Origin of the sequence: Streptomyces sp. NPDC086549, from assembly GCF_044746205.1 — a bacterium.
Lineage (GTDB): Bacteria > Actinomycetota > Actinomycetes > Streptomycetales > Streptomycetaceae > Streptomyces.
Map to the genome: position 1 here is coordinate 172,621 of NZ_JBIVBS010000015.1, position 56,717 is coordinate 229,337.

Genomic DNA, 56,717 nt, shown 5'->3' on the forward strand with positions numbered 1-56,717 from the left:
CGACGGGATCCGGGAACCGTGGGGGCTGTGGGCAATGACCGATAAAGCGAAATGGGGAACAATGCAGAAGCGAACTGTCGGTGCCGTCATCGGTGCCGCTGTCGCGGGTACGTGCCTTGCACTGACCATGCAGGGCTCGGCCCAGGCCACGCCTGTGGCGCCGGTGGCCGAGAAGGCGGCCGTCAGCAAGGGTGAGGCCGTTGCGCCCAAGGCTGCCGCAAGCGCGGTCGGCCGGGCGGCCGCCCGGGCAGCCGTGCACGCCAGGGCCGCCTGCCCTTCCGTGGCGCACGCCGTGGGAGCGCTGACGGACAACCTGAGCCTCGGCGGGGTGTTCCGCAAGCCGGCCAGGATCTCCAGCAGTGTCTCCAGCGCGACCGCGTTCGATAGGTGACGGCGACTCGTCGCGTCCAGAGGGCGGTACTGCTTGCAGGTGCCGCCCTCCTGGGTGCCCACTTCTCCATTGCGGCCTTCTCCCAGACGCCGCTGAGTCCTGCCAAGGTGCAATTGGCGCCACTCCTGAACGCCTATCTCCAGCCGTACTTCTCGCAGAACTGGATGCTCTTCGCCCCGGATCCGGTGATGGTCGACCAGGGGATCATCGCGCGGGGCCGCTGCAGCGACGGTGAGGTCACGAAGTACTACGACGTGACGGGCCCATCCATCCAGAGGGTCCAGAACGACAGGTTCTTTCCCTCGCGAATGTCCCGGGTGGTCAGCAACGGAATCCAACAGTACAACTCGACCGACGACCTCCTGAGGCGCCTCCGCGACCAGAAAGAAAAGGGGAAGGCGAAGAAGTCGGGAAAGAATCCCATTCCGCTGCTGCCGTACGAGAAGCGCACACGCAATCAAGCGGTGGACTACCTCTCAAGGTATGCGCTGACTCAGATGGCTCAGGCGTGCACGGACGGTCGTAGTCTCCAAGCAGTGCAGGTCCGGATGTACGTCCGGTCTCTCCCGCCTTGGTCACAGAGGGACAACCCTCACGCACGCGACAAGGTCGACGCCTACGACTTTCCATGGAAGAAAGCTGCTGATCTGCAGTGAAACTATTAGACAAGATCGACACCTGGGCCAGCCGTCCTGTCGCGGTCCTGGGTGTGTCGGGAACCCGTGCGCTACTGGGGTTCGTCGGCCTCATGTTCTATGTCAGCCAGTACGGGGACCGGCGCTACCTCTTCGGCCCCGGAAACGACACGCTGCTGCCCTACCACCTCTTCCTCGACGAGTTGAAGGACTCGGGAAGTTTTAGTGTCTACGCGTGGAGCAACTCGCCGGTCGCGTTCGAAGTGTTGTTTCACCTCGGACTGATCGCTGCTTTGGCTGTCACGCTGGGTATCGGGGGCCGTCCCGTCCTGGCGGTGCACGCCATACTTCTGTGGTCGCTCTACCAGCGGCAGTCGGCGCTGATGGACGGCGGCGACAACCTCATGCAGCTCGTTCTCCCGATGCTGCTTCTCACGCGCTGCTACGATCATTTCTCCTTGCGGTCCCCTCTGGGGCAACGGGTAACACAGCGCATACCCAGGGCCGTTCGAGCTGCCGGTGTCCCACTGCACAACCTGGGCGTCACCGCGATCGCGGTGCAGATGTGCCTGGTCTACATGGTCAGCGGGCTTTACAAGGTGCAGGGGCAGGCGTGGCAGGACGGAACCGCGCTCTTCTACATCATGCGGGTACCGGAATTCGAACTTCCCGGCATTTCGCAGTTCGTGTACAACAACGACCTGTTGGTGTACCTCGGCACCTATGCAACTGTCATCTTTCTCGTCTATTTCCCCATGGGAGTCCTGGTACGGCCCCTGCGCCCATGGGCGGCTGCCACATCCATCGGTTTCCACGTCTCCATCGGCTTGTTCATGGGGCTCACCGGATTCGCATTGACGATGATCGCGTGTGACCTCGTCTTCCTGTCGCCGGAACTGTCCCGCGCACTGCAGGCGGCGCGAAAGCTGAGCGCACGCCGCAAGGAGAAAGCAGCGGCGGACGGGACTGGAAGCAGTGCGGCACATGACCGTGAACCGGTAGCGGCCGCTTCCGCCGACTGAAAGGCTCTCCGTGCGACGCCCTCCCACCTGCGTCATCGGCAGTCACCTCGACGCTCCTCGTGTGACCGGCGGGCATGATCCCGACGCGTACGTGGAGCTGGGCTCGTTCACCAAGGTCCTGACCGGAACCGTCCTTGCTGTGCTTGCCGAGAAGCGCATTGTTTCCCTCGACGACCCGGTCGAACGGTGGCTGAGCGCGCCGGCAGGTACCGGTGTCACCCTTCGACACCTCGCCGACCACACCTCCGGCCTTCCGCGGCTGCCTCCTGACACGGGCCTGTTCAACCCGTACAGGGACTTCACGCAGACTCAGCTCGAACAGTTCGTGGGTCGTCTCGACAGTTTGGCCACCGCAAGCCCGGGCGAGCGCGAGGAATATTCCAACTTCGGGTACGCCGTGCTCGGCGCTGCACTCGTGTCGGCTGCCGGCCAGGACTACGAGGAACTGGTCGACGATCACGTGCTCGTGCCTCTCGGCTTGCCTACGGGGGCGGTGACCGCCAGACCGCCCGCGGACCAGCGTCTGCTGGCGTCGAGCTGGTTCGGCCGCCCCTCGAAGCCGTGGGACTTGACCGGAGCCATCCTGCCCGCCGGCGGTATGTGGGCCAGCACGCGTACCGCCGCCCGCCTGCTCACCGGACTCCTCGTCGACAAGACCCTCGGTGAGCCGGCGCTCACCTGGCGCCGGGTCGGAGAGCTGCCGCTGACCTGCCACAACGGTGCCACCCGAAAATCCAGGGTCTTCGCCGGAGCGTTGCCCGACGGCCGCTGGGTGGTCGTTCATCGCCTCTCCGGATCCATCAAGGACACGGATGCAGCGGGAATCGCCGAACTTCGCGCATCGGCCGAGGAAGGCGGATGAAGCAGCGGCTTCTGTCGTGCTGCAACCGAACGGCTGCGGTGCGCGGGTCGGTCTGCGTGAGCGATGCGTGAGCGGATGGCGCGGCACAAGCCATCCCGGACCGGACGCGGCAACGTGCCGCGCGGCGCTGATCTGCGAAAGCAGCACCGCGCGGCACGAGTCGGCACCACCCACCCCGATCCGGCAGTCCTCGCAGCGCGTAGGTCTCGGGTTCGAAACCCGAAGGCGGCTCCACCGAAGCCCAGCTCAGACTCAGTCTGAGCTGGGCTTTTTCGTTCAGCGGACGCGGCGGCCACGGCGGGCGACAACCTCGACCGTCTGAACCGTATGTGCCAGGAAGTGTGGACAGTACGCCCGGGATGCCTGACGATCCATCAGGAGCTTCCAGGATCAGGTCGGTAAATTTCAAACGGCGATCACGTTGCGTTGATATGCTGGCACGTGGAGTGATCGACGTCGTTGACGATTTTCAGTGCGGCTGATGCTGCGAGGATTCCGTGATCCGGCGCGAAGGGTGGGGGATGGACGGGTTCTCTGTCCAGGCCGACTGGGACCGGCTCGTGTCAGTGGCTGTGGTGACGCCTGAGCACTTCGCCATCACCAGCCCCGTCAACGCGACCCAACGACTCTTCTACTCCACCGCCCTTGCGCCCACCCGGGACCGGCTCCTGCGGCAGCACCGCCAGTTCTGTGACCTGGTCGCCGCAGAAGGGGTCGAGGTCGTCCAGGTGCCGTCGGCAGCCGACGCACCGCTGCAGTTCAACGTGCGGGACGCGGCGGCCGTGATCGGCAAACACCTCGTGCTGAGCCGTATGGTCCCGAGCCTGCGGTGGTCCGAGCCGGCCATGGTGAGGGACTTCCTGGACCCGCCGGAGGTGTTCACGCCGGCATCCGGACATCTGGAAGGCGGCGACATCATCGTCACGCCCGAAAACGTCTTCGTCGGGCGAGGCCAGCGCACTGACGACGAGGGGCTGGCCGGACTGCGTGAACTGCTCTCGGGGGTACGCGGCGTGATCCCCGTCCCGCTCAACCCGGACACGCTCCATCTGGATGTCGCCATGACCCTGCTCGGCCCCGGACTGGGAGTCATCCACCGGCCGTCGGTCGCGGGCCGGCTGCCGGCCGCCCTGCGTCATGTCCAGTGGCTGGAGATCGATGACGAGGAAGTCGGGCAGCAGGCGGCGAACGTGCTGATGCTCGACCGGTGGACGGCTCTCGTCGACTCCCGTCACGACCGCCTGCGCTCCGGGTTGGCCGGGCATGGGATCCGCTGCCTCCCCGTGGACATCGACGAGATCACGAAGGTGGGCGGGGGCGTGCGCTGCTTGACATTGCCCCTCGTACGGACAACCCCGGCCGGACCGTCCGTGGGTGGGACAGGAAAGTAGGGAGCGGGAAATGGGCAGTCGCAGAGTGGTTGTCACGGGGGCTACTTTCCCCAGGGAGGTCACTCGGGAGCTGGAGGCCGGTGGTTTCACCATCGAGTGCGTCCCCGGAGACCTGGACGAGGACGGCGTGATCCGGGCCCTGCGGGGCGCCTGGGGTTTTGTCCTCGGCGGTTCCGAGCACATGTCGAAGCGGGCCTGGCCGCGGCTGCCCGACCTGGCCGTGGCCTGTTTCCTGGGTACCGGATACAGCTCCTTCATGGAGCTGCCGGACGACGAGAGCAGCATCCAGTTCACGTACACCCCGCATGCCAACGCCGTCGCGGTCGCCGAGTTCGCCGTAGCGCAGATGCTCGACCTCGTGCGCGGCGTCTCCCGGCGCGTGGCGGGGGTCCAGGAGGGCCGGTGGAACGAGGACGCCACCCGTTCGCTGGTCGGCGCACGCCTCGGCGTGGCCGGGCTGGGACACATCGGCCGCGAGGTCGCGCGCATGGCGCACGCCGCCTTCGGGATGGAGGTCCTGTACTGGAACCGGACGCGCCGTCCGGAGTTCGAGGAGCTCCCTTACACGCGCGTGGGGTCGTTGACGCAGCTGTTCGAGGCCGCCGACGTGGTGTCGGTCCACTTCAACTACGAGCCCGGTGAGAACGAAGGCGTCATCGGCAACGAGCAACTGGCCGCCCTCGGTTCCGACGGCTACCTGGTCAACGCGGCGAGGGCGGCCCTTGTCGACCCCGCCGCCCTGCGCACCGCCCTCGCCGACGGATGGATCGCCGGCGCCGCCGTCGACGGCTACTACGTGGAGCCGACCCCGCCCGTGGAGGAGGACCCCCACGGCCTGCTCACCTTCGTGCCGGACAAGCTGCTCGTGACGCCGCACTGCGCCTATCTCAGTACCCAGGCGATCCGCAGGATGGCCGACATGGCCGCGGAGAACCTGCTGGCCGTGGCCCGTGGTGACGCACCGCCGTACCCGGCCGACGCCGTGTCCTGACAAGGCGGCGGTCCGGGGCAGAGGCGGGCGCGACCGTGAGACGGGGGTGAAGAGATGGCGGGACGGACCGCGGCTCGATGGCACGGACTCCTCCGCCGTTGTGGGCGGTCACTGGTCCGGCTGTGGAACTGGCCGGGACTGCGCCTGATCCTGCTGGCGCTGGTGGTCGGCCTGCTCGCCGCGCAGCTGTGGGGCGTCCAGTTGTTCAGGATCTGGCACTTGCGCGGTTCCCCGCAGTTCGGTGACCTCAGTGGATGGGCACAGAGCGTGGGTGCCTTCGGCGCCATCGTCGTGGCCCTGGCGCAGTCGCGCCGGGCACAGCTGGGCCGGCTCGAGGACATCCGCCGCCGGGAGGTCGACGAGCGCACCCAGGTCTACGGCTGGGTCTCCTTCCGGGAGGACGACCGGGGCCGGGGGCTGTGGGAGGCGTTTCTCAACAATCTGACCCGGGCGCCGATCGGCGTGTGGGTGCTCAACATCCTGGACGAGACGGGGAGACCGGTTGCCACGGTGGACGTGACCGACGCGCAGGCGCTTGCGCCGGGTCTGACCCGCTGTCCGACGGGGGTGCTTCCCGGAGCCATGGCGCGTCCGCTGTGCGAGCTCGAGTTCGCGGACTCGACCGGCGTCTGCTGGCGCCGCGACAGCACCGGCCGGCTGGCGGAGATAGCGGAGATCCGTCTCGGTGGTCAGCTCCTGGCGGTCAATCCGGGCATGCCGGCGGACGGGTGACGGCCGGGGAAAGGCGGAGGTCTGACGTGACGGGGGACAGCAGCGTCCTGGGGGCATCGAGGGAGGACTACTCCCTGCCGATGTCGCAGGAGATCCAGAGATACCTCGGTGAGGTCATGAACCAGACCGAGAACCTCATCTTCGGCAACCCTCTCGGCTTCGGCTTCGACCACCATCTGCAGCTGCGCGACATCTGGATGGAGCAGGACCTCACCGTGGTCGAGGAGGGCGACGCGCGGCGGGGCGCCTCACCGAGCGACCGGCGCCGGCTGGACGACCCGGAGAACCGCATGCCGGTGCGTGCCGCGCTGACCCGGAAGATGTTCGGCAAGTCCGTGGTGACCGCTCAGCCCGGCTACGGCAAGACGACCCTGTGCCGGTGTGTCGCCTATTTGCTGGCCTTGGAGGCCAGGGTCAACGCCCGTGGCTGGATCCCTGTGCTGCTGCCTGCCCACACCCTCAACCACAACGGCGTGTGGCGCCAGTCGGAGGAGCTCTTCCACCTGGCCGCCAACGTGCTGCCCGGCACCAAGCTCTGTGAGCAACTGCTGGAGGCGGAGGTCCGAGGAGACCTCTGGTTCTTCGTCGACGGCCTGGACGAGGTGGACGAGGGCCTGGTGCTCGACCTGCGGTCCCGGCTCACGTCGGGCATCCTGGCCTCGCCGAACCGCGTGACGCTCACCTGCCGTACCGCCGACTACGCCGCCGAACGCCCCCGGAGGAAGCTGGACCGGCTGCCCGTTCTGGAACTGGCCGGCTTCAACGAGGACAGTCTCGACGAGTACATCGAGAACTGGCACCTGCACGCCGGAAGCAGCCACCGAGGCTGGATCGACGACCGGCTCGCGGCCACGCGGGGCCTGCTGGACGCCCATGCGGAGCTGCGGGAACTCGCTGAGAGCCCGCTCCTGGCGGCTGTGCTCTGTGTGGTCGGGTCCCGCCCCGACCAGCAGACGCAGCCAGGCCGCGCCCGCCTGCTCAAGCAGGCCATCGACCACTTGCTGCTGCGCCCCGAGATGTGGCGGCACGCCAGCGAGCCCACGCGCCACAGCGAGCTGCTGGAACCCGAAGTCCTGTTGTCGATCGCGGGGCAGCTGGCGTACGTGATGTTCAGCGGCCAGGCTCCCGGGACCGGTCCCGGGAGCGGGAGCCGGACCATCTCCCGGTCGCAGCTGCGCGCATTCGTCACCGGGCAGATTCGCGAGCTCGGCCTGCTGGAGTCGACGGACCCCGAGGAGGAGGAGGCCGCGACGCTCGCCTACCTCGACCGGCTCGTCGGTCGCAGCGCTGCCGGTCTGCTCCGGGAGATCACGTCGGGACAGTACGACTTCCGGCACCGCAACTTCCAGGAGTACCTGGTGGCCAAGCACCTGACCGGTTACGTGAGCCATCGCGACCGGCTGGACCTGGCGCTGCAGCCCCGGTGGACCGAGGTGTTCCTGCTCACCGCCAGCATCGCCAAGATGGCGACCCGCGGGGGAGTGATCGACCAGCTGGCCCTCGTCCGTCGGCTCATCGAGGGCGCCAGCGTCACCGGACTCACGCCGGAGGAGGCCGAGCGCTACGCCGCCGGAGCCTGTCTCGGCGCGGAGATGCTGGCGGAACTGGGCAGGGACGTCGTGTCACGTTACGCCGCGCAGGCGTTCGTCGCCGCGCCGCCCGCGTCGGCAGACCCGGGCGATCTGGAGTTCACCGGCCTGTGGCCGTTCGCGGTGAGCACCCTCTTCGACGACATCGTCACAGACCCCAGGCTCGGCAGGGCCACCCGGCTGCGCGCCCTGTGCGTCGTCAGCAGGCTCGGTGATCCCCGCTTCCAGGACGCCCAGGGTGGCCGGCTGGGCGATCTCGGCAGCCTCGTGGCCGTTCCCGGCGGCACCGGATGGATGGGCACGCGTAGTCCGCTCGACATGGTCGCAGCCAAGCAGGTGCCGTCCAGCCCGCCGGCCCGGGTCCAGGTCCGGGCCTTCGAGATCGGCCGCCGACCGGTGACCAATCTGGAGTACGGCGACTTCATCGCGGACGGCGGATACGACGACCCGCGATGGTGGCGGGGGGACGAGGCGGCGCTCTGGCGGGCGGGCGACGAGGAGTTCATCCGCCAGCTCGTCGACCTGTGGGAGCAGCAGAAGACCCTCAACTTCAACAAGGAGTTCAGCGAGCCGGAGTTCGCCGTGTACGCACAGCGGTCCTCGCCGGTGGCACGCCGCACCATGGCCCGCAAGCTCCCGCTGTACTGGCGCGACTCCCGGTTCAACCTCCCCACCGCACCCGTCGTGGGTGTCAACCTCTGGGAGTGCCAGGCATATTGCGCCTGGCTGCAGCAACGCTGGCGTGACGAGGGGCGGCTGGGACCCGACGACGTGGTGACCCTTCCCACCGAGACCCAATGGGAGTGGGCGGCCGGCGGGTCCTGGAACGGGCGGCGCCGGGACTATCCGGCGGGGGACTGGCGGACCGGCGGGCGATGTCTCATCCGCGACTTCGGCGACCGGTCCGATCCCGTGATCGTGCACTTCGGCGCCATACCGGTCGGCTTCTTCGCCATGGGCAGCCATGACGATCTCCCGGAGGACATGATGGGCAACGTATGGGAGTGGGTCACGAGCCTCCCGCTGCCGTGGAACGACCCCCGTGACCGCGAGGAGCCCGGCGGCCTGCGGAAGCGCGGCGTCCGCGGCTCTTCCTGGTACAGCAGGGAGCCCGAGGCCACCCATGTGTCCTTCCGGCTCGACGATCCGCCCTGCAACGCGTACTGGGATCTCGGCTTCCGGGTCCTGGTCGGGCGCGGCACGGCAGGGGCCTGACGTGGCGCCCCGGCGAATACTGCGACGGGTGGCGACAGCGGCGGCCTGCTTCGCCCCGCTGACCGAGGTGGCCGGCTTCCTCCCGCGCAAGCTCGCCTACGGCCGACGTCTGCGCCGGCACGCCGTACAGTCGCCGCCGCACGAACTGCGGGACCACCTCGATGCCCTGCGCCGGGACGGCATCGTGATCATCCCTGACTTTCTGGGTGCCGACGTCCTGGAGCGGATGCGGGCGGCGTTGCCCGATCCGGCGGAGTTCCAGGAGTCGCCGGAGGGCGACAGGTCGTTGTTCTACCCCGACGCCCAGCTGGTGCCCGGCCTCGCCCCCTTCTTCGACAGCCCGACCGTGTCCATGGTCGCCAAGTCGTACATCTCCGCCCGCGCGATCCCGCTGCGCCGGACGGTCGGGCTGAAGGTCGTCCACGGCGACATCACCTGCTTCGAGGTGTTCCCCCACATCGACACCTGGAAGAAGCGCCTCAAGGCATTCCTCTACCTGGAGGACGTGACTGCGGACAACGGCCCGATGCGGTACCTGCGCGGCAGCCACCGAGGGGCGTGGCGGCTTCCCCTGGAGGCCCGTATCGCCGCCTGGTACCGCACCGACGACCGCGGCTTCGCCCTGCCCGAGTACTACTACCTCGGCTGCGTGTGGCCGCACGAAGCCGAGCGGTTGAGCGCGGCCTTCGGCTACGAGGACGTCGAATGCACCGGCACGGCGGGTACGTTGGTGATGTTCGACGGCCGGGGGCTGCACCGTGCCACGCCGCTCAGAAGCAGCCGCCGGGCCATCCTGACCAGTTACTGGGTGCATGACGGCGATCACACCTGATGCCGCGCCATGCGTCGCCCGGCGGCACGAGGGCGTCGACCACGCGTCCCGGCGTCAAGCCTCGGCCCGTTGGGTGATGGCTGCCTCGGTGCGGTCTCCCAGGAACTCGTACCACCGGCGTTCCAGGCAGACGTAGCGCACGTCCGCTTCGACGAGGCTGAGGAAACCCGACACGGTCTCGCTGAGACGCTGCTGCAGCCCCGGGTCGGCCAGCGTCCCGTCCTCGGCGAAGGACTGGTAGCTGTTGGCCAGGCTGAACATGTCCGGGTAGACGCGGGTGCCCAGGTGTTCCAGGGGAATCCTCAGGGCCCACAGCCCGCGGTTGCCGCCGACGAGGGACGGCGAGGCGGAGACGAGCATCGCGTGCTTGGTCTTGAACGGCTGCGGCCGGACACGGGAGACCCAGTCGATCGCGTTCTTCAGCACTCCCGGCACGGAGGCGTTGTACTCCGGCGAGGAGATGACGAAAGCGTCGCTCTGTTCGAGTCGGTCACGCAGGGCGAGGGCGCCGGGCGGCAGGCCTTCGGCGTCCTCCATGTCGCCGTCGTACAAGGGCATGTCGAAGTCGTGCATGCCGGCGAGGTCGACGGTGGCACCGGTGTCGGAGATGAGCCGGGCCACGAGGGTGGCGAGGCGGGCGTTGGCCGAATCGGTCCGCAGCGCCGCGCCGAAGACCAGGACCCGCAGCGGGCTCGGAGGCGTGTCCGTGGGCATGGATCCGTCCTTCCGTTTCGGGCGTGCGCCTCCAGCGGGCGCCCCACTGACCAGTGTGGTTCCGAGAGGGCCGCCGCGCGACCGACAGCTTGGGGCCCGCCGGGTGCCGGGGAGCATCGACCCGCTCCTCGCCCTCCCGCCCCTGCCGTACGTCGGCCTCCCCCGAGCAGCCTCCCCCGAGCACGGCCCTCGTCCTGTGTAGGCCTCGGTTCCGCCGAAGTTTGTGCGGCGCAGGGAAAACCGCCGTAAAAAGGGCGCAAACCAAACCGGCGCCAGGACAACTACCGCCCTTGAGGCAACATCTTGGTGAACGGCGAGCACCGCGCGGTCGGGACGCGGATGCCGCCGTACGCCGGATGGGGTGAGGGACGTGGTGGAGCCGAGAATCGCCGTCGCTGTGGTGACCATGGGGAACCGGCCCGCCGAAGTCGACGCCCTGCTGGAGTCCGTGGCCAAACAGGACGTGGCCCCGGCCCGGATCGTGATCGTCGGCAACGGGTGCCGGCTGCCCGAGTTCGCGCGGCGGCTGTCGCTTCCGGGTGAGGTGACGACCATCGACGTCGACGAGAACCTCGGCTGTCCGGGCGGGCGCAACGTCGGCCTCGCCCGGCTCCGGGAGTTCGGTGACGTCGACGTCGTCGTCGAGCTGGACGACGACGGGCTGCTGGTCGACCCTGATGTGCTGCGCCGTGTGCGGGATCTGTACGCCGCAGATCCGCGCCTGGGCATCGTCGGCTTCCGTATTGCCGACGAGAACGGAGAGACCCAGCAGCGGCACGTGCCCCGGGTCGGCTCCTCCGACCCGATGCGGGGCGGATATGTGACCGGGTTCCTCGGCGGCGGGCACGCACTGAGCATGGCCATGCTGGCGGAGACCGGGGACTGGCCCGCCGAGTTCTTCTTCGCGCACGAGGAGACGGACCTGGCCTGGCGGGCCGCCGACGCCGGATGGAAGATCCTCTACGCGCCCGAGCTGCTCCTCCAGCACCCCAGGACCTCGCCCGCCCGGCACGCCATCTACTACCGGGTGACCGCCCGCAACCGGGTCTGGCTGGTCCGGCGCCGGCTGCCCCTGCCGCTGATCCCGGTCCACCTCGGGGTCTGGACGCTGCTCACCCTCGTACGCACCCGCTCGGTGGGCGGACTGCGGGCCTGGTTCGGCGGGTTCGTGGAAGGGATGCGGGTGCCGGGCGGCGAGCGTCGGCCCATGCGCTGGCGGACGGTGTGGCGGCTGACCCGGCTGGGGCGCCCGCCGGTCATCTGACGCCGCTGACGGAAGGACGGGGCAAGGGCCCCGGTCGAAGAAGGAGGGGACGAGGGCCCCGGTCGTTCACCTCCGCCGACCGGGGCCCTCTTGCGTCCCCGGATCCAGCCTGCGGCGACACTCCCCCGAGTTACGCGTCACGCGCGCGCCGTCGGGCCAGATCCGATGAAGTGATCACATCAGGCTGCGCCAACGGATCGCTAACATGTGGCCAACGGTTCTTCCGCAGGTCGCGAACGGGTTGGCGTGAAGTCGACGCAGAGCGACGGGAGTAGCCGGAACCGTAGCGGATTCCGGCTCGGACCGGCAGTGAGAAGGTGGCGGGAAACCGTCGTGGACAGGGCGGAAATCCGCCACGGACGGCGGGCGTGCCCGTCGCGGAGCACGGTCGCGCGGGACCGCGCGGGAAGACAGTGGAGCGGCGTGATGCGGCGGTGCGAGCTGCGGTTCGGCCTGCTGGGACCACCCGTTCTGTATGACCGAGTGTCGTACGGTATTTCGTACGACGGTGGGTACGGCCCTGCTGAGGGCATTGATCGCGCGGTCCGGACGATCGGCAGTCCCAAGGCGCGTGCCCTGCTCGCCGCGCTGCTGCTGGAGGCCGGTCGTGTCGTCTCGGTCGAGTCGCTCAAGGACGCGCTGTGGGGCGGTGCGCCGCCGGCGTCCGCGCAGGCCTCGCTGCACAACCACGTCACCCGACTGCGCCGGCTCCTCGACGAACCGGAGCGGCTGCGGGCCGTACCGCCGGGGTACCTGCTGCGGGTCGACGAGGGCGAGTTGGACGTCCACGTCTTCGACGCCCGGGTCGCCGAGGCGCGGTCCGGGCACGTCCGCCGGGACTGGGAAGGGGTGCTGCGCGCCTGCGCGGCGGCGCTCACGCTGTGGCGCGGCACACCGCTGAGCGGGCTCTCCGCGGAACTCGGCGGATACGCCTTCGTGCAGCGCCTGGAGGAGGCGCGGCTGCTGCTCATCGAGTGGCGGTACGACGCCGAACTCGCCCTCGGCGGGACACGACTCGCCGGTCTGGTACCGGAATTGACGGCACTGGTCGCCGACCATCCGCTGCGCGAGGCGTACCACCGCCAGCTGATGCTCGCCCTGCACCGCACCGGCCGCCAGGCCGAGGCCCTCGCTGTCCACCGCGACCTGCGCACCCGTCTGGTCGAGGAACTCGGCATCGAGCCCGGCCCGGCCGTCCGGGAGGCCCATGTCGAGGTGCTCCGGGGGTTCTCGGGCCCGGCCGACAGGGGAGCGAGAACGGGAGAGCCGTCGCACGGCGGCCGTCCGGATGCCGCTCTCCGCCCGGATGTCGTAGCCGTCGAGGTCGATGCCACCCAGGTGTCACCCGCGGCCGCCGACGGTGAGGGCGCCCCGCAGGGAGCATCTCGGCCAGGCGTATCCGACGACGAGACCCGCGACCAGACCCGCGACCAGACTCGCGACGAGACCGACGACGAGAGCCGCACGGACGGCGTGGATGGGAGCCCGGCCCCGGCCGAAGGCCGGGCGGCGCCCGCCGACAGGCGACCCGCGCCCGCTCAACTGCCCCCGCCACCGGCGCATTTCACCGGTCGCGGTGCCGAACTGCACGAACTGCGCCACACCCTCGTCGATCCGCGCACCCCCGCTGTCGCCGTCATCACCGTCATCACCGGCATGGCCGGCGTGGGCAAGAGCGCCCTCGCGCTGCACGCGGCGCATGAGCTGAGGGAACGCTTCCCGGACGGCCAGCTGTACGTCAACCTGCACGGCGCGACCCCCGGTGTGTCCCCGCTCGCCCCCGCCCAGGCGCTCACCGCGCTGCTCCGTGACCTCGGCGCGGAGCCCCGCAGCATCCCCGAACACCCGGACGCGGCCGCCGCGTTGCTCCGTTCCATGCTCGCGCCGACCCGCACGCTGATGGTGCTGGACGACGCCGCGAACGCCGCACAGGTGCGGCCGCTGCTGCCGGCCGGCGCCGGATGCGCGGTGATCGTCACCAGCCGTTCGCCGCTGACCGCCCTCGACGGCGCCCGCCGCTTCCCGCTGGGGCCCCTGACCGGCGAGGACAGCGCGGCGCTGCTGCGCGCGGTGAGCGGGCGCGACGGGCTCGACGCCGGGCACCCCCTCGTCGACCTCACCGGCCGCCTGCCGCTCGCCCTGCGGGTGGTCGCCGCCCGGCTCGCCGCCCGCAGAGCCCTCACCCCGGACGTGCTGGCCGGGCAACTGGCTGCCACGGAAGGGCGGTTGCACCACCTGGAGTACGACGACCTGAGCGTCCGCAGATCCCTGGCCGTCGCCCACGACGCGCTCGCCGCCGCCGAGCGCGAGGCCGACCGGGACGCGGCCCTCGCCCTGCGCCGCATCGGGGCGCTCGACCTCCCGGCGTACGGCGCGCCGCTGCTCGCCCGCCTCACCGGCACGGACGAGCGCCGTGCCGAGGCCGCCCTGGACCGCCTGGTGGACGTGGCCCTCCTGGAGGAGACGGCGTACGGCCGCTACGCACCGCACGACCTGGTCCGCGACTTCGCCCGCGAACTGGCGAGGGCCGAAGCCACCGACGCCGCCGACGGCACCGGTGCGGCGGGCGGCACCGACCTGGCCCACGGCACCGACCCGGCCCACGGCACCGGAACGGCCCACGGCACCGGAGCGACGGGCGGCACCGGCGCTGCCGTCGCCGCCCTGCGCTGGTACGCCGCCGTCGCCGAGCACGTCCTGACCGTGGCCGTCGAACCCGGTCTCGACCAGGAGGACCGCCGCCGCCCGACCGCCTCGCAGCCGCCCGAGCACGCGGCGGACGTGGCGGCCGTACTGCCCTTCGACTCCTCCGAACACGCCTTCGCCTGGGCCGATGTGGAGCTGGAGAACATCGTCGCCCTGGCGGAGCGGTGCACGGACATCGGCCCGGACGCGCACCGGGCCGAACCGACGGCAGCCCGCGCGTCCGGCGACCGCGAGGCCGCCTACCTCTCCACTCTCGTCCGCCTCCTCTTCCCGTACGTCAAGCGCAGCGGCCGCGTCGCCGAGATGGAGGTGCTCGGACAGGCCGCCCTCGGCGCGGCGCGGCGGCTCGGGGACGAGGCCGCCGAGGCGTACGCGCTGGGCGACCTCGCCGGGCTGCACTTCCTGACCGGCCAGCAGAAGGACGCCCTGTGCCTCAACGACCAGGCCCTGGAGATCTGGCAACGGCTCGACGTGGTCTCCTGGATCCGCCGCTGCCTCAACAACCGGGGGCTGCTGCTGGAGGGGCTCGGACGGTACACCGAGTCCGGGGAAGCGCTGCGGCAGAGCCTGGAGTACTCGCGGCAGCTGAACGACCCTTACGGCGAGGCCGTCACCTACAGCCACCTGGGGAATCTGTACGAGCACACCGACCCCCGGGCCGCCATCGAGCAGCACCGGCGCTCGCTGGCGATCGGGGACGCGATCGGCGCCGTCATCGTGCAGCACTCAGCGCACTGCAACATCGGCTATGCCCACCTCACCCTCGGCGAACCGGCGGCCGCCGCCGTGCACTTCGAGGAGAGCCTGCGCATCCTCGGCGGCCACGGCGACTGGCACGGCGAGTCCCAGACCCGGCTCGGCCTGGTCCGCGCGCTGCGTCGGCTGGGCCGCGACGAACGCGCCGGGCGCGAGTGCGCGGAACTGCTCCGCCGGGCGGACGACCGCGCCGACCGATATACGGGCGGTCTCGCCCGCCACCAGTACGGGCTCCTGCTGCGCGGGCGGGGGCGCGTCGAGGAGGCGTACGAGGAGTGGCGCGCCGCCCTCACCGCTCTGGACGGGACGGACGAGAAGGCGGTCGTGGCGGAACTGCGCGAGCTGCTCGGCGAAAGCTGCTGACCGCCGGTCATCTCCTCGCCGGCCTCACTGGCCTGGTCGGCCCGGCCGGTCTCGCCGGCTGCGGAGTCACTTGGCGTCCGCATAGCACTCCACCACCGCCGTAGTGAACGGGAACCGGACCGGTGTCTCCCCAAAGGTCAGCCGTCCCGCCAGGTCGCCCGCCTCCCGGATCGCCGCCACGACGGCCTCGGCCTCCTCCTCGGGGCAGTGCACGATCACCTCGTCGTGCTGGAAGAAGACCAGCTCGGCCGCCATGTCCGCGCAGGTCCGGCGCAGCGCGGCGAGCAGCAGCAGGGCCCAGTCGGCGGCGCTGCCCTGGACGACGAAGTTGCGGGCGAAGCGGCCGCGGGCGCGGGCGTTGGTGGAGGCGTAGCCGGGAACCCACTGCTGTCCCTCGGACTCGTCGTCCCCGACGGGGATGCCCGCCTCCTCCTCCGCGTCCTCGCCCGCCCCCGCCGCGGGCGGACAGGTCCGCCCCAGCCAGGTTCTGACGAGCCGCCCCTCCTCACCGGCCCGAGCGGCCTCGTCGACGTACGCCACCGCCTTGGGGAAGCGGCGCCGGAGCGCAGCGAGGTTCTTCAGGCCGTCGCCGGAGGTCTGGCCGTAGACCGCGCCGAGCACGGCGAGCTTGGCCTGGTCGCGGTCGCCGGAGAAGGCGCGGTCGGAGACGGACTGGTACAGGTCGGCCTCGCGGCCGGCCACCTCCATCAGCCCGGGATCGCGGGAGATCGCGGCCAGGACCCGCGGTTCCATCTGGTCGGCGTCGGCCACCACCAGCCGCCAGCCCGGGTCGGCGACCACGGCCCGCCGTATCACCTTGGGGATCTGCAGCGCGCCTCCGCCGTTGGTCACCCAGCGCCCGGTGACCGTCCCGCCCGCGAGGAACTCCGGCCGGAACCGCCCTTCCCGCACCCAGTCCTGCAGCCAGGACCAGCCGTGCGCGACCCAGATCCGGTACAGCTTCTTGTACTCGAGCAGCGGCTTCACGGCCGGATGGTCGACGGAGGCGATCTCCCAGCGGCGCGTGGACTTCACCTTGATCCCGGCCTGTGCGAAGGCCTTGACCACGTCGGCGGGCAGATCGGGCCGCACCCGGCGGCCGAACGCGGCCGACACCTCGTCCGCGAGTTCGGCCAGCCGGCGGGGCTCTCCGCCGCCCGTGTACCGCTCGCCGAGCAGTTCGCGCAGCAGCTCGCGGTGGACGTCCGCGCTCCAGGGCAGGCCCGCGCGGTTCATCTCGGCGGCCACCAGCATCCCCGCCGACTCGGCGGCGGTCAGCAGCCGCATCCGGTCGGGATGGGCGGTCGCGTCGTGCCGCCGCTGCTGGTCGGCGTAGACCGCGAGGAGGTCGGTGAGCGGCAGGCGGGAGCCCTGCGGCTCGAACAACGGAGACTGCGCGCCCGGTTCGGCGGCGCGCAGCGGTGGATCAGGCGGTACGGGGCCGCCGCGCAGCCGGGCCAGGGCGGCGGCCGCCGAGCGTGGCTCGCCGTACCGCCCTTCGTGGCCCAGCAGGAGTGTCTCGGCGTCCTCGATGTCGTAGCACCGCTCCACTCGCACCCCCGTGGCGAGCAGACGCGGATAGACCTCGGGGGTCGACCGCCACACCCAGCGCGTCACCTCCGGTCGGCTCCGCACCGCCTCGGCGAGATCCTTCTCCCGCCGCACCGGACCGACGGGCAACCCGTCCGGACCGAGGGCGGCGAGCTCTGCGCCACCGTCCTCGGCCGGGGCGAGAGCCCAGCGGTCGGTCATGGTCGCGAGTGTGGCAGGTGGCACTGACAATCGGCCGTGACCTGCGGTTTCAGTCCTCCGACTGCTCCTGTTCCCGCGTCTGCGCCAGCTGGGACAGCACCTTGGCGACGAATTGCTCGGTCTTCTGCTTGCTGACGCCGAGGCCGCTGAGGACGCCCTCGCCGTGCTCGTACTCCAGCAGTGCCAGCAGGAGGTGCTCGGTGCCGATGTAGTTGTGGCCGAGGCGGAGGGCCTCGCGGAAGGTGAGTTCCAGGGGCTTCTTGGCGGCGGCGCCGTACGGGATCAGCTCGGGCACGTCCTCCGACGCCGGCGGCAGCGCGGCGGTGGCCGCCCGGCGGACGGCGTCGAAGGAGACACCCTGCTCGTCGAGCGCCTTCGCGGCGAGGCTCTCGGGCTCGGCGAGCAGGCCCAGGACGAGGTGCTCGGGCAGGACCTCGGCGTTCCGCGCGGCCTTGGCCTCGTTGTGTGCGGCCATGACCACGTGCTGGGCGCGCGCGGTGTAGCGGCTGAAGCCCTGGGCGGGGTCGAGGTCGGTCGACTCCTTCGGCACGAACCGCTTCTGCGCCGCCTGCCGGGTGACGCCCATGCTCTTGCCGATGTCCGTCCAGGACGCGCCCGAACGCCGTGCCTGGTCGACGAAGTGGCCGATCAGGTGGTCGGCGACGTCGTCCAGGTGGTCGGCGGCGATCACCGCGTCCTGGAGCTGGTCGAGGGGTTCGGTGTGGACCTTCTTGATGGCCTCGATGAGGTCGTCGAGACGTACGGATGCCTTGCCGAGAGGGTTCGTCGTCATGTGTCAACCGTAGGTTGACAGTCCAGCAGTGTCAACCCGGAGTTGACATGCCGTGTAGTCGCCAGGGCTTCGGGTCGGCGGTCACGCCCCGGGTTGCTACGCCTCCGGGTGCTCGTACATCACCGCCAGCACCCCGTGCACCCGTTCGTCGCCCGCGTCCTCCTCCATCTCGTCGATCAACTCGGCCAGCGTGTCCCGCAACCGCTGTGCCCGCTCGGGGGACAGGCGTAGATGCCGGAGGGTGAGCAGCGGGTCCCCGGGGGCGCGGTCCAGTTCCTGGGCGACCGCGCCGAGCAGCGCCGCCGTGCCCGCCGCCTGCGGCTCGGCGACCCGAAGGCGCCGTCCGACCCGCCGGTAGTACTGCTCGGTCCCGCCACGCACCCGGCGTGTCTCCACGATCCGTACGAGCCCCGCTTCGCGCAGCACCTTCAGGTGGTGACCCACGCTGCCCTTGGCCACCCCGAGCCGCACCGCCAGCTGGCTGATGGTGGCGGCCTGGTGGGTCAGGGCGAAGAGCAGCCGCTGCCGCAGGGGGTGGGCGAGTGCGGCGAACTGGCCGGGTGCGGAGATCTCCAGTACGTCCTCGACGCCGGTGTCGTGCTCCGGCTCGTGCTCGGTCATGCATCAAGCGTCTAATTCTCTTGACGCTTTTGCAAGTCCGGTGCTCTACTCCCCGCCATGACCACTCTGACGCCCGGCACGCCCGACGCCCCGGTCCCTGTCCCCCACGTCCCCGACGTCCCCGCTTCCGTCGTCCCCGTCGTCCCTGTCGACGACATCGCCGCCGTCGTCGAGGAGACCGCCCGCCTCGTCGCCGAGCACTACGTCTTCCCGGAGGTCGCCGACCGACTCGCCGCGCTGCTGCGCCGCCGCCTGGCGGAGGGGGCGTACGACGTCGACGGCGCCGAGGAGCTCGGCGTCCGGGTCACCACGGACCTCCAGTCGGACAACGGCGATCTGCATCTGCGCCTCAAGTACCACCCCGAGCCGGTCCCCCAGGAGCAGGGCGAGGCCACGCTGGCCGCCATGCGCCGCCGTTTCGACGCCTCGCTGGGCGGTGCCCCGCGCGTGGAGCTGCTGACCGGTGGGGCCGCACTCCTCGAACTGGCCCCCGCGCTCTTCCCCCTCGCCTGGGCCGCCGAACCGCTGTCGGCCGCGCTCACCCTGGTCGCGCGCGCGGACGCGCTGATCCTGGACCTCAGGGCGAACGGCGGCGGCGACCCGGCGACGGTGGCCTTCGTCTGCAGCTACCTGCTCGACGAGCCCACCCATCTGAACACCCAGTACGCGCGCGTGGGGGAGCGCTACGACCAGTCCTGGAGCCTGCCGTACGTCCCGGGTGCCCGGTTCGGCGGGACCAAGCCGGTGTACGTGCTCACCAGCGGCCGCACCTTCTCCGGCGCCGAGGAACTGGCCTACAACCTCCAGCAGTTGGGCCGTGCGGTGATCGTGGGGGAGACGACCAGGGGTGGGGCGCACCCCTGTGAGGGCTGGACCGTCCACCCGCACCTGGAGGCCACCGTCCCGGTCGGCCGCTCGATCAACCCGGTGTCCGGCACCAACTGGGAGGGCACGGGCGTGCGCCCGGACATCCCGTGCGCGGCCGCGGACGCCCTCGACCGGGCCCTGCTGGAGCTGGCGGGATCCTGACAGGGCTCCGGAGTTGTCCACAGGCTGTGGACGACCGTCGTCCGCTGTCGGCGGCACGTGGCACGATCGACGGGTGAGCAGCACGACCAGCACCGTCGAGCGAGCCTTCCGGGCCGCCCTCTACGACGACACCGATTCCGGCCTCGACACGGGGGCGTCCCTCCTCGCGGCCGACCCCGCCGCGGACACCGAACTCGCGCGGCGGGGCCAGGAGTTCATGGCGGGGGCCTGGCGGCGCGGCTGGCAGCCCGCCGACGTCGTACGGCTCGTGCGGCGCGAGCTGGACGACGTGCACGTACACCTGGCGGCGGAGCTGATCCGGGCACAGGCGCCGCACGACCGCCCGCGCGGCCCCCGCTGGACCGCCCAGCTGGACGCCCTCCCGGCCCCGGCCGGTCCCGCGCGCGGGGGTGACCGGTTCTCGCGCGCGACCGCCGTCCTGCAGCTGTACCGCCTGCTGCTGCGCCTGCCCGCCCTGGAGCCCCTGGAGGAGCCGCGCCAGGAGCACCGGCCCGCCGCCTCCCGCATGCTCACCCGTATCCGCGCGCTGCTCGCCAAGGCGGAGGCGACCGGGTATCCCGAGGAGGCGGAGGCGCTGAGCGCCAAGGCGCAGGAGCTGATGGCCCGGCACAGCATCGACGAGGCGCTGCTCGCGGCGGACGTGCCCGCGGGGGACGCGCCCGGCGCCTGCCGGATCGGTGTCGAGCCGCCGTACGAGCAGGCCAAGGCGGTGCTGCTGGACGCCGTCGCCACCGCCAACCACTGCCGTGCCGTGTGGAACGAGCCCCTCGGCTTTTCCACGGTCGTCGGCTTCGAACCCGACCTGGAGGTGGTCGAACTCCTCTACACCTCGCTGCTGGTGCAGGCCACGCACGCGATGACGAAGGCCGAGGCGGCCCAGCGAGCGGGTGGACGCAAGCGGACCAAGACCTTCAGGCAGTCGTTCCTGGCGGCCTATGCCCACCGCGTCGGCGACCGCCTCGCGGCCGTCGCGGGAACCCAGGTCACCCAGGACCTGCTCCCGGTCCTGGCCACCCGCGAGACAGCCGTCACCCACCGCATGGAGCGCCTCTTCCCGGAGACCACCACGACCCGTCTGCGCGGAGTGAGCGACGCGGCCGGCTGGACGGAGGGGGCCCGGGCGGCGGACCGCGCGCAGGTCAAGGCCCGCCCGCGGCTCGGCTGACCCCCGTCCGTCCGCCGCTGGGGCCCGGATCAGTCACCGGCCTGCTGGAAGGCGCTCACGGAGGCGTCCGGGGCGCCCGCGCTTCCCTTCCCCGCGACGGGGCCGTACGACCAGGGGAAGCTCTGGCTGGTGCCGGAGCCGGGCAGGCTGATCTTCACCGTCTTGGCCTCCAGGCCGGTCTTGTCACCGGCCTTGCCGCGCACGTAACTGATGGTGAAGGACGCGGAGTCGCCCTTGGCAAGCTTCAGCTTCTGCGCCTTCGCGCCCTTCAGCGCGGGGACCGTGGCCGAGGTACTGCCCGCGTGCAGCTCGACGCCGGCGAAGCCGTCCAGGGTGCACGCGGCGCTCTGGTTGGTGATGCTGACCGGCACCTCGCCCGTGTCACCGGCCGCCGGGGCCACGCTCGCCGTCCCGATCTGCACGGAGACTTTGCCGATCCTGCATGCCGAGCTGTTCGTGCCCGTGCCCTTGTCGCTGCCGCCGCCGTCGTCGCAGGCGGTCAGGACGAGGGCGGCGGCGACCGCGGTGACGGTGAGCGTAATGGCGCGCATGAGTGAGTCCCTGTCGAGGTCGTGACGGTGCCCCAGCATCATGGCGCCTGGACCTGAGAACGGGTCGCGCGCCCCTCCGCTCGGCGGCGGTCGCTCAGGATCCGAGGTTCGTCGGCAGCCCGGACGGCAGCTTCCCGCCCTCGGCCTTGGTGTACGTCTCCTTGCCGGCCTTGCCGGACCAGGTCACCTTCATGGTGGTCTTCGTCATCGAGTCCACCATTCCGGTGCCCCGGTCCTTGCTGCCGTCGGTGCAGGTCAGATGGATCATCTGCATGCCCGCCTCCTCGCCCGCGGTGCCGCTGCACACGGTGCCGCCGGTCGCGAAGAGCCCGGCCTGCTTGCCGGTGACGATCAGGGCCACGGCCTTGCCGTCCGCCGTGGTGAGCCAGCTGCCCTGCAGCTTGCCGGACGAGGACGTCGTGCCGCTCGTGCTGTCGCCGGTGCCTGCCGTCGACGTCGACGTCGGTGCCGCGGACGCGCTCGGGCCGGCCGACGAGTCGTCCTTGGAGCCACCGCCGCCGCTGCACGCGGTCAGCGCGAGCGCGCCCGCCAGTCCCGCGGCCGTGGCCGCGATCCGCATCCTCGTAGTCGCCGAAGTCACTGGAAGCTCCCAAGCTGTAGCCGGTCGGACGCCCGGTTGGCCGGAACGACCGCAGCAAGCTACCAGGGCTCACCGGGCGGACTTCCGGATGCCAGGTAGGTATCCGCTGTGAGCTTGCTACCTCGGGGCGGCTGCTGACGGCCGGGCCCACCCCTGCATGGGTAGGGGATTACCTACGTTTGACGCGTAGGGAATCTCCTACCTATCGTCCTGCCCATGAACATCACCCACGCCTCCTTCGTCACCCTCCCCGTCGCCGACCAGGACCGCGCCCTGCGCTTCTACCGGGACGTCCTCGGCTTCGAGGTCACCGCCGACCTGGACCTGCCCCAGGGCCGGTGGCTCCAGGTCGCACCCAAGGGCGCGCAGACCGTCTTCACGCTCTCCGGTCCGGGCATGGGCGATTTCGAGCCCGGTTCGACCCGGGGGATCATGTTGGTGACGACCGACGTCGATGCCGACTGCGCCAGGCTCGCCGAGGCCGGCACCGACGTGCAGGGGCCGGACGACCTCCCGTGGGGGCGGATGGCCTCCTTCCGGGACCCGGACGGCAACGGTCTGATGCTGCTCACGGAGGCTCAGCGCTAGGAAAGCGGGAAAGGACGGGGCATGACGACGACAGGGGCCGTCGAGGACCGGATCTTCGCCGCGCTTGCCAACGCCACCCGCCGTGAGGTGCTGCGACTGCTGCGCGAGCAGGGGCCCCAGCCCGTGCAGGCCCTTGCCGACCACTTCGACATGCGCCGCCCCAGTCTCTCGGAACACCTCAAGTTGCTCCGGGAGGCCGGCCTCGTCTCCGAGCAGCGCTCCGGGCGGCAGCGCATCTACCGCCTGGAGGCGGCCCCGCTCGCCGACCTGCAGGACTGGCTCCACCCGTACGAGCGGTTCTGGCGCGACCGGCTGACGGGGCTCGGCGAACTGCTCGACCGCATGCCCGACGATGACCTGTCATGAGCCACCCCCCGGCCGAGGACGACCTCACCAACATCCGCGTCGACCAGTTCCTCCCGCACCCGCCCGCGAAGGTGTGGCGCGCCCTCACCGAGCCGGAACTCCTCGTTCAGTGGCAGATGCCCGGGGCGGAGAATTTCCGCCTGGAGGTCGGGCACCGGTACCGGTTGACCTCGGTCCCGCGTCCCAACGCCCGCTTCTCCGGCATCGTCGACGTGCAGGTTCTCGCCTACGACACCGAGCGGATGCTGTCCGTCCGGTGGGCCGATGCCGATCCGGCCAATCCCGCGGACTGGACCATCACGTGGACGCTGGAACAGGAAGGGCGCGGCACGCGTCTCTTCCTAGTACATGAGGGATTCGATCCGGACGATCCGGCACAGATGATGGCGCGGAAGATCATGGACGGGGGCTGGCGTTCGCATGTCCTGCAGGCTCTGGGGCACACGCTGGAACAGATTCGGTAAAGCAGTCGTCAAAGCTGTAACCGGAAGAACACCCCCCGTGCACGTGCATCTGCCCATGCATCTGCACATGAACAAGGTTATGATCCGGGTCAGTTGACTACAGCATCTATGGCCACATCAGCCAGTGCACCACCGGGGAGCGACCTGTGGACCGCGACGTTGACGGCGTGTACGGGGGGTACGACGTGTACAACGGCATGGCTGCCGCGCAGCTGGACGGAGTGGCCTGGCAGAAGAGCAGGCACAGCAACTCGCAGGGATCCTGCGTGGAGTTCGCCCGGTTGCCGGGCGGGGAGGTGGCCGTGCGCAACTCGCGCTTTCCGGACGGCCCCGCCCTCGTCTACACACGCGCGGAGATCGAGGCGATGCTCCTCGGTGTCAAGGACGGCGAGTTCGACCACCTGATAGCGAGCTGACGCCGGTCGGCCCGGGAGCATGCCGGGCCAATCCGGGCATAACGTCGGGTAACGCGCGTAGAAACGCGACGTCGGACGACGTCGCGTTTCGTCATTCGGCCGGCTGGAGCCGGAACAGCGCCCAGACGACCTTGCCGTTGAGCGTGCCCGCGAGCGGGTGCCAGCCCCAGCTGTCGCTGAAGGAGTCGACCAGGAACAGCCCGCGGCCGGACTCGGCGGAGAAGTCGTCCGAGTTACGGGCGACCGGGGTGTCGTGGCTGGGATCACGCACCGCGCACACCAGCCGCTCGGTCCACCGCATCAGGTGCAGCCGCACGGACGGGGTCTGCTCCCCGCCGCAGCCGGCGTCGCCCGGCAGCGCGTGCCGCAGGGCGTTGGTGACGAGTTCCGAGACGACCAGGCATATGTCGTCGAAGCGGTCGCCCACGTCCCACTGGTCGAGCGTTCTGCGGGTGAACAGCCGGGCCTCGCGCACCGCTTCGTAGCGGGCGGGCAGAGCACAGGAGGCGGCGTTGGACACGGCCGCGGGGTCCAGCGGCGGAAGGCCCTGCCGTAACGGCTCGAGCATGGTCGATCCATTCGTCCCCATGCGAGGCACTCCCGGGAATTCGCGGTCGTTGCGATGCAGCGGTGGCGCGAGACCATGCTTTCGGATGCGCACAGCAGATGCAAGGGCAGATGCACGTGCACGAGACCGAATTGAGCGCTCCCGTACCGCTTGTTGGCCATTTTTTCCGCCAACTTCATGCACTTGGCTCACCGCTGACTTGCATCTTCCTGTGCGGAAACTTTGGCCTCTTTCCGTTTCCGTAACCAGACGAGTACTGCTCGAAGTGTTTTAGTGGCAGACTTCGGGCCCTGAAGACGGGTTGGGGAGGCTGGCGAACGTGAGCGCGGGAGAGCCCGGATCGGTGGTGCGGCGCATGCTGCTCGGCTCGCAACTCAGGCGACTGCGAGAGGCACGGGGGATCACGCGTGAGGCGGCCGGGTACTCGATCCGCGCTTCGGAATCGAAGATCAGCCGGATGGAGTTGGGCCGGGTGAGCTTCAAGACACGGGATGTCGAGGACCTGCTGACGCTGTACGGCATCACGGACGAGGTGGAGCGCGAGTCGCTGCTCTCCCTCGCCCGGGAGGCCAACGTCGCGGGCTGGTGGCACAGCTATTCCGATGTGCTGCCGAGCTGGTTCCCCACCTATGTGGGCCTGGAGGGCGCCGCCTCGCTGATCCGGGCGTACGAGGTGCAGTTCGTGCACGGTCTGCTGCAGACCGAGGAGTACGCCCGCGCGGTCGTCCGGCGCGGAATGAAAGGCGCGAGCGTCGCCGACGTCGAGCGGCGCGTGACGCTGCGCCTGGAGCGGCAGAAGTACCTCGTCTCCGAGAACGCCCCCGACTTCCACATCGTCCTCGACGAGGCCGCCCTGCGCCGGCCGTACGGCGACCGCGAGGTGATGCGCGACCAGCTCCAGCACCTGATCGACATCTCCGAGCGGCCCAACGTGCGGCTGCAGATCATGCCGTTCAGTTTCGGCGGCCACTCCGGGGAGAGCGGCGCGTTCACCATCCTCAGCTTCCCGGAGTCGGATCTGTCCGACGTCGTGTATCTGGAGCAGCTCACCAGCGCGCTGTATCTGGACAAGCGCGAGGACGTCGCCCAGTACGAGCAGGCCCTCAAGGAGCTTCAGCAGGACAGTCCCGGGCCGGACGAGAGCCGGGACCTGCTGCGGGGGCTGCTGCAGCTCTCCTGACTTTCGAGGTCTTGACTTCGCACGCTCGTTTCCCCAGGTGACGCCACAACTCACCGTAAACACAAGTACGATGACGTGTGATCAGTCATATAAGACCGATCGGATCGTGAAGTTGATCGGGTGTCTGTCTCGACTGCTTAGGCAGTAAGGGGATCGAGGGATCACATGTCGTCCTGCTTCACCGACCTGGCCCAGCAGTACATCGACGGTGAGTGGCGCCCGGGCACCGGTTCCTGGGACATCATCGACTTCAACCCGTACGACGGCGAGAAGCTGGCCTCGATCACGATAGCCACCATCGACGAGGTCGATGAGGCCTACCGGGCGGCCGCCCGTGCCCAGCAGGAGTGGGCCGACACCAACCCCTACGCCCGCCGCGTCTTCTTCGAGAAGGTCCTGCGCCTGGTCGAGGAGCGGGAGGGCGAGATCACCGAGATGATCATCGCCGAGCTCGGCGGCACGCACCTGAAGGCGGGATTCGAGATCCATCTCGCCAAGGAGTTCCTGCGCGAGGCGGCCCAGCTGGCGCTGCGCGGCGAGGGCAGACTCCTGCCGTCGCCGATCGACGGCAAGGAGAACCGTCTCTACCGCGTCCCGGTCGGCGTGGTGGGTGTGATCAGCCCCTTCAACTTCCCCTTCCTGCTGTCGATCAAGCCCGTCGCCGCGGCCCTCGCCCTCGGCAACGCCGTCGTCCTCAAGCCGCATCAGGACACCCCGATCTGCGGCGGCACGCTGATCGCGAAGCTCTTCGAGGACGCGGGTCTGCCGCCCGGCCTGCTGAACGTCGTGCTCACCGACATAGCCGAGATAGGCGACGCCTTCATAGAGCACCCGGTCCCCAAACTGATCTCCTTCACCGGCTCCGACAAGGTCGGCCGGCACATCGCCACCGTCTGCGCCGCGCAGCTCAAGCGCACGGTCCTCGAACTGGGCGGAAACAGCGCGCTCGTGGTCCTCGACGACGCGGACATCGACTACGCGGTCGACGCGGCCGTCTTCAGCCGGTACGTCGACCAGGGCCAGGTCTGCATGGCCGCCAACCGTGTCCTGGTGGACCGCTCGGTCGCGGACGAGTTCACCGAGAAGTTCGTCGCCAAGGTCAGGACCCTGAAGACCGGCGACCCGAGCGACCCGCAGACCGTCATCGGCCCGGTCATCAACTCCCTTCAGGCCAACGCGATCTCGGCCGCCATCGAGCAGGCCGTCGCCGAGGGCGCCACGGTCCTGGTGCGCGGCACGACGACCGACAACCTGGTGGAGCCCTCCGTCCTGACGGACGTGCCGACCGACTCCTCGCTCCTGCACAAGGAGATTTTCGGCCCCGTCGCCCTGCTGGTCCCGTTCGACGGCGAGGAGGACGCGGTCCGCATCGTCAACGACACCCCGTACGGCCTGAGCGGAGCCGTCCACACGGCCGACATCGAGCGGGGCGTGGCGTTCGCCAAGCGGGTCGACACCGGCATGTTCCATGTGAACGACGGCACCGTCCACGACGAGCCGCTCGTCCCCTTCGGCGGCGAGAAGCACTCCGGCATCGGCCGGCTCAACGGCGAGACGACCCTGGACGCCTTCACCACGCTGAAGTGGATCTCGGTGCAGCACGGGCGGACCGCGTTCCCGTTCTAGGACCGGACAGGCCCTGCCGACTTGAGGACAGAAGCTGACCGCAAGGGTCCGTAACGTCATCGATGTCAGGCAAGAGAAAGCCGTTGGACCCGATGAAAGGGGCCGGTCATGGTCACTCACGTGCGAGCCGAGGCGCAGGGCGACGAGCGGGGGGCGCTGCTCTCCTTCCTCGCCGAGCAGCGCGGAGGCATCCGGCGGGCGGTGCTCGGGCTGACGGACGAGCAGGCCACCGGCAGGCCCAGCGCCAGCGAACTGTCCCTCGCCGGGCTGGTCAAGCACGTGGCCGAGGTCGAGCAGGGCTGGGTCGCCCGCGCCAAGAGCGAGCCGCCGGCGGTCAAGCGGGACGAGTCGAACTGGCACGAGTGTTTCGCGCTGGCCGAGGGCGAGACCGTCGCCCAGCAACTGGCGTACTGGGAGGAGGTCGCGGCCGAGACCGAGAAGTTCGTCCGGTCCGTGCCCAGCCTCGACGACACCTTCCCGCTGCCGAACGACCCCTGGTTCCCGCCGGACGAGACCGTCTCCATGCGCTGGCTGGTCCTTCACCTGATCCGTGAGACGGCACGGCACGCCGGCCACGCCGACATCATCCGCGAGTCGCTTGACGGGAAGACGGCGTTCGAGCTGGTGGCCCAGGAGCAGGGCACGTCCTGGGGCTGACCCCGTTGGTCATACGCTGAACCGCATGTCAGCGATCCGTCTCCTAGTGCTGGGCGCCGTCCGCCAGCACGGGCGGGCCCACGGCTACCAGGTGCGCAACGACCTGGAGTACTGGGGCGCGCACGAGTGGTCCAACGCCAAGCCCGGCTCGATCTACCACGCCCTGAAGCAGATGGCCAAGCAGGGACTCCTGCACGCGCACGAGATCGCACCGTCCACGGCCGGGGGCCCGCCGCGGACCGAGTACGAGATCACGGACCGGGGGACCGAGGAGTTCTTCGGGCTGCTGCGGGAGTCCCTGGTCTCCTACGACCAGAAGACGGACATCCAGTCGGCGGCCATCGGTTTCCTCGTCGAGCTGCCGCGGGACGAGGCGGTGGCCCTGCTCAAGGAGCGGATCCGCCGGATCGAGCAGTGGCGGGCCGCCGTCACCGAGCACTACATCCCCGAGGACGGCCCCGAGAAGCTGGGGCACATCGGCGAGATCATGAACCTGTGGGTCCACACGGCCGACTCGGACGCCGCCTGGACCCGCGGGCTCATCGAGCGCCTCGAACGCGGTGCCTACACCTTCGCCGGCGAGGGCGAGCCCTTCGTGGGCGTCCTGGCGGAGGGGCAGGAGAACCCGTACGCGACGGGGGAACGGCATCCGGAGGACGACCGCTGATCGGGTCCGGCCGTTCCCCGGCCTCCGGCGTCAGTGGTGGAAGCCGGTGGCCGCCTCCTTGTCCCGGGTCAACGGATGCGGCTGCCGGCGCAGCTCCGGCAGCAGCCGGCCCAGGTCCTCGACGAACATGTCGGCGAGGTCCTGGGAGAAGCCGTTGCGGCACACCACCCGCAGGACGGACAGGTCCTCCCGGTTGGCCGGGAAGGTGTACGCGGGCACCAGCCAGCCGCTCTCGCGCAGCCGCCGGGAGACGTCGAAGACGTCGTACGACGTCACCTCCGGGGCGGTGGTGAAGGCGAACACCGGCAGTTCGTCGCCCCGGGTCAGCAGCCGGAAGTCGCCGAGCGCCTCGATCCGTTCGGCGAGCCCGGTCGCCACGTCCCGCGTGGTCTGCTGCACGGCCCGGTAGCCCTCGCGGCCCAGCCGCAGGAACGTGTAGTACTGCGCGACCACCTGGGCGCCGGGGCGGGAGAAGTTCAGCGCGAAGGTCGGCATGTCGCCGCCCAGGTAGTTGACGCGGAAGACGAGCTCCTCGGGCAGTGCCTCCCTGTCCCGCCACAGCGCCCAGCCGACGCCCGGGTAGACCAGGCCGTACTTGTGGCCGGAGGTGTTGATCGAGGTCACGCGCGGGAGCCGGAAGTCCCAGACCAGGTCCTCGTCCAGGAAGGGCGCGACCATGGCGCCGGACGCCCCGTCCACGTGCACCGGGATGTCGAGGCCGGTGCGCTCCTGCAGGGCGTCCAGGGCGGCGCACAGGTCCGCGATCGGCTCGTACGACCCGTCGAAGGTGGAGCCGAGGATGCCGACGACCCCGATGGTGTTCTCGTCGCACAGCTCGGCCGCCGCCTGCGGGTCCAGGTGGTAACGGTCGCCCTCCATGGGGACCAGGCGGGCCTCCACCTCCCAGAAGTTGCAGAACTTCTCCCAGCAGACCTGGACGTTGATCCCCATGACGAGATTGGGCCGCACGTCGTGCGCCGGGTAGCGGTCGGCGTTGCGCTGCGCCCAGCGCCGCTTGAGCGCCATCCCGGCGAGCATGCACGCCTCGCTGGAGCCGGTCGTCGAACAGCCCACGGCGGCCGAGGGATCGGGCGCGTTCCACAGGTCGGCGAGCATGGCCACGCAGCGTTTCTCCAGCTCGGCCGTGCGCGGGTACTCGTCCTTGTCGATCATGTTCTTGTCGCGGCACTCCGCCATCAGGATCCCCGCCTGCGGCTCCATCCAGGTGGTGACGAACGTGGCCAGATTCAGCCGGGAGTTGCCGTCCAGCATCAGCTCGTCGTGCACCACCTGATACGCCGTGTTGGGCGGCAGCGGCGCGTCCGGGAGCCGGTGCGTCGGCGGGGCCTCGGTCATGCCGACGACCGGATTGGCCTCCCCGTAGAACGGGTTGATGGACACGGTCCGCTGTTCGTGCTTCTCCGGACCCTTGTGCAGTGCCATGTTCGTTTCTCCTCGGAGGGGAAGAAAGGGCTGTCGAGAAAGGGGCTGTCGAGAGAGGAAGAAAGTGCGGTCAAGAGGGGAAGAAGGGGTGGGCTGTTCGGTCGCTCACCGGATCGCCGTCCCGTCCGGCCGCAGCTGCATCTGCTGCCGCCCCGTCACCAGCAGCCAGGCCGGCAGTGAGGCGATGCACAGCAGGATGAGGATCGCCGGCGAGGCGCCGAGGACCGCGGCGGTGAACAGGCTCAGCCAGCCCTGACGGGTGACGGCCAGGAGCATGCCCAGCACGCCGGCCGCCACGCCCACGGCGGGTTGTACGCCGGGCACCAGGGCGTGGGCGCACAGGCCGAGGGCCGTGCCCACGAACACGGCGGGGAAGATCCGGCCGCCGCGGAAGCCGCAGGTCGCGGCGACCGTCAGGGCGGCCAGCTTCACCACCGTCATCGTGGCGAACTGCCCGGCCGTCCAGCCCTCCGGGTCGCGCGCCAGCTCCGCGACCTGGTCCAGACCCTTGAAGAGCGTCAGCGGGCCTCCCAGGGCCCCCAGCGCGCCCAGGACGAGCCCGCCCGCCGGAAGCATCAGCATCGGGTGCCGCAGCCGCTGGAAGGCCGTGTGGAGGTACGGGAAGGCGTGGACGGCGCACATGCCGAGGAGCGCGCCGACCGTCGCGACGACGACCGCCGCCAGCACGTCGCCCTCGTACGGCTTGTCGATCGGGGGCAGATGGAGGTCGAGGGACGCGTGGTGGACCAGGTCGGTCGTCAGGGCGCCGGCCGCGGCGGCGGCCAGGGGAGCGAAGAGGTTGTCCCACAGCAGCCCCTTGATCTGCTGCCCGGCCAGCGCCTCGGATATGACCAGGGCCGCCCCCACCGGCGTGCCGAACAGCGCGCCGAGCGTCGCCGCCTCCGCCAGTGCCACCCACAGCCCGCCCGGCAGCCGGGGCAGGCACCGGGGGCCCAGCCACACGGCCAGCCCGATGTTCACGGCGATGATCGGGTTCTCGGGGCCGAGGCTGGGACCGCCCGCGAGCATCAGGGCCGCCGCGAGCAGCAGGCCCGGCAGCACGACGGGCGGCAGCGCGGGCGCGTTCAGCCCCATGGTGGCCGGGTCGGGCCCCGCGTGCCCCGGCACCTTCCACACCACCAGTCCGACCGCGATGCCGGTCGCGGTGAGCATGACGAAGATCCACAGTACGGAGTATCGGCCGATTCCCAGGGCGTCGGGCAGGTTCTGCCACAGCACGCCCTTTAGTTTCTCGGCCGCCACGCTCACTCCGACGAACAGCAGGCTCGACACCACGCCCACGAGGAGGGCGGGCAGGATGAGCGGCAGCAGGGCGCGCGCGGGGGTGGCGGGAGCGGTGGGGAGCGCCTGCTGCGCGGAGTCCTGGGCCACGGGCTCACCATAAAGGGACGAAACGGGCGCAACATCCGGAGGGATGCGGGCGGGGCACTCCGGAAAACGGGCTTGCACCTCACGTCACGTGAGGGCCCACCGTGGAGCGCATACCGAGAGAAGGAGCGGAAGTGAGCTACTCCGTGGGGCAGGTCGCCGGCTTCGCCGGAGTCACGGTGCGCACCCTGCACCACTACGACGAGATCGGCCTGCTCGCCCCGGGCGAGCGCAGCCACGCGGGCCACCGGCGCTACAGCGACGCCGACCTGGACCGGCTGCAGCAGATCCTGTTCTACCGGGAGCTCGGCTTCCCGCTCGACGAGGTCGCGGCCCTGCTCGACGACCCGGACGCGGACCCGCGCGCACACCTGCGCCGCCAGCACGAACTGCTGACCGCCCGGATCGAGAAGCTGCAGAAGATGGCCGCGGCCGTGGAGCACGCCATGGAGGCACGCACGATGGGCATCAACCTCACACCCGAGGAGAGGTTCGAGGTCTTCGGGGACAAGGACCCCGAGCAGTACGCCGAGGAGGCGGAGCAGCGGTGGGGCGGCACCGAGGCGTACGCGGAGTCGCAGCGCCGCGCCGCCCGCTACACCAAGGAGGACTGGAAGCGCCTGCAGGCCGAGGTCGACGACTGGACGCAGCGCTACGTCGCCCTCATGACCGACGGCGGGCAGCCGTCCGGCGAGGCGGCCATGGACCTGGCCGAGGAGCACCGCCGGCACATCGGCAAGTGGTTCTACGAGTGCCCGCACACCATGCACCGCTGTCTGGGCGCGATGTACGTCGCCGACGAGCGCTTCAAGGCGTTCTACGACGGCATGCGGCCCGGGCTCGCCGATCACCTGAGCGAGGCGATCGCGGCGAATGCCGACCGGCACCAGGCGTGATCCCCTGGCCCGGGATGAGGTCTACACCCGGGCCAGGACCACCGCCGTCCCGTACGCGCACACCTCCGTGCCGACGTCCGCCGCCTCCGTCACGTCGAAGCGGAACATCAGCACCGCGTTGGCGCCACGCGCGCGTGCCTGCTCCACCAGCCGCTCCATGGCCTGGTTACGGGTCTGCACGAGCGTCTTGGTGAGCCCCTTGAGCTCGCCGCCGATCATCGACTTCAGACCCGCGCCGATCTGGCTGCCGAGGTGCCGGGAGCGCACGGTGAGCCCGAAGACCTCGCCGATGACCTGCTGCACCACGTACCCGGGCACGTCATTGGTGGTCACGACCAGCACATCCGACTGGGGCCCCTGGCCGCCGCCGTATTCGTCGATACCCATGGCTCACAGCTTTGTGCCAGCCGACGCACAGTGCATCCTGGAGGCACCGGTGGAACCTGGGGTGGACACATTGCGTTGATAGCTTTGTGCGGCCGTACCAAGGACGCCGTACCGCCTTCACCCCTCAGGAGCCCGGAACCGTGACGACGCTCGCCCTCGGCCCGAGCTGGCTGGACCCCAACACTCTTCTCAACACGTACAGCATCTGGGGCCTGCTCCTGGTCGTGTTCGCCGAGTCGGGCCTGTTGATCGGGTTCTTCCTGCCGGGTGACTCGCTGCTCTTCACCTGCGGTCTGCTGATCACGTCCGGGGACCTGGACTTCCCGCTGTGGGGCGCGATCGCCCTTATCTGCCTCGCCGCGGTCCTCGGCGACCAGGCGGGCTACATGTTCGGCAAGAAGGTGGGCCCGTCCCTCTTCAACCGCCCGGACTCCCGCCTCTTCAAGCAGGAGAACGTCACCAAGGCGCACGAGTTCTTCGAGAAGTACGGCCCGAAGTCCCTGGTCCTGGCCCGCTTCGTGCCCATCGTGCGCACGTTCACGCCGATCATCGCCGGCGTCAGCGGCATGAAGTACCGCTCGTTCCTGATCTTCAACGTCATCGGCGGCACCCTGTGGGGCGCGGGCGTGACCCTGCTCGGCTCCTGGCTGGGCAACATCGGCTTCGTCAACAAGAACATCGAGACGATCCTCATCCTGATCGTCCTCGTCTCGGTGGTCCCGATCGCCATCGAGTTCCTGCGGGCCCGCTCCAAGAACAAGAACAACCCGCCCGCCGAGCCCCCGGCCCGGCAGCAGCCCCTCCAGCAGCCCCAGGCCCCGGTCATGGACGACGCCACGACCCGGCTGCGCCGCGTCGAGCCGGAGTACCAGCAGCCGCAGCAGCAGCCGTACGGCTCGGACCAGCGCTACGACGAGTACTACGGGCAGTCCCAGCAGCAGCCCTACGCCCACCAGCACCCGCAGGGCTACGACCAGCACCAGCACCCGCAGGGCTACGACCAGCAGCAGTACCCCCAGGGTTACGACCAGCAGCAGCCGTACGGATCGCAGCAGGGCTACCAGCAGCAGTACCCGTACAACCAGCAGTAGGCCCTCAGAAGCCCCTCGTCCGCTTGGCGGCCCGGCGTACCGCGGCGGTGCCGCCCGGCACCCGCAGGAACAGCCGCGAGATCTCCGACCCCAGGTTCACCCCGATGGCGATGGCCATGGCCAGTGACGCGGCCTTGGCCAACGACACCAGCCCCTTGTCGACCTCGTTCTGCGCCATGGACAGCAGCCCGAAGTAGGTCGCCGAACCCGGCAGCAGCGGCCCGATCGCCGCGGTCGTGTACGGCAGCGCGGACGCGAACCGGTACCGTGACAGCAACTGTCCGAACAGCCCCACGAGCCCCGCCGCCACGGCCGTCGAGGCCACCGGCGAGATGCCGCCCGCATAGTGCATCGCGCCGTACACCGACCAGGCGACGCCCCCGTTGAGGGACACCGCCAGCACGGTGGATCGTTCCTGCTGAAGCAGTACGGCGAACGTCAGCGACAGCAGCATCGACGCGGCGATCTGCACCAGCGGCCGCTCGGAGATGTCCAGCGCCGCGTCCGGATTGAGCGTGCCGCCCACCTTCACGCCGAAGTACAGGACGACCAGCACGCCGATGACGATGCCGACGAAGAAGTACATGACCTCCAGCAGGCGCGCCGCCGCGGTGATGTAGAAGCCGGTCAGGCCGTCCTGCACGCCCGCCACCAGCGCCCGCCCGGGCAGCAGCGCGAACAGCCCACCGGTGATGACCGCGGACGCCTTCACGTCGACGTTCGCCAGCGTGAGCGCCACGCCTATCGCCGCGGGCGGCATCGCGGCCACCGTGAACTGGTAGAACTCCGGCAGCCCGCGCCCCGCGCACAGCCACGCCAGCCGGTCGCCGAGCATCGCGCCCAGCGCGGCCGCCACGAACACGATCAGGTCACCGCCGACCAGGACCGAGGCCGCGGCGGCCAGCAGCCCGCTCGCCCCGGTCAGCGCCCAGCCGGGGTACGGGTGGCGGTTGCGGCGGATCGCCGCGAGGCGCCGGTAGGCCTCCTCCAGGGAGACGTGGGTGTCCGGGTCGGTGAGGTCGTCCACGAGCCGGAAGACGGCCGACAGACGCGTGTAGTCGGTGCCCCGGCGGCGCACCGTCCGGGACGCCGTCACCGGGTCGTCCACCAGGGACGGCTGGTGCGAGATCGACAGCAGCGTGAAGGTGACGGTCGGCTCGCAGCGGTCCAGGCCGTACGCCCGGCAGACCGCGAACATCGCGGCCTCCACGTCCTCCGCGCCCTCGCCGCCCGCCAGCAGCAGCTCGCCGATGCGCAGGGTCAGGTCGAGCACGCGCGGGACGGCCGGGCCGCCCTCCTCCGCCCTCTGCACCGGCTCCGGCGCCGGCCGCTCCGCCACGGGCATGCGCAGCATCGTGCGCATCCGGTCCTGCCAGGGCGCATCCTTGATCAGGCTGACGGCCGGTATGCCCTCCGGCGGGGTGAAGACCGGCGGGGCCTGTCTGGCGCTGTACGTGTTCGGCACGCTGAACGCGGACCCTTCCGGCTCGGCGCCGGGCGGCTGCGGGGCGGCCAGTCCCTCGGGCAGGGCGAATTCGGAGGTCGTCTCGGACTCACCGCCGCCTCTGGGGACGGCGAGTCCCTTCGGAACGGCGAACTCGGACGTGACCTCGGAGTCGTAGGCGCTCCTGGCCTCGTCCGACTGCGGCTTGCGGTCCTCCGCGTCCGTCACTGAAGCAGCACTCCCTGTACGACAGTCCGACAAGCCTCAGTATGCGCACAGGGATGCGAACGGGCCGCACGCGTGCGCGTGCGGCCCGTTCGTACGGCAGGTGTCTCAGTGACCGCCGTGGTCCTTGAAGCGCTTGTACGACCGCTCGATCTCCAGCTCGGCGTCCGTGCGGCCCACCCAGTTGGCACCCTCGACCGACTTGCCGGGCTCCAGGTCCTTGTAGACCTCGAAGAAGTGCTGGATCTCCAGGCGGTCGAACTCCGACACGTGGTGGATGTCGCGCAGGTGCTCCACACGCGGGTCGGTGGCCGGCACGCACAGCAGCTTGTCGTCGCCGCCCGCCTCGTCCGTCATGCGGAACATGCCGATCGCGCGGCACTTGATCAGACAGCCCGGGAAGGTCGGCTCGTCCAGGATGACCAGCGCGTCCAGCGGGTCGCCGTCCTCGCCGAGGGTGTTCTCGACGAATCCGTAGTCGGTCGGGTAGGCGGTCGAGGTGAAGAGGCGACGGTCCAGGCGGATCCGACCGGTCTCGTGGTCCACCTCGTACTTGTTCCGCGAACCCTTCGGGATCTCGATCGTGACGTCGAACTCCACCGGTGGCTCCTCCATGATCAGCACATAGTTCTGGTGATTAAGTGTCCCTCACGCTGGTGTGTGATCGCGAAAGGGGCTGGTGGTTGTGCCAGAACTGAGGCCTTGGCGCGCCGCGAGACCGCATGTGGCGCGGATCGCGGGTGCCGTACGACCACGTCTGGCACGGGCCGCGGCGACCGCGAAGCCACAGGTCGCACGGGTGTCACGCGCCGTGGGACCACGGCTCGCGGCGCTCGTGCGGCCTCCCCGCCCGCGGTCCGTCAGGACCTGGCAGTACATCGCGGGCGCCACCACCGTCGGGCTGGCGCTGGCCTCCGGTGTGGTGACCGCGGCCGGCCCCTGGGACGCCAGCGGCCAGCGTACGGCCGAGCGGGACTGGGCCGCCGGGCAGGAGCGGGCAGGTGGCGCAGATCACGGCCGTACCTCCGGTACGGCGTCCAGGGCACCCCGGCCCGCCCCCAGCGCCGGATCCGTCCTGGCGGGCCTGGGCGGCGGCACGAACACCGTGCACACCAAGAACGCCCCGCCGGCCGGAAAGCCCTTCGCGGACGTCCTGGCCCCGCTCCTGGACGACCCGGCGCTCGGCGGCGTCCACACCGCGGCGGTGGTCGACGTGACCAGCGGCAAACGCCTGTACGGCTCCGGCGCCGGCACGGCCCTCACCCCCGCCTCCACCACGAAGATCGCCACCGCCGTCGCCGCCCTCTCCGCCCTGGGCGCCGACCACCGCTTCAGCACCCGGGCCGCCCTGGTGCCGGGCACCAAGGAACTCGTCCTGGTCGGCGGCGGCGACCCGACCCTCACCGCCCGCAAGAAGGCGGACGACTGGGCGAGCCTGCGCGCGCTGGCCGACGACACCGCCGCCGCCCTGAAGAAGCGCGGAGTCCGGAAGGTCACCCTCTCCTACGACACCACCCTGTACGCGGGCTCCGCGATCCACCCCATCGGCGTCAACGACAACCTCGCCCCGGTCAGCGCCCTGATGGCCGACGAAGGCAGGACCGACGACTCGACCAGCGGTCCGGTCGCCCGGGTGTCCGACCCGGCGGCGGACGCGGCCCGCAAGTTCGCCGGCTTCCTCGGCGACGCCGGAATCAGGACGACGCCCCCCGGCCCCTCCAAGGCCGGCCACGGCTCGACCACCCTCGCCACCGTCTCCTCGCCTCCGCTGTCCGCCCTGGTCGAACGCATGCTGACCAACAGCGACAACGACATCGCCGAGGCCCTGGCACGCCAGACGGCCCTCGCGAGCGGCGCGAAGGCGGACTTCGCGGGCGGCGGGGGCGCGATCGCCGCCCGGCTGAAGAAGCTGGGCCTGCCGATGTCCGGTGCGCGGTTCCACGACGGCAGCGGCCTCAACCGCGACGACAGACTGACCGCTGACCTGCTGACGGCCCTCCTCGTGAAGGCGGGCTCGGCGGACCACCCCGAGCTCCGTCCGGTCCTCACCGGCCTTCCCGTGGCAGGCTTCACCGGCACCCTCACCGCCCGCTACACGGATGGCGCGGCGGGCATCGTACGGGCCAAGACGGGCACCCTGACGGGCGTCAACACGCTGGCCGGCACGGTGGTCGACCAGGACGGCCGCCTCCTGGCCTTCGCCTTCCTGGCCTCGGACACGACGAGCCCGCTGGACGCCCAGGCGGCACTGGACAGAACCGCGACCGCGCTCGCGGGCTGCGGCTGCGGATAGGGGCGACGCGGTGCCGCGCCCGGACGGCCTGCGGCCACCGCGTGCCGGCACCGCCGACCGCCTGCTCTCGCAGCCTGCCCTCGCCGCGTGCCCCAACCGCCGTGGGCAGTCGTTCCACCCCGGGCACCGAACAAGGCACGCCAGCCCCGCCAAGCCCTCACAGCCTGCCCCAAGTGGGAACGCTCACGTACGGTTGACGCATGACGAGCATCGGTGGCACGGAGATGGTCGACTGGAATCTCGCGGTTGCGACCGCGACCCGGCTGGTACGGCCGGGCCCCGAGGTGAGCCGGGACGAGGCCCGGGCCGTCGTCGCGGAACTGCGCCGACACGCCAAGGCCTCCGAGCAACACGTCCGGGGCTTCACTCGTATGGGCACCGAGGAAACCCACGACACCCCTGTCCTCGTCGTCGACCGCCCCGGCTGGGTCCGGGCGAACGTCGCCGGGTTCCGGGAGATCCTCAAACCACTCCTCGACAAGATGCAGGAGCGGCGCGGAGGCACACCCGGCGGCGCGGTCCTCGGCGCCGTCGGCGGCAAGGTGACCGGCGTCGAACTCGGCATGCTGCTCTCCTTCCTGGCCTCCCGCGTCCTCGGCCAGTACGAGACCTTCGCCCCCGCCAGCCGCGAGCTCCCGGCCGGTGACAACGGCGGCGGCCGGCTGCTGCTGGTCGCGCCGAACATCGTCCACGTGGAGCGCGAACTCGACGTGGAGCCCCACGACTTCCGCCTGTGGGTGTGTCTGCACGAGGAGACGCACCGCACGCAGTTCACCGCCGTGCCCTGGCTGCGCGACCACCTCGAGGGTGAAATCCAGTCTTTCCTGGCGGAGACCGACGTCGACCCGATGACCGTCCTCGAACGCATCCGCGAGGCCGCCCAGTCGCTCGCCGGAGGCCGCCCCGAGGCCGAGGAGGACGACGGCGGACGGTCCTTCGTGGAACTGGTGCAGACCCCGGCCCAGCGCGAGATCCTCGGCCGCCTCACCGCCGTGATGTCCCTCCTGGAGGGCCACGCCGACTTCGTGATGGACGGGGTCGGTCCTCAGGTCGTACCGACCGTCGCGGAGATCCGCGAGAAGTTCCAGCAGCGCCGCGCCAAGGGCGCCTCACGCCTGGACACGACCCTGCGCAAGCTGCTGGGTCTGGACGCCAAACTCCGGCAGTACCGGGACGGCGAACGCTTCGTACGGGCCGTCGTCGACGAGGTCGGCATGGACGGGTTCAACCGGGTGTGGACCTCCCCGAACACCCTGCCGACCAAGGCGGAGATCGCCAAACCGGCGGACTGGGTCGCGCGGGTGCACCGCAGGCCGGAGTCGTGAAGCGCATGGGGAAGTCGTGAAACGAATCCGGCCGACGGCAGGCGAACGCCCCTCCAATCACCCGTCCGAGGGACCGTGAGCCATGGGTAGGCGTGCAATGCTCGGGGAACGGCCCGTTTCTGTCACCATCTACACACTCTGAGTGACAAAGACTCGGGTTCACCCCGACAACTTCATGAAGGGAACCGGACATGGGTCCCCATCCTGCGGTCGCGGCGATACGCCTGGCGGTCCGCCGCGTCCTCCACGACATCCTGACCGACCACAACCCCGACTCCCCGGGTGCCGGCTCCGGCTCCCAGAGCGCCGGTGACCGGAGCGGCACGTACGAGCGCCCCCCGTCCCCGCTCGTGCTCGTGGCGTGCTCCGGCGGCGCCGACTCCATGGCGCTCGCCTCCGCCCTCGCGTTCGAAGCGCCCAAGCTCGGCATCCGCGCCGGCGGGATCACCGTCGACCACGGTCTCCAGCCCGGCTCCGACCTGCGCGCCGCCGAGGTCGTCCTGAGGCTGCGCGAACTCGGCCTCGACCCGGCCGAGTCCGTCGCCGTGACCGTGGGCCGCGGAGGCGGCCCCGAAGCCGCCGCACGCGACGCCCGCTACGCCGCCCTCGACGCTGCCGCCGAACGCCACGGCGCCACCGCGATCCTGCTCGGCCACACCCGCGACGACCAGGCCGAAACCGTCCTGCTCGGCCTCGCCCGCGGCTCCGGCATCCGCTCCCTGTCCGGGATGGCCGCGGTCTCGGGGGCCGGCGGCCGCTACCGCCGCCCCTTCCTCCAGCTCGACCGGCAGACCGCCCGCAAGGCGTGCATGGTCCAGTCCCTGCCCGTCTGGGACGACCCCCACAACGCCGACCCGGCCTACACACGCTCCCGGCTCCGCCACGAGGGCCTGCCCGCCCTGGAGAAGGCGCTCGGCAAGGGCGTCGTCGAGGCCCTCGCCCGCACGGCCCAGCTCTCCCGGGACGACGCCGACGCCCTCGACGCCTGGGCCAGCCAGGCCGAGGCCTCCGTGCGCGACGCCACCGGCCGGCTGGAGTGCGCCAAGCTCTACGCCCTGCCGCCCGCCGTGCGCCGCCGCATCCTGCGCCGCGCCGCCATCGAGGCAGGCGCCCCGGCCGGTTCGCTGTTCGCCCGCCACATCGAGGAAGTCGACCGGTTGATCACCGGCTGGCGCGGTCAGGGGGCCATCAATCTCCCGGGCAAAGTCGTTGCCCAGCGACAGGGTGGCAGACTGGTGATTCGGCAAGGCTGAATCCGGACCCTCCCACCGGACCCGGCGAACGGGTCACGCGGACCCCGCACCGGGGTCGCGGCGGTGGCCCGGACCGGCCGGTGGGACGACCGAAAGTGATGCGGGTGGACGCGAAAGACATGGGTGCCGACCTCAAGCAGGTGCTCATCACCAAGGAAGAGATCGACGCGAAGCTGGCCGAGCTGGCCGCGAAGATCGACGCTGAGTACGAGGGCAAGGACCTGCTGCTCGTCGGCGTCCTCAAGGGCGCGGTGATGGTCATGGCCGACCTCGCCCGGGCGCTGTCCACCCCCGTCACCATGGACTGGATGGCCGTGTCGTCGTACGGCGCGGGCACCCAGTCCTCCGGTGTCGTCAGGATCCTCAAGGACCTCGACACCGACATCAAGGGCAAGCACGTCCTGATCGTCGAGGACATCATCGACTCCGGCCTGACCCTGTCGTGGCTGCTGTCCAACCTCGGCTCGCGCGAGCCGGAGTCGCTCAAGGTGTGCACGCTGCTGCGCAAGCCCGACGCCGCCAAGGTCGCCATCGACGTGGAGTGGGTCGGCTTCGACATCCCCAACGAGTTCGTCGTGGGCTACGGCCTCGACTACGCCGAGAAGTACCGCAACCTCCCGTTCGTCGGTACGCTCGCGCCTCACGTCTACGGCGGCTGAGCCTTAACGGGCCCAAGTTCGTAAGACGATCGGGAACCCCAGCGGGTTTCGCGCCGTTGGAGCATGCAGAGACGGGATTGGCAGCAGTCCTGTGCGGCTTCGCGCGACAATGCTGGGGTACCGTCAGAAGAACTGTCTTATCAAACTCACTATGGCAGGAGGGACGGGGCGGCACCGCTCCGTATGGATGGACGTGAAGCGATACTTCCGTGGGCCGGTCATGTGGATCGTGCTGGCCGTCCTTGCCGTGGTCGTGTTGATGCAGGTCGTCGGCTCGTCCGGCGGCTACAAGACGGTGGACACCGGCCAGGTCGTGGCAGCGATCAACGCCAACAAGGTCGAGTCGGCCAAACTCACCACCGGTGACGAGCAGACCATCAAGGTCACGCTCAAGGACGGTGTGAAGGTCGAAGGCAGCTCGAAGATCCAGGCGAGCTACATCGGCGACCAGGGCGTGACCATCGCCAACACGCTGCAGACCAAGTACCAGGACAAGCAGATCCCCGACGGGTACACCGTCTCCCCGACGAAGCAGAACGCCTTCGTCGGAGTCCTGCTCTCCCTGCTCCCCTTCGTCCTCATCGTGGTCGTCTTCCTGTTCCTGATGAATCAGATGCAGGGCGGCGGCTCCAGGGTCATGAACTTCGGCAAGTCCAAGGCCAAGCTCATCACCAAGGACACCCCGAAGACGACCTTCTCGGACGTCGCGGGCTGTGACGAGGCCGTCGAGGAGCTCCAGGAGATCAAGGAGTTCCTGCAGGAGCCGGCGAAGTTCCAGGCCGTCGGCGCCAAGATCCCCAAGGGCGTGCTCCTGTACGGCCGTCCCGGCACCGGCAAGACGCTGCTCGCGCGTGCCGTCGCCGGCGAGGCGGGGGTCCCCTTCTACTCGATCTCCGGTTCCGACTTCGTCGAGATGTTCGTCGGTGTCGGTGCCTCCCGAGTCCGTGACCTGTTCGAGCAGGCCAAGGCGAACGCCCCGGCGATCGTCTTCGTCGACGAGATCGACGCGGTCGGCCGCCACCGCGGCGCCGGCCTCGGCGGTGGTCACGACGAGCGCGAGCAGACCCTGAACCAGCTGCTCGTCGAGATGGACGGCTTCGACGTCAAGGGCGGCGTGATCCTCATCGCCGCGACGAACCGCCCCGACATCCTCGACCCGGCCCTCCTGCGCCCCGGACGCTTCGACCGCCAGATCGCGGTCGACCCGCCGGACCTGCAGGGCCGTCTGGAGATCCTCAAGGTCCACCAGAAGGGCAAGCCGGTCGCCCCGGACGTCGACCTCGCGGCGGTCGCCCGCCGCACCCCGGGCTTCACCGGTGCCGACCTGAGCAACGTCCTCAACGAGGCGGCCCTGCTCACGGCCCGCAGCGACAAGAAGCTGATCGACAACTCCATGCTGGACGAGGCGATCGACCGCGTGGTCGCGGGCCCGCAGAAGCGGACCCGGATCATGTCGGACAAGGAGAAGAAGATCACCGCGTACCACGAGGGCGGACACGCCCTGGTCGCGGCGGCCTCGCCGAACTCCGACCCGGTCCACAAGATCACGATCCTGTCCCGCGGCCGCGCCCTCGGCTACACGATGGTGCTCCCGGACGAGGACAAGTACTCCACGACGCGCAACGAGATGCTCGACCAGCTGGCGTACATGCTGGGCGGCCGCGCGGCCGAGGAGCTCGTCTTCCACGACCCGACCACGGGTGCCGCGAACGACATCGAGAAGGCCACCGCCACCGCCCGCGCGATGGTCACCCAGTACGGCATGACCGAGCGCCTGGGTGCGATCAAGTTCGGCGGCGACAACACCGAGCCGTTCCTCGGCCGTGAGATGGCTCACCAGCGCGACTACTCGGAAGAGGTCGCCGCGCTGGTGGACGAGGAAGTCAAGAAGCTCATCGAGAACGCGCACAACGAGGCTTGGGAGATCCTGGTCGAGAACCGCGACGTCCTCGACAACCTCGTCCTGGCCCTCCTGGAGAAGGAGACGCTCGGCAAGGAGGAGATCGCCGAGGTCTTCGCCACGATCCACAAGCGCCCGCCGCGGCCCGCCTGGACCGGCTCCTCCCGCCGTACGCCTTCCACCCGCCCGCCGGTGCTCTCCCCGAAGGAGCTGGCGCTGACCAACGGCGCGAACGGCGCGACGCCGGCGATCAGCACCGTCAAGTCCACGGTGTCCGAGTCCGCCCCGGTGACGGAGCAGGCTCCGGAGGACCGCCCGGAAAGCTGACCGTCCACTGGTGAGGCCCCAGCGGCCTCACCAGGACCGGAATGGATGCCGCGTCTCCCGAGGCTCTAGCCTGGGGGGCGCGGCATTTCGCATGTCCGCACTTAGGAGACATAGGAACGAGGCACCAGATGATCGACCCCGTGACGCTGGACGGCGAGGGCACCATCGGCGAATTCGACGAGAAGCGTGCCGAGAACGCCGTACGCGAACTCCTGATCGCGGTCGGCGAGGACCCGGACCGCGAGGGCCTGAAAGACACTCCGGCGCGGGTGGCACGGGCGTACCGGGAGCTTTTGGCGGGGCTTCGGCAGGAGCCCGAGGACGTCCTGACGACGACGTTCGATCTGGGGCACGACGAGATGGTCCTGGTGAAGGACATCGAGATCGTCAGTCTCTGTGAACATCATCTTCTGCCATTCCACGGCGTCGCTCACGTCGGGTACATCCCGGCCGAGACCGGCAAGATCACCGGCCTGTCGAAGCTGGCGCGTCTCGTCGAGGTGTACGCACGCCGTCCGCAGGTGCAGGAACGACTCACCACGCAGATCGCGGACTCCCTGATGCGGATCCTGGAGGCGCGGGGCGCGATCGTCGTCATCGAGGCCGAGCACATGTGCATGTCGGTGCGCGGTATCCGCAAGCCCGGCGCCAAGACCACGACGTCGGCGGTGCGGGGTCAGCTTCGGGACGCCACGACCCGTGCCGAGGCCATGAGCCTGATACTGGCTCGCTGACGCCCGGCGCTCACGCCGCCGGTTCCGCCCCCGGGTGGTTGTGGTCCTCGTCCTCGGGGAGCTTGCACACGCGCTCCAGGAAGAGGGCGGCCGCTATGACGGCGATGCCGGCCAGGACCGAGAGGGCGGCGTAGATGGCCTGGTCGCGGCGGGCGGGGATGTCGAGCTGCTCCAGCAGGAAGACGCCCGTGCCGCCGTACATACCGGCGACGAGGGCGGCGACCAGGGCGCTGGCCTGGCCGAAGACGACCGCGCGGGCGGCCATCAGGGGGTCTACGCCCTTGGCTCCGGGCCGGCGCTCGCGCTGGGCCTTGAGGCGGGCGCGGAGAGAGAGCGCCGTGGCGAGGAGCACCGCGGCGATCAGGGCGAGGACGATGGGGGCGGCCAGGGGGACGCTGGGAAGGGTCCCGATCGAGTTCCAGAGGCGGGCGCCCGCCCAGGACAGGACTCCGGCCACGACGAACACGCCGACCAGCACCCTGATGCGCAGCTCTCTCACGGTGTTCCTTCAGCTCCCCCGGAGTATGTGGTCGTCTCGGCCCTTGACCTTAACGACTACTCGGGCAGTCGGAGTTCCAGGTCCTCGCGGGCTTCGACGCCGACGCGCGTGACGGTGCCCAGGAGCTCGGCGACCGCGCCGCGGCCGGGCAGCTGGGCGTCGGGGTCCACGTCGTGCCACGGAGCCAGCACGAAAGCGCGCTCGTGGGCGCGCGGGTGGGGGAGCGTGAGGTGCGGGTCGGCGGAGACGACGTCGGCGTACGCGACGATGTCCACGTCGAGGGTGCGGGGACCCCAGCGCTGGTCCCGGACGCGGTTGAAGGCCTCCTCGACGGCGTGCGCCCGCTCCAGGAGGGAGGACGGGGGCAGGGTGGTCTTCAGGACCACGACCGCGTTGTAGTACGAGGGCTGGCTGCCGGGCTCCACGCCCCAGGGCTCCGTCTCGTACACCGGGGAGACGGCCTTGATGCGGACGCCCGGGGTGTCCTCCAGGGCGTCGATGGCGCCCTGGAGGGTCTCCAGGCGGTTGCCGAGGTTGGAGCCGATGGAGATCACGGCCCGTTTGGGGTTGCTCAGAGTCGTGTCGGCGGCGTCGACCTGCTCGACGACGGAGGCGGGTACCGGCTGTACGGTCGGGTCGCTGGGGCCCTGCGTGAAGGATGCGGTCATACTCGGCTCCGGGTGATGGTGACGGTCACGTCGTCGAAGGGGACGGTGATCGGGGCGTCCGGCTTGTGGACGCAGACCTCGACCTCCATGACCCCTTCGTGCTTCAGGCAGGCCTGGGCGATGCGCTCGGCGAGGGTTTCGATGAGGTTCACCGGTCGGCCCTCGACCTCGGCCACGACCTCTTCGGCCACGATGCCGTAGTGCACGGTCTTCGCCAGGTCGTCGTCGGCCGCGGCCGGCCGGGTGTCCAGGCCGAGGACGAGGTCCACGATGAAGGTCTGGCCTTCTTCGCGCTCCTTGGGGAACACACCGTGGTGCCCGCGGGCCCTCAGGCCGCGCAGCGCGACTCGATCCACGCGAATCACTCCTGCAATCGTCGGTAACGGCCGGTCCGTGCCGTGTGCGGACGGCACACCGGCCTCAGACGAATCTACCTGCGGGCACTGACAGAGCCAGGCTTCAGGGGCGCGGGCCCCGGCCGGGGCCGAGAGGGTTCATCGCGCGTTTCCCCTGGGGAACCCGGTGGCTCATGGGCTGGTAGCCCCCCTTACCCGCGAGTTCGTGATTCCAACCACTTCTTGGTCCTTGCGGGCGCCTACCCACTCAGGCCGGTGTGTCGTCGCTCTCGTCCTCGCCGTTTTCGGCCATCACGGGGGAGGCGTGGTGTGACCAGATCTTCCAGCCGAGCGGGGTACGGCGGAAGACGTTAGTGGCGACGACCAGCTGGCCCACGAGGGGGCCGAGCTCCGCGCCGCCGTCAAGGGCGGGGCCGCCGCTGAGGATGTTCTCGGTACAGGTCACCAGGGCGGTGTCACCGGTGACGGAGACGTGGACGTCGGTGAGGAAGAACTGGATGTACTCGGTGTTCGCCATGATCAGCGCGTACGACCTGAGGACCTCGCCGCGGCCCGTGAGCACCGGCCAGCCCGGGTGCACGCAGGAGATGACACCGGCGTCCGCCGGGTCGTGGTACTCCTCGTCGACACCGAGGTCGGACGGGGTGAGCCAGAGCGAGGACAGTTCTTCGAAGTCGCCCCGCTCCATCGCCTCGTAGAAGGCGGTGTTGGCGAGTTCGACCTGCTCGACATCGGTGTGGGGGGCGCTCACCGGGCTCCTTCGGCGCCGTGTTCCGGCGACGCTGAGGCAGGGGACGGGGTGCTTTCGCCGGAGCCTGTGCCGGGCGCGCGCTCCGCTTCGCGTGCCGGGCGCAGACTGTCCGGTCCTGGCGCGTTCTCGACGGGACGTGCCCCGCGGGGCGCCCTCTCTCCCCGCGCACTCGCCGCCAGGTGCGCCCCGGGCGAACCATCGGCGCCCGGCGCGCTGCCCGCTTCGCGTGCCTCTTCCACGGCCCGCGCGACCCGTACCGCGTCCGCTGTGGCGCGCACCTCGTGGACGCGTACCGCCCACGCTCCGGCCTGCGCCGCGAGTGCGGAGACGGCTGCCGTGGCGGCGTCGCGCTCGCGGGCCGGCGGGGGCGCTCCCTCCGGGCCCGCCAGCACCCGGCCGAGGAACCGCTTGCGGGAGGCGGCGACGAGGAGCGGATACCCCAGAGCGCGGAGGCGGTCGAGGTGGGCGAGGAGGGCGAGGTCGTGCTCGGCCTCCTTGGAGAAGCCGAGGCCGGGGTCGACGACGATGCGGTCGGGGGTGATGCCGCCGCGCAGGACGGCCTCCACGCGCGCGTGGAGTTCGTCGACGACTTCGGCCACGACGTCCTCGTACACGCCCTTGACGTTGCCGCCCCCCAGCAAGCCGCGCCAGTGCATGACCACGAAGGGGGCGCCGCAGGCCGCGACGGCCGGGATCATCGCGGGGTCGGCGAGGCCGCCGCTGACGTCGTTGACGAGGGCGGCGCCGGCCGCGAGGGCCTGTTCGGCCACGGAGGCGCGCATGGTGTCGACGGAGACGACGGCGCCCTCGGAGGCGAGGCCGCGGACGACGGGGACGACCCGCCGGAGTTCCTCGGCCTCGTCGACGCGGGTGGCGCCGGGGCGGGTGGACTCGCCGCCGACGTCGACCAGGTCCGCGCCCTCGGCGACCAGTTCGAGCCCGTGCTTGACGGCGGAGGTCGTGTCGAACCAGCGGCCGCCGTCGGAGAAGGAGTCGGGGGTCACGTTCACGACCCCCATGACCGCGCAGCGGTCCCATGCCGGAAGGCCCGCCACTCGGCCGCGCCCGCTCTGGTTGCTCATATGTTCAGCGTAGGCCCAGGCTCCAGGCCTCAGGCCCCGTGGTCCGAGCGAAGGCCCCTGGGCTGGAGGGGTGGGGCTTCCGCTCGGGCCTGTCCCGGTCATGCCGCTCTGACGTCCCGTTCCGCCATGCCGTGGGCGCATGGGCGCGGGGTGGGCCTGCGGCGGCGCAGGAAGCGCGGCAGTGGCAGGGCGAGGTCGACGAAGCCCTCCGCCTGCATGGCGGCGAACCCGATGCGGGGCAGGTCGCCGGAGGCCCGGTAGACCACGAAGCGCGGCTCCCAGCGCGGCTGGAACTTGGCGTTGAACTTGTAGAGCGACTCGATCTGGAACCAGCGGGACAGGAACACCAGCAGTCCGCGCCAGGCGCGCAGCACCGGGCCCGCGCCGATCTTCTCGCCGCGTGCCAGCGCGGAGCGGAACATCGCGAAGTTCAGCGAGACGCGGGTGATGCCGAACTTCGGGGCCGCCTGGAGTGCGGCCGCGATCAGCAGTTCGTTCATGCCGGGGTCGGCCGAGCGGTCGCGGCGCATGAGGTCCAGGGACACGCCGTCGGTGCCCCAGGGCACGAAGTGCAGGATCGCCTTCAAGTCGCCGTACTCGCCGGGCTGGTCGTCGGCCTTGTGGGCGGTGGCGATCAGGCAGTCCCCGTCGGACGGGTCGCCGATCCGGCCGAGCGCCATGGAGAAGCCGCGCTCGGTGTCGGTGCCGCGCCAGTCCTCCGCGGCGCGCCGGATCCGGTCCAGCTCGGCTTCGCCCAGGTCACGGATGCGCCGTACGCGGGTTTCGTAGCCGGCCCGCTCGATGCGCTTGACCATCTGGCGCACGTTGCGCATCGCGCGTCCGGCGAGCGAGAAATCCGCGACGTCGACCACCGCCTCGTCGCCCAGTTCGAGGGCGTCCAGGCCGGTCTCGCGGGTCCACACCTCGCCGCCGGTCTCCGAGCAGCCCATGACGGCGGGCGTCCAGGAGTGTGCCTTGGCCTCGTCCATGAAGCGCTCGATGGCGCCCGGCCAGGCCTCGACGTCGCCGATGGGGTCGCCGCTGGCGAGCATCACGCCGGAGACGACTCGGTACGTCACCGCGGCCTTGCCGCTGGGCGAGAACACGACGGCCTTGTCGCGGCGCAGGGCGAAGTGGCCGAGGGAGTCGCGGCGGCCGTGCTTCTCCAGGAGCGCCCGCAGCCGGGCCTCGTCCTCCTCGGTCAGCCGCGCGGCCGGGTGTTCGGGCCGGAAGGCCAGGTAGCTGGTGGTGATCGCGGTGATCCAGCCGAGGGCGCCCAGCGAGAAGGCGACGGTCCAGGAGGTGTCGCCCTGGTAGTCCACCGGACCTTCGAAGCCGAACAGGCCGTACAGGACGTGCGTCAGGCGATCGGCCACGCTCGGGTCGCCGATGGTGCGCTCGGGGTGGACGCTGACGATGACCATGCCGAGGACGAGGGAACCGGCGCCCATGAGGACGAAGTTGGCGAGCGCTCGCCACCGGCTGCGCGGGTCGGGCAGGGCCGCGAACTCGTCGCGGTGGCGCAGCAGCGGCACGAGCAGCGCCAGGGAGATGAGCGCTCCTACGACGGAGTGCCGGTACACGAACTGGGCGGCCGCGCCGGCCGGCAGGAGCGCGACGGCGGCCCGCCACGCTCGCCGCTTGCGCCGTTTGAGCCCGTGCGCGAGCAGCAGCAACAGCACGCCGGTGCTGAGCGAGAGCGCCGCGGCGAACGGTCCGAGCGCGCCGGGCAGTACTTCGGCCAAGGCGTGCATACGGCTGTGACGGAAGCGCGGGAACACGCCCGCCGCAATGTCCAGGACGCCCACCAGTGCGCACGCCCGGCCGACCAGGGCGGGGACGGCCTCGGGGCGTGGACCGCGCAGTATGCGCCGCGCCACGCTTGATCGGGTCGGAACCCCGCCTGACATTTCCCCATCTATCCTGACAGACATCGCATCCCGTAGTTCTGCGAGAGACCTTGAACCCGGTGCCGATAGGGGCATCCGGCGACATTGCGCCCTCTAGGACGGTGTCTCGGGGAGAGAGGTTCACTCCCCGTCGGAAAGCCGGTTCAAAGGCCAAGGAAAGTCCAGGGCAAGCCCTCGCTACGAAAGCGTCGGCCTGCTGTGGGCGGAAAGCGCAGGCAGGTACAGCTCATGGGTCTCACGAGCAACAATGTGCTGGTGCTGGCGGTCGTACTCGCCATACTGCTGTTCGTCGGCACGGTGTGGCTGTGGCCGCAGCTGGCACGGCGGAACTGGCGGGCCGTCAGCGGACGCGTCGGTCTGCTCCTGGCGACCCAGTTGACGCTCTTCGCCTCCCTGGGGATCGCCGCCAACCAGGCCTTCGGCTTCTACTCCACCTGGGCGGACCTGTTCGGCAGGGAGACGGACCAGGGTGTCGTCGTCGACCATTCGATCGGCGGCGCGCCCGGCGGCCCGCTCCAAGTGGTGAGCACGGCACGGGTGCAGGGGGCGAGCGGATCGCGCCCGCAGCTGGCCGGGCAGGTCCAGAAGGTGGACATCGTCGGGCGTACGACGCATATCGCCACGCCTGCGTATGTGTACCTGCCGCCGGAGTACTTCCAGCCGCAGTACCGCACGCGTACGTTCCCCGCCGCCGTCGTGCTGACCGGTTACCCGGGAACGGCGCAGGCCCTGGTGGACAAGCTGCACTACCCGAGTACGGCCCAGGAACTGGCCAAGAACGGGCGCATGCAGCCGATGATCCTGGTCATGCTGCGGCCGACGGTGGCGCCGCCCCGCGACACGGAATGCGTGGACATTCCGGGCGGCCCGCGGACCGAGACGTTCTTCGCCAAGGATCTGCCCGACGCCGTGCTGGCCCACTACAGGGTGGGTAAAAAGCCGGGCAGCTGGGGGATCATCGGCGACTCCACCGGCGGTTACTGCGCGCTGAAGCTCGCCATGCACCACCCGGACGTGTACGCGGCGGGCGCGGGCCTCTCCCCCTACTACAAGGCGCCGATCGACCCCACGACCGGCGACCTCTTCCGCGGTGACAGGAATCTGCGGAATCGTGCCGACTTGTGGTGGTGCCTCAAGCATCACCCCGCGCCCAACACCTCACTGCTCGTCAGCAGCAGCAGGATCGGCGAGCACAACTACAAGGACACGCTCAGGTTCATCGATCAGGTGCAGGCCACGAACCGGACCCGGATCGCGTCGATCATCCTGGACAGCGGCGGGCACAACTTCAACACGTGGCGGCGCGAGATTCCGGCCACGTTGCAGTGGATGAGCGGGCGGCTGAGCGACCGCTGAAAGTGATCTTGTCGAATTCGGTGGCCCGCTGACCGTTCGTGTCGCTCCCGATGCCGTGTGGAGGCTTCGGTGTGGCTGTGTTTTTACGATGCGGGGCACCACGATTCGCCTACGCGCGGTAAGTTTCTGGCCATGCCACGTGGACGTCACCGCCATTCCCCGCCTCTGCACCGGCTGTTGCCGCCTTCGGTGATCGCAGGCGTCTCCCTCGTCTGCGCCTTCGGCCCCTGGGTGTTCTCGGATCCGGGCGCGCTGCGCGTCATCGCCGCCTCCGCCGCGGCGGTCGCGGTCGTCGGTGCCGCCGTCATGCGCCGCTGGGACGCGCAGGCGGGCAAGCAGGTCGCCGACCTCGCGCGCGGGCGGGCGAGCGACGAGTGGCGCCATGAGGAGCGGGTCGCCGAGCTGGAGACCGACCTGGAGGAGTCGCGCGAGCTGCGCACCAAGCTGGAGCAGCGGCTGCGTGCGAAGCGGGCCGAGCTGGCCGGGCTGCGCAATGAGCACGCGGCGCTGCTGCGGCGGTACGCCACCGCGGAGACCGAGCGGGCGAGCGCCCTGGAGGGCCGCCGGCTGCTGGAGATAGAGACGGTCGAACCGTCCCGTGCGCTGCCGCCCGCGCCGGAGCCCGAGCCCGCGCAGGAGACCACGCCCGAGACCGACGCCGCCGAAGCTGCCGAGGCTGTCGAGGAGGAGAAGCCCGCGGTTCCCGCCGTGTTCTCGCCCGAGGGTTCCCGGCTGTTCCTGCGCGCCAAGGCGGCGCTGTCCCGGTTCGACGACGGAGACAAGGCCGCCAAGGCCGGGTCCGCCGCCAAAGGAGACGGCGTCGCGGGCGAGGTGAAGGGGGCGGCGGCCGAGGTGGCGGCCGACGGCGCGAGGGCGGAGTCCGTGCAGGCGTCCGTGCAGGCGCACGTGCAGGCGTCCGCACAAGCGTCCGTGCAGGAGCCGGTTCAGGAAGCCGACCGGGAGTCCGGCCGGGAGCCCTCCCGGGAGGACGAGGCGCAGGGGCAGCCCGAGGCGGTCGACGAGCACGAGCACGCGGCCGCCGCCACCACGACGGAGCCGGCCCCGCCCGCCGCGTCCGTGCGACAGCCCGAAGGGCACTTCACGGTGCCGACCGCGGTGGCCGTCCTGCCGGCCGCGCCCATGCCGCGCCCGCTGGTCACGGGCGGGTTCGACTTCTTCGGTACGCAGAAGGGCTCGCCGAGCACGGCGTTCGACGCCGTGCAGAACGAGGACCTCGCCGACGTGGTCGGCCAGGAGGCGCTCGCCCTGCACAAGGCCGAGGCCGAAGCCGCCTTCAAGCCCTTCGACGAGGAGTCGCGCGGTGTCGGCCAGGTCATCGACCTGACCGCCCACGACGAGACGGAGCAGATCGACATGCAGGGGCTGCGCACCGCGGCTTCCTGAGGCAGTGGGCCGCTATGAGGCGGCCCGGTCTGCGACCGCGCCGCCTGTCCCCGCTACAGGCGGCGCGTTTCTCTGCACCGGCGCGTCTTTGTGAAGCGGTCGGGCTTCCCGAGCGGGGCGCGTGTGGTCGTCGGTGTGAGGTGAGCGGTTCGGGCCGGTTCAGGCCATCCACCGGTCCGGCTGGGCGTTCCTGCGCCCCGTCCGCGAGCGCTCCGCCTGTCCCCGGAGCAGTTCCGCCGCCTCCTGAGCGTCCCGCAGGCGGGCCGTCACGGTCTTGTCGGCCCCGGTGTCCACATGAACGTCGGCGAGCCGCCAGAGGCGCTCCCAGGGGCCCTGAGTGAGCCGTACGCTCTGGACCTTGGCGTGCGGGACCAGGGCAAGGTTCCGGCGGAGCAGGCCGTGCCGGGCGGCGAAGACGGTGTCGGTGACCGCGATGCCGTGACCGCGCCACCACAGGGGCAGGCACCGCCCGGCCCGCCGCGGCGGCCGCGCCGGGGACCCGAGCGGCGGCACGGTCACCCCGGGCAGCACGCGCGCCACGACCGACTCGGCCACCGCGCGCGGGGCGACCGGCACCAGGACCGAGTTCGAGGACCCGGCCACGTCCAGTTCCACCCGCACCCAGCCGCGCCGTCGCCACAGCAGCGGCTCCACGATCCGTACGGTCTGCACCCGCCCCGGCGGCACCGTCTCGTGCGTGCGGTCGAGCAGCCCGTGGTCGATGCGCAGCCCGTCCGGGGACTCGCCCACCGTCCAGTCGTACTCGGCGACGAACCGTCCCGCGCTGCGCGCGACCGCCGCGCCGAGCAGCGGCAGGCCGGTGGCGAGGACCGTCACCACACTGTGGGTGGCCAGCCACAGCACCGGCGGTACGACGAGCGCGGTGATCAGGGAGCCCCAGGCCGCGCCCGTCAGCACCAGGGAGATCGCAAGGTCGCGCGCGGGCAGGCGCATCAGCTCGCGCGCCGGCGCCTCACCGACCTCGTGCGCCGTCTCGGGTGCGAAACCGGCCGCGCGCGCGAGCAGCTCCGCGCGCAGCGTGCGGGCCTCGTCCTCGCCCAGAAAGGCCAGTTCGTCCTTCTTGTCGGCACCGACCACATCGATCCTGAGCTTCGCGACACCCGCCACGCGCGCGAGGAGCGGCCGGGTCACGTCGACGGCCTGGATCCGCTCCAGCCGTATGTGCGCGGTGCGCCGGAACAACAGACCGGTGCGGATGCGCAGTTCGCTGTCGGTCACCGCGAAGTACGTGAACCACCAGGAGAGGAAGCCGTAGAGGGAGGCCGCCGGGACCAGGACGGCGAGCCCGGCCAGGAGCATGGTCGTGGTCAGCCTCGTCAGCTGCGCCTGTGCCTGGTTCGGGTCGTGCGCGGCCCACCCGGCGATCAGCGCGACCGGCGCCCACGCACGCCGGAACGGTGTCACGGGGTGCAGCCGCCGTTCGGTCGCGGCCGGGACGCGCCGGACGCCGTCGTCGAGGCCCGGGGCCGTCACAGGCCCGCCGATCGGGCCTCGCCCAGCTCGGTGAGCCGGTCGCGCAGCCGCTCCGCCTCGGCCGGGTCGAGGCCGGGGATGGTGGCGTCGGTGGCCGCGGCCGCGGTGTGCAGCTGCACGCCGGCCAGCCCGAAGTGCCGCTCGACGGGACCGGACCTGACCTCCACGAGCTGCATCCGCCCGTACGGCACGACGGTCTCCTCGCGCCACAGGACACCGCGGCTGATCAGCAGGTCGTCGGCCCGCTCGGCGTACCGCCAGGAGCGCCAGTTGCGGCCGAGGAGCACCCAGCCCCAGGCCATCAGGGCCAGCGGCAGCAGCGCGAAACCGGCCCAGGCCGGCCCGGCGAACAGGCCCAGCAACAGCCCCAGGGCCAGGGTCGGCGGCCCCAGCCACACCACTAGCAACAGCCGCCTCATGCGCAGCAGGCCCGACGGCAGCCCGGTCCAGACCGGCTCGGTTTCTATCGCCTCGGCACTTTCCGGGCTCCCCGTCTCCATGCGCACAGCCTACGTAGGGGAAACTGTGTCCATGACTCCTACGACGGAGACCACGGTCGGGATCGGCGGCGCGGCGGAGAGCACCGACATGGTGCTGAACATCGGCCCGCAGCACCCCTCCACGCACGGCGTGCTGCGGCTGCGGCTCGTGCTGGACGGCGAGCGCATCGTGCACGCGGAGCCGGTGATCGGCTATATGCACCGGGGCGCGGAGAAGCTCTTCGAGGCCCGCGACTACCGGCAGATCATCATGCTCGCCAACCGCCACGACTGGCTGTCGGCGTTCTCGAACGAGCTGGGCGTGGTCCTCGCCGTGGAGCGGATGCTCGGCATGGAGGTGCCCGAGCGCGCGGTGTGGACGCGCACGCTGCTGGCCGAGCTGAACCGGGTGCTGAACCACCTGATGTTCCTCGGGTCGTACCCGCTGGAGCTGGGCGGTATCACCCCGATCTTCTACGCCTTCACGGAGCGCGAGGAACTCCAGCACGTCATGGAGGAGGTCTCCGGCGGGCGCATGCACTACATGTTCAACCGCGTCGGCGGCCTCAAGGAGGACCTGCCCGCCGGGTGGACCTCACGCGCGCGTGCCTCGGTCGGGGCTCTGCGCTCCCGTATGGACCGGTTCGACGACCTGGTGCTCGGCAACGAGATCTTCCGGGGGCGCACGCGGGGCGTGGGCGTCCTCTCGCCGGAGATCGTGCACGCGTACGGCGTGAGCGGGCCCCTCGCGCGCGCTTCGGGCGTCGACTTCGACCTGCGCCGCGACGAGCCGTACCTCGCGTACGGCGACCTGCAGGACACCCTTGAGGTCGTCACCCGGCAGGACGGCGACTGCCTCGCCCGCTTCGAGTGCCTCCTGGAGCAGACCCACAACTCCCTCGACCTCGCGGACGCCTGCCTCGACCGGCTCGCCGAACTGCCGCCCGGACCGATCAACCAGCGGCTCCCGAAGGTCCTCAAGGCGCCCGAGGGCCACACCTACGCGTGGACCGAGAACCCGCTCGGCATCAACGGCTACTACCTGGTCAGCAAGGGCGAGAAGACCCCGTACAGGCTGAAGCTGCGCTCGGCCTCGTACAACAACATCCAGGCCCTGACCGAGCTGCTGCCGGGAACGCTGGTCGCCGACATGGTGGCGATCCTGGGGTCGATGTTCTTCGTGGTCGGGGACATCGACAAGTAGGCCGGCCCAGAGACGAGCGGGCCGGCCCAGAGACAAGCGGGCCGCCCTAGAGAAGTGCGTCCGGAATTCCAACCGGCTGGAGCAGCCAGCCGAAGCCGCCCAGCCCGCCCGGCGCGGTGAGCTCGGCGGCCTGGCCGGCGCTCGCGAGGGCGCGCACGTATGCCGAGGGGTCTGTGGAGGCGAGCGCGAGTGGGGGGCGTGTGCCTTCGATGCCGAGGGCGCGGAGCGCGTCGCGTTGCGTGAGCAGGCGTGCGCCGGAGAGAGTGCGCGCCGTGTGGAGCGTCGCGCAGGAGTCCAGTGCGACGTGCGCCGTGAGGTCGCACGACCCGTCCGGCAAGGGCGCCGTCTCGCGGCCCTCCCGGAAGCCGGTGAGCGTCCCGAACGGGGGGCGTGCGCCCGCGGTGTGCGCGTAGTCCACGGCCACCGCGAGCCCCCGCGCGACGCGCGAGACGGCGGACGCCCACGCGGCGTCCCGGGGCAGCCCGATCTCCGCGCGCAGCCCCTGCTCGGCCGCCAGCGGCCACCACCGTGCGAGCCACTCCGCCTCCGCCCCCGACAGGGGCTCCCCGAGCCGCTCGGCCCCGTCCTCCCGTACGAGCACCAGCCGCGGGACGCCCGCGGAGTCCACCTCCGCGACCTCCACCGGCACGTTGTCCAGCCATTCGTTGGCGAAGAAAAGCCCGGTGATCCCCTCGGGGGGTTCGCTCAGCCAGGTGATCCGCCGGTCGAGCCCTTCGGGGCGGTCGGCGAGCTCGACGGCGTACCCGCGCGCACGGGCGGCCACGCCGGCGGGCAGCGCGGCGAGCACGCCGGTGACCAGCTCACCCCGCCCGGCGCCCATGTCGACGAAGTCAAGCGTTCCGGGCCGCCCCAGCGCCTTGTCGACCCGGCACAGCAGCCGGGCCACGGCCTCGGCGAACAGCGGCGAGGCGTGCACGGACGTACGGAAGTGCCCGGCCGGGCCTTCGGGGCGCCGGTAGAAGCCGCCGGGCCCGTAGAGGGCCGCTTCGGTCGCGGCCCGCCAGCCACGCCAGCCGCCCCGCGCCCCGCCTGTCGCCCCGTGCGCCGTCTCTTCCGCCACCGGTACAGACTAGGCGCACAGATGATCACGGCATCCACCTTGCGGAGTATGCGCGTCACGCCCGGATCGGCCCTCCGGTTGACCCCTGCACGCACCGCACTTCCCTACTCTGGGTTACGTGCAGCGCCTCTATGACTTCCTCCGCAGGCACCCGACATGGGTCGACACCTTCTGGGCCGTCGTCCTCTTCGGGATCTCCGGCGTGAGCGTGATCAACGTCAACAGGGGCCCGGACCACCACGGATCGGTAGCCGCGGGACTCGCGGTGTCCGCCGTGCTGTCGCTCGTCGTCGCGCTGCGCCGCCGCTTCCCGGAGCCGATGCTGCTGCTGGCCGCCGCGACCGGACTGGCGCAGCTGGTCCTGGACATCGAGACGACCGTCGCCGACTTCGCCATGCTGGTGATCACTTACACGGTCGCCACCGCCGGGGCGCGCTGGGCCTCCCGCTTCGCGCTGAGCATCAGTCTGTGCGCGGCCACCCTGGCGCAGATCCGCTGGCCGGCCGGGGAGGCGAGCCTCCCGGGCAGGGTCGCGATAG

The 56,717-nt window shown here is 70.6% G+C and carries 53 protein-coding genes and 1 pseudogene (1 of these 54 running past the window's edge); 33 read left to right on the plus strand and 21 right to left on the minus strand.

Features of this window, described 5'->3' with window-relative positions; genetic code table 11:
* Positions 1–61 precede the first annotated feature (61 nt).
* The 9 genes from ACIPSA_RS37485 to ACIPSA_RS37525 all read left to right on the plus strand — a co-directional run bounded on the left by ACIPSA_RS37485 (position 62) and on the right by ACIPSA_RS37525 (position 9,660).
* Complete coding sequence (locus ACIPSA_RS37485; RefSeq protein ID WP_402643058.1) at positions 62–391, plus strand: hypothetical protein; 330 nt, start codon at positions 62–64, stop codon at positions 389–391.
* A complete protein-coding gene (locus ACIPSA_RS37490; RefSeq protein WP_402643060.1) occupies positions 388–1,047 on the plus strand; it encodes a DUF5819 family protein in 660 nt (219 codons plus the stop codon). Before ACIPSA_RS37485 ends, ACIPSA_RS37490 begins: the two co-directional genes overlap by 4 nt.
* Positions 1,044–2,048, plus strand: coding sequence for an HTTM domain-containing protein (locus ACIPSA_RS37495; protein WP_402643062.1), 1,005 nt, complete (start codon positions 1,044–1,046; stop codon positions 2,046–2,048). Before ACIPSA_RS37490 ends, ACIPSA_RS37495 begins: the two co-directional genes overlap by 4 nt.
* 61 nt (positions 2,049–2,109) lie before the next feature.
* Complete coding sequence (locus ACIPSA_RS37500) at positions 2,110–2,910, plus strand: serine hydrolase domain-containing protein (RefSeq protein ID WP_402643065.1); 801 nt, start codon at positions 2,110–2,112, stop codon at positions 2,908–2,910.
* Positions 2,911–3,431: 521 nt separating this feature from the next.
* Positions 3,432–4,301, plus strand: a complete 870-nt coding sequence (locus ACIPSA_RS37505; protein WP_402643068.1) for a dimethylarginine dimethylaminohydrolase family protein — start codon at positions 3,432–3,434, stop codon at positions 4,299–4,301.
* Between the two features lie 10 nt (positions 4,302–4,311).
* Positions 4,312–5,292: a 2-hydroxyacid dehydrogenase gene (locus ACIPSA_RS37510; protein ID WP_402643071.1), complete on the plus strand. Its 981-nt coding sequence runs from the start codon at positions 4,312–4,314 to the stop codon at positions 5,290–5,292.
* A gap of 54 nt (positions 5,293–5,346) precedes the next feature.
* On the plus strand, positions 5,347–6,024 hold the full coding sequence (locus tag ACIPSA_RS37515) for a hypothetical protein (protein WP_402643074.1): 678 nt from the start codon (positions 5,347–5,349) through the stop codon (positions 6,022–6,024).
* 26 nt (positions 6,025–6,050) lie between these two features.
* The gene (locus ACIPSA_RS37520; RefSeq protein ID WP_402643076.1) at positions 6,051–8,828 is read left to right on the plus strand and encodes an NACHT domain-containing protein; all 2,778 of its coding nucleotides are present in this window, start codon (positions 6,051–6,053) and stop codon (positions 8,826–8,828) included.
* 28 nt (positions 8,829–8,856) lie between these two features.
* Entirely contained in the window at positions 8,857–9,660 is an 804-nt protein-coding gene (locus tag ACIPSA_RS37525; protein WP_402643079.1) for a phytanoyl-CoA dioxygenase family protein, read from the plus strand.
* A 54-nt stretch (positions 9,661–9,714) separates the two neighbouring features.
* On the opposite strand, the gene ACIPSA_RS37530 is transcribed toward ACIPSA_RS37525, so the two are convergent.
* Positions 9,715–10,374, minus strand: coding sequence for an NADPH-dependent FMN reductase (locus tag ACIPSA_RS37530; protein WP_402643081.1), 660 nt, complete (start codon positions 10,372–10,374; stop codon positions 9,715–9,717).
* 370 nt (positions 10,375–10,744) lie between these two features.
* On the opposite strand from ACIPSA_RS37530, the gene ACIPSA_RS37535 reads away from it, so the two are divergent.
* Both ACIPSA_RS37535 and ACIPSA_RS37540 read left to right on the plus strand, forming a co-directional pair.
* A complete protein-coding gene (locus tag ACIPSA_RS37535) occupies positions 10,745–11,638 on the plus strand; it encodes a glycosyltransferase family 2 protein (RefSeq protein WP_402643083.1) in 894 nt (297 codons plus the stop codon).
* A 426-nt stretch (positions 11,639–12,064) separates the two neighbouring features.
* A complete protein-coding gene (locus tag ACIPSA_RS37540; RefSeq protein ID WP_402643085.1) occupies positions 12,065–15,463 on the plus strand; it encodes a BTAD domain-containing putative transcriptional regulator in 3,399 nt (1,132 codons plus the stop codon).
* A gap of 66 nt (positions 15,464–15,529) precedes the next feature.
* Here the strand turns inward: ACIPSA_RS37540 and ACIPSA_RS37545 are convergent, their stop codons facing one another.
* The 3 genes from ACIPSA_RS37545 to ACIPSA_RS37555 all read right to left on the minus strand — a co-directional run bounded on the left by ACIPSA_RS37545 (position 15,530) and on the right by ACIPSA_RS37555 (position 18,629).
* Entirely contained in the window at positions 15,530–17,215 is a 1,686-nt protein-coding gene (locus ACIPSA_RS37545; RefSeq protein ID WP_402643087.1) for a bifunctional 3'-5' exonuclease/DNA polymerase, read from the minus strand.
* A 49-nt stretch (positions 17,216–17,264) separates the two neighbouring features.
* A complete protein-coding gene (locus ACIPSA_RS37550; RefSeq protein ID WP_402643090.1) occupies positions 17,265–18,008 on the minus strand; it encodes a Clp protease N-terminal domain-containing protein in 744 nt (247 codons plus the stop codon).
* A 96-nt stretch (positions 18,009–18,104) separates the two neighbouring features.
* Positions 18,105–18,629 carry an ArsR/SmtB family transcription factor gene (locus tag ACIPSA_RS37555; RefSeq protein ID WP_402643093.1) on the minus strand — a complete coding sequence of 175 codons (525 nt, stop codon included), beginning with the start codon at positions 18,627–18,629 and terminating at the stop codon, positions 18,105–18,107.
* A gap of 57 nt (positions 18,630–18,686) precedes the next feature.
* Here ACIPSA_RS37555 and ACIPSA_RS37560 point away from each other — a divergent pair, with 57 nt between their 5' ends.
* Entirely contained in the window at positions 18,687–19,658 is a 972-nt protein-coding gene (locus ACIPSA_RS37560) for a S41 family peptidase (protein WP_402643095.1), read from the plus strand.
* Between the two features lie 73 nt (positions 19,659–19,731).
* Entirely contained in the window at positions 19,732–20,844 is a 1,113-nt protein-coding gene (locus ACIPSA_RS37565) for a DUF2786 domain-containing protein (protein ID WP_402643098.1), read from the plus strand.
* Between the two features lie 29 nt (positions 20,845–20,873).
* On the opposite strand, the gene ACIPSA_RS37570 is transcribed toward ACIPSA_RS37565, so the two are convergent.
* Entirely contained in the window at positions 20,874–21,395 is a 522-nt protein-coding gene (locus ACIPSA_RS37570; RefSeq protein WP_402643101.1) for a DUF4232 domain-containing protein, read from the minus strand.
* 94 nt (positions 21,396–21,489) lie between these two features.
* Positions 21,490–21,975: a hypothetical protein gene (locus ACIPSA_RS37575; protein ID WP_402643275.1), complete on the minus strand. Its 486-nt coding sequence runs from the start codon at positions 21,973–21,975 to the stop codon at positions 21,490–21,492.
* A gap of 237 nt (positions 21,976–22,212) precedes the next feature.
* On the opposite strand from ACIPSA_RS37575, the gene ACIPSA_RS37580 reads away from it, so the two are divergent.
* The 4 genes from ACIPSA_RS37580 to ACIPSA_RS37595 all read left to right on the plus strand — a co-directional run bounded on the left by ACIPSA_RS37580 (position 22,213) and on the right by ACIPSA_RS37595 (position 23,830).
* On the plus strand, positions 22,213–22,584 hold the full coding sequence (locus tag ACIPSA_RS37580; RefSeq protein WP_402643103.1) for a VOC family protein: 372 nt from the start codon (positions 22,213–22,215) through the stop codon (positions 22,582–22,584).
* 21 nt (positions 22,585–22,605) lie between these two features.
* Positions 22,606–22,950, plus strand: coding sequence for an ArsR/SmtB family transcription factor (locus tag ACIPSA_RS37585; protein WP_402643106.1), 345 nt, complete (start codon positions 22,606–22,608; stop codon positions 22,948–22,950).
* Positions 22,947–23,414, plus strand: coding sequence for an SRPBCC domain-containing protein (locus ACIPSA_RS37590; RefSeq protein WP_402643109.1), 468 nt, complete (start codon positions 22,947–22,949; stop codon positions 23,412–23,414). The genes ACIPSA_RS37585 and ACIPSA_RS37590 overlap by 4 nt, the downstream gene beginning before the upstream one ends.
* A gap of 146 nt (positions 23,415–23,560) precedes the next feature.
* Complete coding sequence (locus tag ACIPSA_RS37595) at positions 23,561–23,830, plus strand: DUF397 domain-containing protein (RefSeq protein WP_402643111.1); 270 nt, start codon at positions 23,561–23,563, stop codon at positions 23,828–23,830.
* A gap of 91 nt (positions 23,831–23,921) precedes the next feature.
* Here the strand turns inward: ACIPSA_RS37595 and ACIPSA_RS37600 are convergent, their stop codons facing one another.
* Positions 23,922–24,398, minus strand: coding sequence for an ATP-binding protein (locus ACIPSA_RS37600; RefSeq protein WP_402643113.1), 477 nt, complete (start codon positions 24,396–24,398; stop codon positions 23,922–23,924).
* Between the two features lie 355 nt (positions 24,399–24,753).
* On the opposite strand from ACIPSA_RS37600, the gene ACIPSA_RS37605 reads away from it, so the two are divergent.
* The 4 genes from ACIPSA_RS37605 (at position 24,754) to ACIPSA_RS37620 (ending at position 28,528) form a co-directional block, all read left to right on the plus strand.
* Complete coding sequence (locus ACIPSA_RS37605) at positions 24,754–25,578, plus strand: helix-turn-helix domain-containing protein (protein ID WP_402643277.1); 825 nt, start codon at positions 24,754–24,756, stop codon at positions 25,576–25,578.
* A gap of 165 nt (positions 25,579–25,743) precedes the next feature.
* Positions 25,744–27,204, plus strand: a complete 1,461-nt coding sequence (locus tag ACIPSA_RS37610) for an aldehyde dehydrogenase family protein (protein ID WP_402643116.1) — start codon at positions 25,744–25,746, stop codon at positions 27,202–27,204.
* 108 nt (positions 27,205–27,312) lie between these two features.
* Positions 27,313–27,861: a DinB family protein gene (locus ACIPSA_RS37615; protein ID WP_402643119.1), complete on the plus strand. Its 549-nt coding sequence runs from the start codon at positions 27,313–27,315 to the stop codon at positions 27,859–27,861.
* Between the two features lie 25 nt (positions 27,862–27,886).
* Positions 27,887–28,528, plus strand: coding sequence for a PadR family transcriptional regulator (locus tag ACIPSA_RS37620; RefSeq protein WP_402643120.1), 642 nt, complete (start codon positions 27,887–27,889; stop codon positions 28,526–28,528).
* Positions 28,529–28,558: 30 nt separating this feature from the next.
* Here ACIPSA_RS37620 and ACIPSA_RS37625 read toward each other — a convergent pair whose 3' ends face one another.
* On the minus strand, positions 28,559–29,971 hold the full coding sequence (locus tag ACIPSA_RS37625) for a glutamate decarboxylase (RefSeq protein WP_402643123.1): 1,413 nt from the start codon (positions 29,969–29,971) through the stop codon (positions 28,559–28,561).
* Positions 29,972–30,076: 105 nt separating this feature from the next.
* Complete coding sequence (locus ACIPSA_RS37630; RefSeq protein WP_402643125.1) at positions 30,077–31,363, minus strand: ion channel protein; 1,287 nt, start codon at positions 31,361–31,363, stop codon at positions 30,077–30,079.
* A gap of 131 nt (positions 31,364–31,494) precedes the next feature.
* Between ACIPSA_RS37630 and ACIPSA_RS37635 the strand changes: the two genes are divergently transcribed.
* The gene (locus tag ACIPSA_RS37635) at positions 31,495–32,256 is read left to right on the plus strand and encodes a MerR family transcriptional regulator (RefSeq protein WP_402643128.1); all 762 of its coding nucleotides are present in this window, start codon (positions 31,495–31,497) and stop codon (positions 32,254–32,256) included.
* A gap of 21 nt (positions 32,257–32,277) precedes the next feature.
* Here ACIPSA_RS37635 and ACIPSA_RS37640 read toward each other — a convergent pair whose 3' ends face one another.
* Positions 32,278–32,643 (minus strand): YbjQ family protein, encoded by a 366-nt coding sequence (locus ACIPSA_RS37640; RefSeq protein ID WP_402643131.1) that lies wholly within the window; start codon positions 32,641–32,643, stop codon positions 32,278–32,280.
* A gap of 140 nt (positions 32,644–32,783) precedes the next feature.
* On the opposite strand from ACIPSA_RS37640, the gene ACIPSA_RS37645 reads away from it, so the two are divergent.
* Positions 32,784–33,734, plus strand: coding sequence for a VTT domain-containing protein (locus ACIPSA_RS37645; protein ID WP_402643134.1), 951 nt, complete (start codon positions 32,784–32,786; stop codon positions 33,732–33,734).
* 4 nt (positions 33,735–33,738) lie between these two features.
* On the opposite strand, the gene ACIPSA_RS37650 is transcribed toward ACIPSA_RS37645, so the two are convergent.
* Positions 33,739–35,406: a threonine/serine exporter ThrE family protein gene (locus ACIPSA_RS37650; protein WP_402643137.1), complete on the minus strand. Its 1,668-nt coding sequence runs from the start codon at positions 35,404–35,406 to the stop codon at positions 33,739–33,741.
* Positions 35,407–35,511: 105 nt separating this feature from the next.
* Positions 35,512–36,003, minus strand: a complete 492-nt coding sequence (locus ACIPSA_RS37655; protein ID WP_402643140.1) for an inorganic diphosphatase — start codon at positions 36,001–36,003, stop codon at positions 35,512–35,514.
* 124 nt (positions 36,004–36,127) lie between these two features.
* On the opposite strand from ACIPSA_RS37655, the gene dacB reads away from it, so the two are divergent.
* The 6 genes from dacB to folE all read left to right on the plus strand — a co-directional run bounded on the left by dacB (position 36,128) and on the right by folE (position 43,894).
* A complete protein-coding gene (gene dacB / locus ACIPSA_RS37660; protein ID WP_402643143.1) occupies positions 36,128–37,696 on the plus strand; it encodes a D-alanyl-D-alanine carboxypeptidase/D-alanyl-D-alanine-endopeptidase in 1,569 nt (522 codons plus the stop codon).
* Between the two features lie 200 nt (positions 37,697–37,896).
* A complete protein-coding gene (locus ACIPSA_RS37665) occupies positions 37,897–39,021 on the plus strand; it encodes a zinc-dependent metalloprotease (RefSeq protein ID WP_402643146.1) in 1,125 nt (374 codons plus the stop codon).
* A 191-nt stretch (positions 39,022–39,212) separates the two neighbouring features.
* Positions 39,213–40,274 (plus strand): tRNA lysidine(34) synthetase TilS, encoded by a 1,062-nt coding sequence (gene tilS / locus ACIPSA_RS37670; RefSeq protein ID WP_402643148.1) that lies wholly within the window; start codon positions 39,213–39,215, stop codon positions 40,272–40,274.
* A gap of 98 nt (positions 40,275–40,372) precedes the next feature.
* Complete coding sequence (gene hpt, locus ACIPSA_RS37675) at positions 40,373–40,933, plus strand: hypoxanthine phosphoribosyltransferase (RefSeq protein WP_402643279.1); 561 nt, start codon at positions 40,373–40,375, stop codon at positions 40,931–40,933.
* A gap of 187 nt (positions 40,934–41,120) precedes the next feature.
* Complete coding sequence (gene ftsH, locus ACIPSA_RS37680; protein ID WP_402643282.1) at positions 41,121–43,160, plus strand: ATP-dependent zinc metalloprotease FtsH; 2,040 nt, start codon at positions 41,121–41,123, stop codon at positions 43,158–43,160.
* 128 nt (positions 43,161–43,288) lie between these two features.
* Positions 43,289–43,894 carry a GTP cyclohydrolase I FolE gene (folE, locus tag ACIPSA_RS37685; RefSeq protein WP_402643151.1) on the plus strand — a complete coding sequence of 202 codons (606 nt, stop codon included), beginning with the start codon at positions 43,289–43,291 and terminating at the stop codon, positions 43,892–43,894.
* 10 nt (positions 43,895–43,904) lie between these two features.
* On the opposite strand, the gene ACIPSA_RS37690 is transcribed toward folE, so the two are convergent.
* From ACIPSA_RS37690 to ACIPSA_RS37715, 6 genes and pseudogenes are all read right to left on the minus strand, one after another.
* Complete coding sequence (locus ACIPSA_RS37690) at positions 43,905–44,393, minus strand: DUF3180 domain-containing protein (protein ID WP_402643152.1); 489 nt, start codon at positions 44,391–44,393, stop codon at positions 43,905–43,907.
* Positions 44,394–44,449: 56 nt separating this feature from the next.
* Positions 44,450–45,061, minus strand: coding sequence for a 2-amino-4-hydroxy-6-hydroxymethyldihydropteridine diphosphokinase (gene folK, locus ACIPSA_RS37695; protein ID WP_402643155.1), 612 nt, complete (start codon positions 45,059–45,061; stop codon positions 44,450–44,452).
* A complete protein-coding gene (folB, locus tag ACIPSA_RS37700; RefSeq protein WP_402643157.1) occupies positions 45,058–45,417 on the minus strand; it encodes a dihydroneopterin aldolase in 360 nt (119 codons plus the stop codon). The genes folK and folB overlap by 4 nt, the downstream gene beginning before the upstream one ends.
* 247 nt (positions 45,418–45,664) lie before the next feature.
* Positions 45,665–46,168, minus strand: coding sequence for a nuclear transport factor 2 family protein (locus ACIPSA_RS37705; protein WP_402643159.1), 504 nt, complete (start codon positions 46,166–46,168; stop codon positions 45,665–45,667).
* A 161-nt stretch (positions 46,169–46,329) separates the two neighbouring features.
* A pseudogene (folP, locus tag ACIPSA_RS37710) lies at positions 46,330–47,250 on the minus strand (dihydropteroate synthase); the annotation flags it as partial.
* A gap of 98 nt (positions 47,251–47,348) precedes the next feature.
* Positions 47,349–49,160, minus strand: coding sequence for a phosphatidylglycerol lysyltransferase domain-containing protein (locus ACIPSA_RS37715; protein WP_402643160.1), 1,812 nt, complete (start codon positions 49,158–49,160; stop codon positions 47,349–47,351).
* Between the two features lie 228 nt (positions 49,161–49,388).
* Here ACIPSA_RS37715 and ACIPSA_RS37720 point away from each other — a divergent pair, with 228 nt between their 5' ends.
* Positions 49,389–50,516, plus strand: a complete 1,128-nt coding sequence (locus ACIPSA_RS37720; RefSeq protein WP_402643162.1) for an alpha/beta hydrolase — start codon at positions 49,389–49,391, stop codon at positions 50,514–50,516.
* Between the two features lie 132 nt (positions 50,517–50,648).
* A complete protein-coding gene (locus tag ACIPSA_RS37725) occupies positions 50,649–51,920 on the plus strand; it encodes a hypothetical protein (protein WP_402643163.1) in 1,272 nt (423 codons plus the stop codon).
* A gap of 159 nt (positions 51,921–52,079) precedes the next feature.
* On the opposite strand, the gene ACIPSA_RS37730 is transcribed toward ACIPSA_RS37725, so the two are convergent.
* Together ACIPSA_RS37730 and ACIPSA_RS37735 are read right to left on the minus strand one after the other, a co-directional pair.
* Positions 52,080–53,414: a PH domain-containing protein gene (locus ACIPSA_RS37730; RefSeq protein ID WP_402643166.1), complete on the minus strand. Its 1,335-nt coding sequence runs from the start codon at positions 53,412–53,414 to the stop codon at positions 52,080–52,082.
* Complete coding sequence (locus ACIPSA_RS37735) at positions 53,411–53,914, minus strand: PH domain-containing protein (RefSeq protein WP_402643168.1); 504 nt, start codon at positions 53,912–53,914, stop codon at positions 53,411–53,413. The genes ACIPSA_RS37730 and ACIPSA_RS37735 overlap by 4 nt, the downstream gene beginning before the upstream one ends.
* A gap of 31 nt (positions 53,915–53,945) precedes the next feature.
* Here ACIPSA_RS37735 and ACIPSA_RS37740 point away from each other — a divergent pair, with 31 nt between their 5' ends.
* Entirely contained in the window at positions 53,946–55,097 is a 1,152-nt protein-coding gene (locus tag ACIPSA_RS37740; protein ID WP_402643170.1) for an NADH-quinone oxidoreductase subunit D, read from the plus strand.
* 46 nt (positions 55,098–55,143) lie between these two features.
* Here ACIPSA_RS37740 and ACIPSA_RS37745 read toward each other — a convergent pair whose 3' ends face one another.
* Positions 55,144–56,178, minus strand: a complete 1,035-nt coding sequence (locus ACIPSA_RS37745) for an SAM-dependent methyltransferase (protein WP_402643172.1) — start codon at positions 56,176–56,178, stop codon at positions 55,144–55,146.
* A 118-nt stretch (positions 56,179–56,296) separates the two neighbouring features.
* Between ACIPSA_RS37745 and ACIPSA_RS37750 the strand changes: the two genes are divergently transcribed.
* Positions 56,297–56,717, plus strand: the 5' portion of a protein-coding gene (locus tag ACIPSA_RS37750; RefSeq protein WP_402643175.1) for a sensor histidine kinase. The gene runs 785 nt beyond the window's last position; only the first 421 of its 1,206 coding nucleotides appear in the window; it begins with the start codon at positions 56,297–56,299; its stop codon lies off the right edge, out of view.

Excerpts from the sequence above, each read along its gene's own strand:
- ACIPSA_RS37485 (WP_402643058.1), top strand. The coding sequence starts at position 62 with ATGCAGAAGCGAACTGTCGGTGCCGTCATCGGTGCCGCTGTCGCGGGT.
- ACIPSA_RS37505 (WP_402643068.1), top strand. The coding sequence starts at position 3,432 with ATGGACGGGTTCTCTGTCCAGGCCGACTGGGACCGGCTCGTGTCAGTG.
- ACIPSA_RS37510 (WP_402643071.1), top strand. The coding sequence starts at position 4,312 with ATGGGCAGTCGCAGAGTGGTTGTCACGGGGGCTACTTTCCCCAGGGAG.
- ACIPSA_RS37515 (WP_402643074.1), top strand. The coding sequence starts at position 5,347 with ATGGCGGGACGGACCGCGGCTCGATGGCACGGACTCCTCCGCCGTTGT.
- ACIPSA_RS37530 (WP_402643081.1), bottom strand. The coding sequence starts at position 10,374 with ATGCCCACGGACACGCCTCCGAGCCCGCTGCGGGTCCTGGTCTTCGGC.
- ACIPSA_RS37540 (WP_402643085.1), top strand. The coding sequence starts at position 12,065 with ATGCGGCGGTGCGAGCTGCGGTTCGGCCTGCTGGGACCACCCGTTCTG.
- ACIPSA_RS37545 (WP_402643087.1), bottom strand. The coding sequence starts at position 17,215 with ATGACCGACCGCTGGGCTCTCGCCCCGGCCGAGGACGGTGGCGCAGAG.
- ACIPSA_RS37550 (WP_402643090.1), bottom strand. The coding sequence starts at position 18,008 with ATGACGACGAACCCTCTCGGCAAGGCATCCGTACGTCTCGACGACCTC.
- ACIPSA_RS37555 (WP_402643093.1), bottom strand. The coding sequence starts at position 18,629 with ATGACCGAGCACGAGCCGGAGCACGACACCGGCGTCGAGGACGTACTG.
- ACIPSA_RS37560 (WP_402643095.1), top strand. The coding sequence starts at position 18,687 with ATGACCACTCTGACGCCCGGCACGCCCGACGCCCCGGTCCCTGTCCCC.
- ACIPSA_RS37570 (WP_402643101.1), bottom strand. The coding sequence starts at position 21,395 with ATGCGCGCCATTACGCTCACCGTCACCGCGGTCGCCGCCGCCCTCGTC.
- ACIPSA_RS37575 (WP_402643275.1), bottom strand. The coding sequence starts at position 21,975 with ATGCGGATCGCGGCCACGGCCGCGGGACTGGCGGGCGCGCTCGCGCTG.
- ACIPSA_RS37580 (WP_402643103.1), top strand. The coding sequence starts at position 22,213 with ATGAACATCACCCACGCCTCCTTCGTCACCCTCCCCGTCGCCGACCAG.
- ACIPSA_RS37585 (WP_402643106.1), top strand. The coding sequence starts at position 22,606 with ATGACGACGACAGGGGCCGTCGAGGACCGGATCTTCGCCGCGCTTGCC.
- ACIPSA_RS37590 (WP_402643109.1), top strand. The coding sequence starts at position 22,947 with ATGAGCCACCCCCCGGCCGAGGACGACCTCACCAACATCCGCGTCGAC.
- ACIPSA_RS37600 (WP_402643113.1), bottom strand. The coding sequence starts at position 24,398 with ATGCTCGAGCCGTTACGGCAGGGCCTTCCGCCGCTGGACCCCGCGGCC.
- ACIPSA_RS37605 (WP_402643277.1), top strand. The coding sequence starts at position 24,754 with ATGCTGCTCGGCTCGCAACTCAGGCGACTGCGAGAGGCACGGGGGATC.
- ACIPSA_RS37610 (WP_402643116.1), top strand. The coding sequence starts at position 25,744 with ATGTCGTCCTGCTTCACCGACCTGGCCCAGCAGTACATCGACGGTGAG.
- ACIPSA_RS37615 (WP_402643119.1), top strand. The coding sequence starts at position 27,313 with ATGGTCACTCACGTGCGAGCCGAGGCGCAGGGCGACGAGCGGGGGGCG.
- ACIPSA_RS37620 (WP_402643120.1), top strand. The coding sequence starts at position 27,887 with ATGTCAGCGATCCGTCTCCTAGTGCTGGGCGCCGTCCGCCAGCACGGG.
- ACIPSA_RS37625 (WP_402643123.1), bottom strand. The coding sequence starts at position 29,971 with ATGGCACTGCACAAGGGTCCGGAGAAGCACGAACAGCGGACCGTGTCC.
- ACIPSA_RS37640 (WP_402643131.1), bottom strand. The coding sequence starts at position 32,643 with ATGGGTATCGACGAATACGGCGGCGGCCAGGGGCCCCAGTCGGATGTG.
- ACIPSA_RS37665 (WP_402643146.1), top strand. The coding sequence starts at position 37,897 with ATGACGAGCATCGGTGGCACGGAGATGGTCGACTGGAATCTCGCGGTT.
- tilS (WP_402643148.1), top strand. The coding sequence starts at position 39,213 with ATGGGTCCCCATCCTGCGGTCGCGGCGATACGCCTGGCGGTCCGCCGC.
- hpt (WP_402643279.1), top strand. The coding sequence starts at position 40,373 with ATGCGGGTGGACGCGAAAGACATGGGTGCCGACCTCAAGCAGGTGCTC.
- ftsH (WP_402643282.1), top strand. The coding sequence starts at position 41,121 with ATGGACGTGAAGCGATACTTCCGTGGGCCGGTCATGTGGATCGTGCTG.
- folE (WP_402643151.1), top strand. The coding sequence starts at position 43,289 with ATGATCGACCCCGTGACGCTGGACGGCGAGGGCACCATCGGCGAATTC.
- folK (WP_402643155.1), bottom strand. The coding sequence starts at position 45,061 with ATGACCGCATCCTTCACGCAGGGCCCCAGCGACCCGACCGTACAGCCG.
- ACIPSA_RS37715 (WP_402643160.1), bottom strand. The coding sequence starts at position 49,160 with ATGTCAGGCGGGGTTCCGACCCGATCAAGCGTGGCGCGGCGCATACTG.
- ACIPSA_RS37720 (WP_402643162.1), top strand. The coding sequence starts at position 49,389 with ATGGGTCTCACGAGCAACAATGTGCTGGTGCTGGCGGTCGTACTCGCC.
- ACIPSA_RS37725 (WP_402643163.1), top strand. The coding sequence starts at position 50,649 with ATGCCACGTGGACGTCACCGCCATTCCCCGCCTCTGCACCGGCTGTTG.
- ACIPSA_RS37735 (WP_402643168.1), bottom strand. The coding sequence starts at position 53,914 with ATGGAGACGGGGAGCCCGGAAAGTGCCGAGGCGATAGAAACCGAGCCG.
- ACIPSA_RS37740 (WP_402643170.1), top strand. The coding sequence starts at position 53,946 with ATGACTCCTACGACGGAGACCACGGTCGGGATCGGCGGCGCGGCGGAG.